This window comes from Paenibacillus sp. EB106-04-04-XG159, assembly GCF_058791835.1.
Genome location: NZ_JBYTDY010000007.1, coordinates 57,672 through 115,342, shown reverse-complemented (window position 1 = coordinate 115,342; position 57,671 = coordinate 57,672). Strand labels below are relative to the sequence as shown.

Genomic DNA, 57,671 nt, shown 5'->3' with positions numbered 1-57,671 from the left:
TTCTGTTCGTGTTTAACAGAAAAGTACCCTGCGCTCTGATTCTCGTAAGTTAGAAAGAAGTACTCGTATCCACTATCAATCTGATCTTTCACCGCTTGCGGAGACTGAAACTTAGCGACCATATAATCGACTTGCTCTCTGCCGATAATCGGTGTGTAGTGCTCGATCCAGATCGCTTGTGCGATATCACATGCCTCATGGATTTGCTTCATTTCAAGTATAGGGATAATGGTTGTACTGCTCATATAGGTGTTCCTCCATCTCCGATAGTTTGCTGTTTCAAGCTGTAATTTCATGTCATTCATCATGACTTACATAGAGACAATTAGCATGATACTTCCAATTATGATAACAACTGTTGTGATAATCAAGACTTGAATATTTATATAAATGAAAAGAGTGAGGAACAGTTATAATTGCTAACTGCGCCCCACCCTGTTATCTTGCATAACCTTTATCAACCTTAGATTCATTTTCTTGATTTAATATTAACATAATAATCCATTTATCAGTGTCCACTTTAAGTCAAATATGTGAATACATTATCATGAAAGATGGATCGGACCCAGCTTACATGGAATAGGAAAGATCTTATTATTTCTTGTCACGTGCAATGTAGAAGGTGATTTTATCGCCTTTTTTGACTGGTGTGCCTGCCGCAGGCTCTTGTTGAAATACCTTACCTGCTTCTTGACCTTCAGCATTTTTCTTCTCAAAGTTGTATTTAAGGCCTGCTGCAAGTGCTTGCTTCTCAGCTTCCTTTTCGGTAAGGCCAACCAAGTTAGGCATAGTACCTTCAGGAGTTGTTTCCCCTGTAGCTGGAGTCTCCGGCTGTGTTGTTTCCCCTGTATTAGGCGGTGTTACAGGCTCAGTTGTTCCAGGCTGGTCAGGATTCGGTTGATCTGGTTTCTCTGTAGTCTTACCCGTGTTGTTATTTTTGTTGTTATCAGTGCTATTACTGCCATTGTTCGAAATCGGCTCTGACGGTTTGAGCTCGGACTCCTCTGTCCCCGTTGCTTGATTCTGGCTATCCGTATTCTCCGTATCTTGAGATGACGATTCTGAAGAACTGGTAGATCCATTCTGATCCGCAGCTACATTCTGTGATTGGTCATTAGATGAAGTTTCAGTATCTCCAGTCACAGGTGCTCCTGTCACAGATTCCGTATTTTGAGCTGTTTCGTCATCTTTACTAAGTGAGTTAGCCCATAATACGGCGCCTCCGATCAAGCTGACGAAGAGCACGCAACCCGTTATAGCTGCAATAATCTTCATCTTACTAGAGCGACGATTCGTCGAGGCTGGCTGATTATTATGGTCACGCGTCTGCTGATTGTTCTTTCCTCTAGCTCCAGGCGCTGTCATTAACTCCTCTAGATTGCTTGTCTGCGGCCGAGCATTAGCTGTAGCTGGAGTTGATGCAGGTTCTGGACGTACTGGACGCTGCTTCTGCTGCATAGCAGGAGTCGCAAACATAATCGTATCATCCGACACCGAAGGCTCTTCATCATTAGATCGAGGCCGTTCATCTTTGATTGGTACAGCTGGCTGGTCGATCATTTCCTTCAGCATGATCATAAAGCTCATGATAGAAGGCTCATCCTCGTATACTCGTTTCGCTAACGTAATGACCGATTCGCGAACTACAGGCTGCTCATGCTTCAGCGATGATTGAATACGGCTGATGAATACATCAAGCTGACGCGGCGCCAATGCATGCAATGTACAGCATTGATAGAGCAATTGAAGCAAGCCTTGCGTGCCTGTACGGCTGCTTGTGGTTTGTTTCCAATAATTCATCACAACGAGCTCATGGTCGTCTGTTATCCACAGATTGTCAAAGCTGACCGAGAAGGATGACAGCCCGCACAGCTGCCCCTGCTGCAGCAATTGTCCAGCACGGAATACCCATTGCAGCACCGTGCGCAGGGTTACTGCATGGCTTTCGGCATACTGATAAAGAGGTGTACCCGAAATGGCTTGGAATATGATATAGCTGATCTGGTCATCATGTCCTGCGTTAAGTATTTGCAAAAATTCTTCATTCGAGAGCTGGGCAGCATCCTTCATATCTCGCTGCGCTTGCAGCAATGTCGTATGTTCTGCTGCATCTGTTATCAGTATCATAATTTCTCGTTTAAGCGATGTGTCTATAGCACGGTACCAAGTACCGTCATCTGATTGCATAATCTGCTGCGTAAGTTCATATCTTTCTGCGATCCACTGGTTAGTCATCGTTTCTCACTACTTTCTATTTCATAATTCACATATTATCGTGTTTAGGGCAACTCTACTCTATTATTGCGGATTTCATCACATTTTTCAAAATCTCATAGATTTCGTAAGCTGGTGAGGTTTGTGATAAGATGATTATACACTAAATGTGCAAACAATACCTGTGAAAGGAAGTGTTACATAAATGCAATACCGACGTTTAGGCAAAACTGAGCTGAAAGTCTCTGTTATCGGAGTCGGCACATGGCAGTTTGGCGGTGAATGGGGCCATGATTATACGCAATCGGAAGTCGATGAAGTATTAACACGAGCAAAAGAAGAAGGCATCAATCTCATTGACACGGCTGAATGCTATGGAGATCATTTGTCAGAAGCCTTCATTGGAGACTTCTTGAAGCGTGATAAACGCGAGGACTGGATCGTTGCAACGAAGTTCGGACACTACTTTCACTCCCATATGAACCGTACAGACGGCTATAGCGCACAGGATGCTCTGATCCAATTGGATCGATCATTAATGGCGTTAAAGACTGATTACATCGACTTGTATCAATTCCACTCTGGAAATGATCAAGCATTCGATAATGATAAGCTGTGGACGATGCTGGATAAACAGAAGCAAGCAGGAAAGATAAAGCATCTGGGTCTGTCGCTTAACAAATCCAATAGTATGCATCAAACGACGAATGCGGCACAGGTTGGCGCAAGTACGATTCAGATCGTCTACAATCGCTTAGATCGTTCGCCGGAACAGGACGTATTTCCAGAATGCGAACGTCAACAATTAGGCGTGCTTGCGCGAGTACCGCTTGCTAGCGGCTTATTGTCCGGCAAGTATAAGGCCGGCGCCCGCTTCGCTGCTAATGATGTGCGTGCTCGCATGAATGGCGAGGGGCTCGACCAGCAGCTTGCAGTTGTTGCGAAGATTCAAGAGGAAGAAGTGCCGGAAGGAATCAATATGGCGCAATGGGCGCTGGCTTGGTGCTTGCAGCATCCTGCTGTATCCTGCGTCATTCCAGGATGCAAAGATGCTGCCCAAGTCAGCAGCAACGCCGAAGCAGTAAGACTTGTAGCTGCCGAGCATCCTCAACGAGTATAAGCGATGCCGTGTCGGAGCTTTACATCAGAAGAGCGCAGAGATTATCTCTGCGCTCTTTTCCCGTTCTATATGCAGGCTGTCACACCTTATGAGTCTGATGAAGGCGGCTTCCATTCGCAGCTACCTTCTGAACATGCGCCTGTCGGCACGATCAATCTGCGTGATGCGATATAATCATACATGCGCTGTCCCAAGCCTAATATCCTGCTCACCACAATCGCCGGCCAGAGCGGCCACAATAAAGGAACGACACTCGCGATCGACTCTATCGCCTCGATGCCTGAGCGAATTGTTCCGCTTCTCATATTCCGAATGTACATCCGCTGTTCCAGTAAAGTCGGTGATATGTCCTTTAGTTGAGATTGCTTTAATGCGTGGTGATCACGAATGGATTGAAAATGCAAAGCATGCAGCCAATCCAGCTTCTCAAGACGAGCCTTAATTCCACTGCACATCGGACACCAGCTGTCATACCAGACTTCCAGATCAATGCGCCGAGCAGATGTAATGACTTTCGTCATAGACACTCCCTCCTTGGTTCTCTTTATTATACTACGATGCCAAGGAATATATAGTTACAATTAAAGATTACATATGATACATTATGTTAACCATTTTAACGCAAAAAAATACCCCCGATCGAAACGACCGAGGGCTTCAAGTGGATTCTTCAAACTAAGATAATAAAGAAGTAAAAGGGATGAGCAATATCCCATTACAGGTTTGTTACAGATTTCACATAACTAGCTAAATAAATTCGAACTTACCTTATGCGTAGTAACTTGCAAGCATGTCGCTTGTTTCGTTGCGCTTGCAATCTGTGTCAACATTGTTGTCAGCCCAGCATTGACGGCAAGTCTCTTCAGTTGTACATTTATGTTTATCATCACACATGTAGCAGAATTGCAAAAAGTTGGATGTCACTTTATTCGTATCGTCAAATGTTTTGAATACTTTCATTATGATCACTCCTCTTCTTGAATGTCTTTACTATATCACAAATTTATACTATATCATGTGAAATTAATCACACACCATTGAAAAAGAGCCATGTTTTTCATCTTTTTTTCGATATTTCAGAGCTTTCCACTGACCGATGCTTTCCCCACCACTATAACTCATTCGAATATCATCAAAAAAGAGACTTACTCGAGAGGTTTCAACACCATCAATCGAGCAGTCTCTAATTCACTATATCTATTAAAAGATAAATTGCATAAATGCAAACAAGATTGACGTCATTACCCCCATCAAGCCCATTGCTAATCCACTAAACATCCCCTGCTTATCGGATTCAGACAAACATTTTGCGGTACCGAATCCATGCGCTGCGGTTCCCATCGCAATGCCTTGTGATAATTCATCACGGATTCCTACTTTGCGTAAAAATGCATTTCCCGCAAGCGCGCCGACAAAGCCTGTAATTACGCTGAATACTGCCGCTAATTCCGGTACGCCGCCAATAGTATTCGCGATCTCTATTGCAATTGGAGATGTCACTGATTTAGGAAGCATACTTTGCAGAAGTTCGCCGCCATTGTCAAATAAGGACAATATCCCTGCTACACTTGCCACACCTACGACCGCACCACATGTAATAGATAGTATAATTGCTTTGAACTGCTGCTTAATATGTTCACGGTTCTTGTAGATCGGAACTCCCAACGCCACAGTTGCTGGTCCTAGAATAACGGCCCACAGATGTGCACCTTCATCATACGTTTCCAGCGGTATATCGCCAATTAATAGCAGTGCCATCAGCACACCTGAGCTTGTTAGGATGGGGTGCAGCCAAGTGATGCGTTTATGAACCCACCTTGCGCCGATATAAGCGGCAAGTGTTAAGGTCAACCCAAACCATAACTGATGTATTACACTTCCTGCATCCATGCTGTATCCTCCTTGCTGGGTGAAGTCACGGCTGGCTTGCTGACTGTTTCCGTCTGCAACTTCTTCGCTGTATAACCAGTTGCAAACAATACTGCGAGCGTGCTGCCGATAATAGCGGCAAACATGCTGAACCAATGCGCTTTAATGACCGGAAAGAACGCGATAATTCCGACTACATAGGGAATAAAGAACAACAGCATATGTTTCAAGAGGAACTCGGAAGAGCGCTCAACCCACTCTAAGCGAACTACCTTGAGCAATAATGCGGCTATAAATAGAACGAGCCCAAGTACATTACCGGGTAACGGAATATGAAGCGATTGATGCAACCACACACCGGCTGCGTTAAATCCTATTAATATCAAAAATCCTGCTGCGACTTGCATGACCTTCCACCTTCTATGATCGTTCTTCTATGTTAGTCTGCTACTCAAATCACCGCATGTATATACGATGGATCACAAGCAAGGTCTAACTTCAATAGTTTAGCACCATTAGTCGCGTAATCCTAATAAAGTAACGAAGGTCATCCGAGGAAATCTAGCGCTATAGTGCTGTTCATTGCGCCTCACAGCCCTCATTCGTGTAATTCCTTTCATTTTAGAGCGTATATACAGCATTCCTTGTGAAATGAAGCACTTTAGATCCAAGCTGATAATCGTGCAGTTGCTTCTTCTTTCTGCTTATCGTTGACGTGGGTGTAGATCGTTGTCGTTTGAATGGAAGCATGTCCAAGCAATTCCTGTACTGTACGGATATCTGTCCCGCTCCGAACGAGCATCGTCGCATAGGAGTGTCGCAGCTTATGGCTGGAAACTTGCTTCCAATTAGAATTGTGGAGCCTGTCATTTGAATTGCCGTCCACCTGATCTGTCAGTTGCTGAACCATCAATTGTATGTAGCGGATCGATATTCGTCGCCCCTTCTGCGATATAAATAACGCATCCTCCTGCGCGCGCCAAGGCTCAATGCGCTCCTGGATTGCAAGCTCTATCTGCTCCGCTACTGGAGCTGGGAGTGGAACTGTGCGCCACTTTCGACCTTTACCCAATACCTCAATAGTTTTTCGCTCTGGATGATAATCAGACAGATTGAGCCGATGCACTTCGCCAACACGCAGACCACCGTACGACATAAGCATAAGTATTGCTAAGTTGCGATTGCGGTATTTTCCTTCAACCATGTGAAGCAAGCGCTTAATGTCTTGAGGTTCCAAATAGACCGGAGCTCGAGCTGATTCAGTCTTGGATTTCTTGACTTGGAGCGCGGGATTAATATCCGTCATCTCCAGCTCGTTCAGCGAGCGATAGAAGCTGATTAATGCACAGTGCTTTCGATTGCGAGTCGCATCCTTCACTCCAGTGGATTTTAACCAAGCTAGATGCGCGAAGATCTGTTTATTTTTCACTTCATATATAGACTGCCCATTCAACCGTCGCAGAAAATGAAGTACATCCCCGACATAATTGCGTTGCGTAAGCTGTGTATAGCCGGCGTTTGACATCCATAAGCGAAATGCTTGCAGTTCTTCCTCGTAGGTCTCCTCCAATTCGAGTCGATTCCAATCTCCTGTTGTCATACCCAGCTGCCTCCAATTCTACTTCATGTAAGTATGAAAATTACTGCATATAATCATTATTATACGCAGTTTAATGTTAACGAGGCAAATGATTCTTACTTCGGGTCATTTCACAGCTTAGTTGCGTAGTGTTTTCGATAAAATCACCACTAATTTATAACATATGTGTGATATTAACCCACCCTCATGTTACATGGTATAGTTTGATGTATAACTTGCTTCATAACATCACTTAGTTCAGTACACTTTCGATACACACTAAACTAGAACAGAGCCAAACAAAAAAGGATGGCGCTGTTGCCATCCTTTTCTCTACTCTAACCAAATACTATCCCATCTATTCTTCACCAATAATAATAACTTCCGTCTCTAAATCCACACCAAACTTTTGCTTCACTGTATTCTTTATGACATTGATTAGATCGATATAATCCTGAGATGTAGCGTTGCTCACATTCACAATGAATCCAGCATGTTTAGTAGATACTTCCGCACCGCCAATTCTCATTCCCTGCAAACCGCTATCTTGAATCAATTTTCCTGCGAAATAACCTGGAGGACGTTTAAATACACTTCCACAGGATGGATACTCCAAAGGCTGTTTACTTTCCCTAGCCATTGTGAACTCATCCATTTTCTCTTTAATGTCTGCATATCGAGCGTGTTCTAAGTGAAATTCAGCTTCCAGCACGATGTAATTTTTCTCGGAAATAATGCTCTTTCGATATCCTAAATGAAGGTCCTCTTTAGATAAGTTGAGAAGTTCCCCCTCTTCGCTCATAACGATCGCTTTAACCAATACATCCGAGATCTGTCCACCATAAGCTCCAGCGTTCATGAATAGCGCGCCGCCCACTGTTCCCGGAATCCCACATGCAAACTCTAGTCCTGTCAATTCGCTTTCTAATGCATGCCTAGATACATTTATGATCGAAGCTCCAGCTTGAGCATGAAGGGTACCATTTTCGGAGCGGATTTCATTCATTTTGTTTAGGTTGATTGTTATCCCGCGAATCCCCCCATCTCTCACAATAAGATTAGCACCATGTCCCAATAACGTAACAGAAATCTCTTCTTCTTTAGCGATACGAAGAATGGCGCTTAGTTCCTCATAAGTTGACGGCGTGATAAATATATCCGCATTTCCTCCCAGCTTGGTATACGCATGATTCTTAATTGGCTCATTAAGCTTGATATCCTGGGTGGATAGTTTCTTTAAGATTACCTGATAACCATTTAAATCGATATTCATTATGCTCTTCCTATTCTTTCATTTAATATTTGTTCGATCTGTTTTCGCTATACTTTACCCCTTTAATATTATCTGATTCTATACAGTAGATTCAAGGTCATGGAACAAACATGTTGTTCACATTGAGGATAATGCTCTGTCCATGTTCAAAACACATAGCAGCTTTTTATTCTGAATACAAACATGATTCATCTTGTTGCCTCATACGATGTTGTGATATTGTTTTTGACCATCATGACAGGAGGTGCGGGCCTTGAAAGGTTCCTCCATTCCAAAGCAACCGAACCTGATCGTCATTATAATACCGATCTCTAGAATTAAAGATTATTTCGCGATTGACTTTATCGGCGGCACCGTCGTCTACCTCTTCGTCAAGAAGCTAACGCTGAGCCATTGGCTGGCCCTCGGAGGCAGCTATATTGGGGCTTACCTGCTCTATAAGAGCCTTAAGCTTTACCGTTCAGTACTTGCCGCGCACCGACAAACGGTTATGCCTGTTGCTTCCATAAGCCGCGAGAAGCACGACGCTCCACAACTGCCAGTCGAATAAAGAGCGCGATCGCCCCCGCTGCTAAGCCTGAGATGAGACCGATCCAATAACCAAAGGCGCCTAATGAAGTGAAATTCGCCATCACATATCCGATCGGAAGACCAATAATCCAGTAAGAAGTGAGCGCGATGATAAATACTGCATTAACATCTTTATAGCCCCTTAGTGTGCCTTGAATCGGCGCTGCTATCGCGTCGGACAACTGAAAGAAGATCGCAAACATTAAGAATTGCTCGGTCAAACTTAATAGTGCTGGATCATCGCCATATAATCGCGCGATATCCGACGAGAAGAGGAAGAGAAATACAGCTGCTGTAGATGACAAAGTTAAGGCTGCAATCAGACCAATTCGCGCGAATTTCTTCGCGTCCTGATAACGCTTCGCTCCCACTTCGAAGCCTACAAGTATCGTGAGCGACATCGCGATACTGAGCGGCAACATATACAACAAGGAAGCAAAGTTCATCGCTGCTTGGTGACTTGCAATCGTGATTGTATCATATTCGCTCATCAATAATGTAACCATGGAGAAGATGCTCACTTCGAAGAAGATCGACAGTCCTATCGGCGCTCCGATTCGAAGTATTTCTTTCCACGTCTTGAATGAGACAGGCTCCCACCGGCTGAACATGCCAAGTTCTCGAAACGTTGTATTTCGTTTCATAAAAAGTGTTGCAATAACGAGCAGTATGATATAGGTGGTTGATGTGGCCACACCTGCCCCTACGCCACCTAACTTAGGCATTCCCAGCTTGCCAAAAATAAAGATGTAATTTAAGGACACGTTGATCGGAAATGACAGCAGCGTAATAAACATCGTAACCCGAGTCTGCCCCAGTCCATCAATACATGCGCGCATCACCGTGTAGATGAATATCGGAATGACCCCAATACCTAATGCCGTTAAATAATCAGCCGCTACCTCGGCGACAACAGGTTCCAGAGGCATGTTTTGAATAACCGGATCAAGTACGAATCCGCCAACGATAAGCACAATAATGCCGACAACTACCGACAAATAAGCGGCCTGCTGTACACTATAAGCGATTCGGTCTTTCTTATTAGCGCCAAGATATTGCGCCACAATCGGAGTGACCGCCAAAAAAATACCGCTAATACCCGTATAGATCGGCGTCCAGAGGCTAACGCCAATCGCAACCCCAGCCATGTTCTCCGGATTAAAGTTAGCGGACATCACCGTATCGGAAAATGACATTAATTGCAAAGCTACCTGAGTTACGAAGATTGGCAGCAGAATGTAGAGCATTTGGATTACCTTTTGTTTTATCGTGTAAGTTTGTTTCATATGTAGCACCTTTCTGCATCTTGATCTCTCTAAGTGTAAACTTTTATGCCCGAAAAGAAAACCAAGTCATTTGCATATTATGATAAAATATTCATGTACAGAAATATTGGTTAGCTAAAGGAGTACGTTATCGTGACCATTCAGAAGTTGAAAGACCGCGAGCATCTTGATCGCAAATTACCCGAGATGCCTTGGTATATACAGCAATTTATTGAGTACAAGCTGCCAGACTTGTCCCCTTCCACACTGCTCGAGTATGTACGAGATTATGAGATATTTCTTGGCTGGCTCATCATGGAAGGCATCAGCTCGGCTCCATCGATGAAGGATATTACGCTGCTTGATCTGGAAGGCTTGCGCATGGAGCAGGTTACTTCATTCCGGATCTACTTGACGACCTATAAGGAAGAGAAGAATACAAGGGTTACCGTCTCACGAAAGCTATCCTCACTCCGCTCGCTATTTCATTACTTAAGTCAGATCGCGGAAGACGAGAACTATTATCCCCTGCTTAAACGCAATATTATGGCCAAGATCGAGATCAAACGCGTGCAGAAGCCTAAAGATACAGCAGCCAAGCTAAAAGGAAAGCTGCTTGAGGAGCATGAGCTGGACAGCTTCATACGATACATTCGGCAAGGCTACGCACAGGATGTGGCCAATAATAAGCAGGCTCTATATGCTCACGAGCTGAACGCAGCGCGAGATGCGGCTATCGTCAGTCTGATCTTGAATTCCGGCTTGCGTGTCAGCGAGGTCGTAAACCTGAGTATGGACGAAGTCGATATGAAGAACAAGCTAGTCTATGTGCATCGCAAGGGCAATAATGACGAGACATTTAAGACGCCCGTCTACTTTCGAGATCGTGCGAAGGAAGATTTGGAGAGTTATCTTGAATTGCGCAGCACCCGATACCAGGCTCCTAAGCGTGAAAAAGCCTTCTTTCTGGCGATTAAGAATGGTGAGAAGGAAGGAAAGCGGATGACGAAGCGCGCCATGCAGCAGATGATCATCAAGTACGCCAAGTACTACGGCAAGCCTGCTTTGACGATTCATAAGCTTCGCCATTCATTCGCAACCGACTATTATTTGCAAAATGACATCTATAAGACAAAAGAGCAGCTCGGTCATGCTTCAACCGAGACGACGGAAATATATGCGCATCTGACAGACAAGACAATGTCCGAAGCGATCGATAAATAAAACTAGCCCCGATGGTCCCTGCTTGGAGGGTTCATCGGGGCTAGCTTATAAGCATTACTTGCGTCTTCGTTTGACACTGCCTTTGCCAACACTCGTCTTCGGCGGCTTCGACTTCTTCACAGTCGGTTTCTTTGAGTTAAAGTTGCCTCCACTCTGATCCCGATTGATTGATCCTTTAGAAGTTGATGAAGGAGTTCGTTCCGTTATCTTGCCGCCGCTGCCAACAGTTGTGTCCTTGTTCGTATCTCGGCGAGTCACAGATCCTTTTTTATCCACTGTGATCGGCGGCGCTTTCTTATAATCCTCTTTCGTAGGCGGCTTATAGGTTTTGGCTGGTTTATACACATTCCGGTCCGTATATCCGCGATATGCACCTTTCGCCATCTTGCCTAGCCCGTCAAAGAGTGAATCCAGCAGCTGCATTGATAAATACATCTGCAGGAAGCTCATATCATAATTGTTCTGGACATATTCTAATGAGTCAACCTCAATTAGACTGTCCTCTGGAGCTTCCGGATCCTGCATGACTTGGATCATCTCATCCGAGTAGACCAGAAACATTCGTTCCGTATCTTCCTTGGACATTTCTTTGGGACTTCGTTTCTCTGCTAATGCAGCAGCGGCAGCTGGCACTGTCGTATTCTCTGCTCGATACACATATGAGGTGCTGTTGCCATCACGAGCAACAGATTCCAACGGATAAGTATCAGAGAGATCCAACTGACCGCAGGCAGTAAGGAGAGGAAAGATAAGTGTGATGATAACGAGCCATACTGTGCTTTTAACGAATCGTTTATTCATGTTATCATTCCTTAGGAAGTGTGCCGAATGATTCGAAGATCAGCCGGCAACACCGATTCACCTTCATACAATCCAAACCGGCCGTCATGCCATACAATACGCAGCCGCTTGCGATTATCCGCTTGATATTCCCATGCATACTGTTCTCCATTTACGCCAAATGGAGTTTCGCCCTTCGTTTGCACGAAGCCGTTGTAATTATCTTCTAGATAGTACCAGCTTCCGTCAAGTTCAATCTCGCTCGGAACTTCATCCACGGAATCCAAACGGCCATCAATTGCTTCATACAAGGAAATATCCAGCTTCTCTCGCTGTTCAATTCGCAAATATCGAATCTGAGATCCATCTCTTAGGGTGTACCATATTAACGCGCGAGTTCTCCACTCTGTACGTCCTACAATTTCATAAGTAACTAAAGATACTTCGCATATATCGCCAGGAACGAGATCGCGTGGCGTCTTTTCGACTTTAGGCGGCTCTGGTTTCTGCATAATACCGCGTACTCTCTTCCATAAGCTCATGTATATATCTCCTTTCTACCAAGTACGTGTGCTCTCGGGTACTACAGGCATGACGCTATGATAAATGCTCCAACCACATGAAGCGAGCCTGCCAAGAGCGCATGCGACATTAAGCCATTCTTCGTGCCTTCTTCTAGATTAATCCCTGAAACTGTGCGCAATGCGAACCGTACTATAGCTTCAATGATAAGCAGCAGCACGAAGGAGATAATAGACATAATTAAAGCTTCACCCAAAGAATAAGCAACACTTATCGATTGTGATAAGATATAACCTTGAGCAAAGAGCTTCATGATGAAGCGGGTGGTTACCGCGACATTTCCGTTTCTCATTTCCTCCATGTCGTTATATTTCGTAAAAAAGGCGTCAACCCACATGAGTACCACTAACAAAATGACGCCGGTTCCCGTCCACAAGGCAATTGCCGGAACTTGTTCAAACGCAATCTTTAAGCCGTCCAACAGCATGTTCCCCTTTCATAACATTATATACTATCCATGATCACAATGGTGATAATCAAGCTGTTTCTTCAATCATATGCAAACCATCAGCCGACATTCATTGAAGAAGACGCCTGCTTCTGCAAGCGTCCCCTGTTAGTGCTGATATCATTAGCTGTTGTCAGCAGTACCGTTTTTCTTTTCTTCAGCTTTTCTGATCAGAGCTGCAAGCTCGTCTTCCACGCCCGAATTAGCTGAGAGCTTTGCAAACTCATCATCGAGCGAACGCGCTGGAGCATTAAGCTCGTTGCTTGCATCTGCTTGAGCTTCCATCTGGAGCATCTTGTCTTCCATACGCTTCAGACCGGACATAGCAGTGTCTGAATTGAAACCGGCCATTGCCTTGTTGATATCATTCTGAGCTCTGGCTGCGTTGAAACGAGCAACGAGTGTTTCACGCTTATTCTTCATATCAGTGTATTGCTTGCGCATTTCATCCAACTTCGAACGAAGATTGTTCGCAGCTGCATGGTTCTGATCGTAGCCAGTGCGGAACTCTTGAACTTTCTGTTCAGCCGCTTTCTTCTCCTCTAGAGCGCGGCGAGCAAGTTCTACATTGCCTGCTTCAACAGCAAGCATTGCTTGCTCTTCACGTCTCTTAACAAGTGCTTCTTGCTCTTCCAACTGCATTTTGAAGCGTTTTTCAATTGCGATTTGTTGAGCAACCGCCTTTTCCGCTTCTTCCAGATCCTCTTGCATATCACGTAGGTATTGATCTGTCAGTTTAACAGGATCTTCCGCTTTCTCGATCAGAGCGTACAAGTTGGACATCGTAACATCACGTAAACGTTTAAATAAAGCCATGTTGGTCTCTCCTTTGAAATGACGAAAGATTAATAACGAAATTGTTATTTAAAGATGTAATACGTCCGTTATCTTTATTCGTTTCAAACCATTTATTATTATAAAAAGAAAGGTCGACATGAATCATCATGTCGACCTTTATATCATATGCTGGAATTTACGTTACATGCATGCAATAGCTCGTTGCGAAAACAGCTCCAAGCTTCATCCACTACAGTTTCTATCTGCGCTTTATCCAGATTATCATAATGGATTCCCGCGACTACCGTCACATTTCCGCCGCTTAACGATAACATTTGTATTGCTTCGATAGCCATTTGTTCCGTAATATAATGCTCCTTATGACCTGGTATAACCTGAGTTGATGTCCTCACAGCAGCTTCATCATCTCGATAAGCGATCGTGATCGCGCCGATATGATGATGTTCTTCATGCTCACCGCCAGTAATGACGACCAGCCAATCACGACCGATCCGCTCGATGCGGCATCGTATCGAAAGCTCCGGTACTGACCAGCTCATGTTACACGATACCTCTAATTTCATCGAGGCTGTTAATGTTTTCAAGTTCCATATAGCTTTGGATACCAGCTAACAGCTCTTCGCCGGCACGAAGATTCATAAAGTTATAAGTTCCGATCTGAACGACAGCCGCACCTGCCATAATAAATTCAATGATATCTGCAGCGGACGAGATGCCGCCCATTCCCATAACAGGTATGCTGACAGCCTTAGACACCTGATTAACCATACGAAGCGCGATCGGCTTAATAGCTGGACCGGACAAGCCTGCATACAGATTGTTGAACACACTGCGGCGTTGGTAGATGTCGATCTTCATAGCTGAAAAAGTATTGACGAGCGATATGCACTCAGCACCCTCTTGCTCACACATAACTGCCATATCAACGATGTCTTCAGCGTTAGGCGACAGCTTGACAGCAAGAGGCAGAGAAGTAACTTGTCTTACTTCACTAATGACCTGACGCGCTATGTCGGTCTTAATACCGAAGGCAATCCCGCCCTCTTTTACATTCGGGCAAGAAATATTGAGCTCGATCATATCGATAGCTTTACGATTCTGCTTGCGGCGCTCTTCTGCATCTTGCGTAATCTTCAGCGCGCCAAGCACATACTCTTCGATGTTGCTGCCGCCGAGATTCGCAATCTTTACAGGCTCGATATTTTCCCAGAACGGCATCTCTTCCTGCAGGAATGCTTCGACACCCGGGTTCTCAAGACCAACGCTGTTCATAATGCCGCCAGAGGTTTCGAACACTCGAGTACCTGTGTTTCCTGCTCTAGGATGCAAGGTTAACCCTTTACAGGAGATGCCCCCCAATTTATTAATGTCATAAAGCTTTGCGTACTCTCTACCGAAACCGAACGTCCCTGATGCCATTACGATCGGGTTGTTAAACTTGATGCCGGCTACCTCACAAGCTAAGCTCCGCATTCCAATCAACCTCCTTCGATGAAAATACAGGTCCATCCGCGCAAACTTTACGATTGCTGTCTTTATTCGTTATCGAACATACGTAGCAAGCGCCAATTCCACACGCCATCCGCTTTTCAAACGATACGTAAATGTTGGTATCCAGATCGGCACCCATAAGAGAAACCGCCCTCATCATACCACCGGGACCGCAAACGAGAACGTTATCATACTGTGATAAATCCAAATCTTCTAGAAGGTTTCCGTTAACACAAACATGAAGCTCATTCGCGTAAGGCTCGTACATTTCAGTTAGATAAGATTGACCTCTAAACCCTAAATAAATATCAGGTTTGTCCAAATGCTTAGAGGTATAAAACAACGGAGCAACTCCAATACCTCCGCCGATAAGCGCTGTTTTACCTTTAACATCTGGAAATCCGTTTCCTAGTGGGCCTTCAAGTTGAATCTGATCACCTGCTCTTAGGTTGGCGAATAAGCGCGTACCCTCTCCAGCGACCTTATACAAGAATTGGATGCAGTCCTGCTCAATATTGAAAATACTAATTGGACGCGAAAGTATCGGTGAGTTGCCCCAAGCGCGAAGCATGAAGAATTGCCCCATCCGAGCTTGAAAACAACCCTCAATTGTCATGAGGTAAATACCTTCTGATATGCGTTCGTTCGAAACTATAGTATGCACGTTCCCTCTCCTTTTTCAGCTTTAACATTTACATGATGTCATGTCGAACGTGCTCAAACCGTGACGAATATCACAATCCCCTCAAACAATTTAATATTTGAGTAAAAAATGATGAATTTTAATTGTGATTTACATTTTAATGGATATTTGCGATTCGAAAATGGAAGGATTCTCCCTTTATGTTATGGGGCATATTTCTTGCTGTATAAGGACATAACAAGGATGTACTATTGAGTAAGTATTCCTGGGAGGAAAGGAGCCATGTCCATGCGCAATACCGTGTTTGGTATTATTGCAATTGCCATGATGATGATGAATGGATGCTCCATAGGAGAAAAAGCTGTTGGACAGTTCCCTAAGATGACAGTAACAACTGAGCATCTCCAGAACTTCGAAGGACAAGAACATCAGCTATTGCCTGCTGTGAAATGGCAAGAATCGGACCCTCATAACGTCACGCAGCAATCATCTGATAATGAAGATACAACATTTGATTCCAAAGGCAATCATCTGCCTGGATATATGTATGAGAAGCAATCAACTTCAACTGCCCAAAGTATGAGATATAAGACTTACTCAGAGATGGGAAGCTCCGCTGCTGGTCATCTGAACATCGCGCAGCTGTGGAAAAAGTATCCCGAGATCTTTAAGTTCCGCGCACCGAGCGGAAATGGGAAGAAAGTTGCGCTTACCTTTGATGATGTACCTGACAGAACGGTAACTCCTGTGATCCTTGATATATTGAAGGAACATGGCATACAAGCCACCTTCTTTATTGAAGGTCATCGAGCTAAGGCTAATCCAGAAATGATTAAACGCATGGTAGCCGAAGGGCATATCATCGGAAATCATTCATACGACCATCCACTGCTAACGAAGACGACAATGTCAACATTCGTCAAGCAGATCCAGAATACGGAATCGATCATCTCTAATATTACAGGCTATAAACCTCGATTTTTCAGACCCCCTTTTGGTGAAATCACCGAAGAGCAGCTTCAGTGGGCTGGCGACCATGGTTATATTGTCGTCAATTGGGATGTAGACTCCAATGATTGGCGAGGCATTTCGTCCAGTCGCGTTGAACAGAATATTATGAGTCAAGTCAACTCCGGCTCAATCGTTCTGCAGCATGCAGGCGGAGGAGGAAGACCGGGATATTTGCAAAATACGGTTCAAGCTCTGCCTAAGGTTATCCGACAGCTTCGCGAACAGAACTATCAGTTTGTTACTCTACCCGACTTACTTCATGATCATAAGGAAAAAAGAGATTACTGATTAATACATACGAGCTTGTCCGTTACATCAACGGACAAGCTCGTATTGTTTCTCCTTATTTCAACACATAGACCTGAACATCTTGTACGCCAAAGGTACTTCCTGTGCTCTTGCTTACTGGAACGAAGATATCAATCTTGTTCCCTTTAATCGCACCGCCTGTATCCGTCGCTGTCGCAACGAAACCTCCACCAGGCAGATGACTATATTGATAGCCTGTCACAAACAGCTTAGTTCCGAGCGGTATGACATCAGGGTCAACAGCAACTGTGCCTAATTTCAGTGGATTACCTAATGCATCAACTGCGCCCCATCCATTCTCGCTCGGGTCTGCCGTATAAGCAGTCGCACGCATGTCAAGCTTATCCGTATACGTCATGTCTCTACCTGCAACAGTGACCGTATTAGCTGAAGATTTCTTAGCTGTTGTTGATGCAGGTTTAACGTTAGAGACTTGGCTCTTCGGAGCGGCTTCTGCGACTGGTGCATTTGCTGCTGGTTGTGCAGCACTCTGTTTTGCATTAGCTTGTTTTGTCGCAGTTTCCGGCTTATTGCCCGGCTCATCTACCGTTAGGTTAGCGACCGGACTATTCTGCATCACATCTGGAACCATAACTTCATTACCAGCATACAACTTCTTCTTCTCGATTACAGGATGATCTGCTAGAAAGCCATCAAAGCTCACATTATATTGTTCTGCTGTTTGATAAAATGTAGTGCTGGTCGGTGATTGACTTCCTTCCGCATATACAGGCAGAATCTGGAGTATCATGACTACTCCGAGCATCAAGCCCGTAAGCTTAAGTGTTAATTTCTTATTCATTTACTTATTACCTCCTTAGAATCTGCCTCCGGGGTTAGTTGTCGGATTCGGGTTAAGGAGTACCCTACGATCGCTTCTCTCCGATGGAAAGCTGCAATACGATTCACCCCAAGATGATCAGAGCTGTTACACAAGGTCTGAAACATCGATCAGGCGTCCCCCGTACGTTGTCGTTCGGCTTGGCTTACATATTATCACAGATTTGTAACCCATCAAATGTTATATAATGTCATCATCTTCAAATCCTTGGGGGACAACGGGTTCAGAGATTACAGAACGATGACAATGATGACTGCTTCTACATCAAAAAAGGATAATTACGGTAAGTTGGAATAAGCAAAAAGAGCGCTGGAACAGCCAGCGCTCTTTCAATTTATTACACTTACAGTATAAGGTTTACAATATTTTTCCCAAGAAATTCTTAGTTCGATCATGTTGAGCATTACCAAATATCTGCTCAGGTGTTCCATCCTCTACGATTTGACCGCCATCCATAAAGATGATACGATCGCCTACTTCTTTGGCAAAGCCCATCTCGTGTGTAACGATGACCATGGTCATCCCATCGGCAGCGAGTGATTTCATAACTTCGAGGACTTCTCCTACCATCTCGGGGTCAAGTGCAGACGTTGGCTCGTCAAATAGCATCACATGAGGCTGCATAGCGAGAGCACGAGCGATGGCGATCCGCTGCTTCTGTCCGCCGGACAATTGAGCTGGATATGCGTTCGCTTTATCCGCCAAACCTACTTTATTGAGCAGATCCATCGCGATTTGCTGCGCTTTATCTTTTGAAACATTTTTCACTTTAATCGGAGCAATTATGATGTTGTCCAGTACTGTCATATGAGGAAACAGATTGAAGGATTGGAACACCATCCCCATCTTCTCCCGTGTCTTATTGATGTCATGACCCTTATTATTAATCTTCTCGCTCTCAAACACGATATCTCCTTTGGTCGGAGTCTCGAGCAAGTTAATGCAGCGCAGCAGCGTACTCTTACCAGAGCCGCTCGGGCCAATAATCACGACAACTTCGCCTTTCTTAATCTCCAGGTCGATCCCCTTGAGTATATCCAGCTTACCAAAAGATTTATGCAACTGTTGTATTTTAATCATTCGTATTCAACTTCCTTTCAAAACGTCCGATAACCTTGGACAAAGTAAAGGTCAAAACGAAGTAGCAGAACGCTGCGCCGAGCAATGGACCCATTGCGGTATACGTTATACTACGGATTTGCTCCGTCTGGAACATGAGGTCCGCGATCCCGATAAAGCTCACAATGGAAGTCTCCTTGATCATCGTTACAAACTCATTGCCGATCGCTGGAAGTACAGACCGAATAGCCTGAGGCAGAACAATATAACGCATCGTAGCAGACTGCTTCATCCCAAGCGATCGCGCTGCTTCAACCTGCCCCTTGTCAACGCCTTGAATGCCGGCACGGAATATTTCAGCTAAGTACGCCGCACTATTAAGACCAACTGCTATTACACCTGATGTAAACTTGTTTAGATCAAGACCCATTTCCGTAAGGCCAAAATAGATGATAAACAACTGCACGAGCAGTGGAGTTCCGCGGAATACCTCGATATAGGTGACTGCAAACCATCTCAGAGGCTTAATCTTCGATAATCGCATCAGCACGAGAATAAGTCCCAGCACAACCCCAACCACTACCGCGCTTAATGACAATAATAATGTAACGCTTACTCCTGATAAATACTTTAGATGAAATTCCGATAATGCTTCAAACATACTCATCTATCATTCGCCACCTTCCACATCTTCCCTATTCGCTCATTAAATGAAAAAGAGCGGTATACACCGCACTTTCTCACGCATCATATGTTAACGATTATTCGCTCTCCGCAAGTGCATTAGCTTTTGCAAAGAATTCGTCCAACTTGCCTTCGTCTTTCAAGCGTTTGATCGTCTTGTTAGCAGCTTCCTGCAGCTTGACGCTATCCTTAGTGAATCCTGCCACATATCCTTCACTAGCTGCTTTCAAAGCTACTGGCGCGACAACAACTTTGCTATTGTTCTTTGCATATGCCTCTGCAACGGGCTTGTCGACTAGAACCGCATCTACACGACCTGTTTCCAAGGCAAGCACCAGATCATTGACCTTCACTAGCAATTCTTGCTGTGAATCTGGCACTTGAGCCGCAACATCCACGAATGTACTGCCCTTCTGAATGCCGAGCTTCAAGCCTTTCATATCTTCTGGCGATTTGTATTTATCTGCATCTTCAGCTCGAACCAGTACACCTGCTTCTGCTTGATAATACGTGTCGGAGAAAGCCATTACTTTTTCACGCTCCGGCTTACGATCCATACCAGCCATCATGATATCAGCTTTACCAACCCGGATTGCTTCGAGGGAAGCATCAAAGCCCATATTCTCGATCACGAGCTCTACTCCGAGATCCTTCGCAATTTCCTCAGCGATCATAATATCGTAGCCTACGATTTTCTCCTTGCCATCTTCCATCTTAATAAATTCAAATGGAGGGTAATCTGCGCTCGTTGCAAGCACTAGCTTCTTCGACTCCATCACGCTGTCATACTTATCCGCGCTCTTTGCGCCTTCACTTCCTTTTGAACCGCAACCTACCAGCAATGCCATTACACATGCACATACTGTCAACAATTTTAGTGATTTCATGATGATCCCCACTTTATATGAATTATTTGAATTGAATACTGTCTCTTGGACTAAACACATTATACAACGAGATGCATAGTTATACAATCCCTTTTGTACATGTATTATTTTGACATTGTTTTGACATTCATGAAGCGAATAGACGATGCTATCGAACATAATTTCATTCAATACAAGCAAATATCAACGCATATCGTAGGAAATCAGAGCAAGGCAATAAAGAGAAATTGTCAGTCGACCGTCTGACTGCCTACTATCACAGCAATTATCATCACGTTAAATGCCATTTGTTCGGCATTCACTGTTCATTATTAACTACTAAGGACAGCAGCAAACCTAGTCCTGTTATTGCATTTTTATGTGAATAGAATGTTCTTCCTCACAATGGTGATTCATGCAGACACCACATAATAATATGCATGATGTGCATAATCGCAGCTGTCGGCCTGAGATCTGTAGGCGACAAAACAGAAAAAGGACGTACGCGGTTCTACCCTCGTACGTCCTCTAATTCATGTAGCTATTTAATCTTCAATTATTATCTTAGGTGGTTCGCATTGATAAGGAAACGTTAGAATAACCGTCGTTCCTTGACCCGTTTCGCTTTCAATAGTCATATCTCCACCGTGCGCTTTCACGATTTCATTCGAGATCGCAAGACCAAGTCCGGTACCTCCGCGCTCAGGATTAATCTGATAGAATTTATCCATAACTTTGGTCAGATGATCTTCGCCGATGCCTATTCCCTGATCTTTTACGCGAACGACGCATCTCCTCTCCTCCCTTAGCATTCGTACTTCAATCGTAGAATGTAAAGGTGAGAACTTAATGGCGTTATCGACTAAGTTCAGCAGTACTTGTTTCAGTCGATTGGCATCGCCATATTGAGGAGTCTCCCCTGGTTCGCCAAATGTTTTAAACAAGAGCGAGATATCCTTCATCTCCGCCTTCGAACGAACCTGGAACAACGTTTCATCAATGAGCTGCTCCATCGACACTTGCTCCCAATGAAGCTGCAACCGGTTCTGCTGCAGTTTTGAGAAATCAAGCAGCTCTTCTACAAGTCCAATTAGACGATCGGTCTCCTTCGTAATAATCTGAAGCCCCATTTTCGTCTCTTCTGTATCTTCCATATCGCCCGATAGCAAAGTTTCGCTCCAACCTTTAATGCCGGTAAGAGGAGTGCGAAGCTCGTGTGAGATCGAGGAGACAAAGTCATTCTTGAGCTGGTTGCTCCTTACTATTTCATGGGCTAGATAATTCAAGGTCGAAGCTAATTCGCCCAACTCATACTTATAGCCTTCTTTGACTCGAATATCGAAACGACCACGCGCCATCTGGGCGGATGCATCTGTAATCTCGTTTATCGGCCTTACTATCGAATTCGCCAATCCCAGACTGATGATGAATACGATGAATAGAACAACACCAGATACGGCAATTGAGAATAACACAATACTGTTTAAGACCTTATTCACATTCTCCAATGAGGTTACGAAACGCAATACATATTGAACATTACCTTGCGCTATTAGAGGCGCGGATACCGCCATAACGGTTTCGTCTGTCTGAGGCTGAATTCCGATCCAACGTGTGATCTTGCTCTCATTAGCTGCTAACAACACGTCGGATGTTTTAATGGGTTCCTTCACTTGGAATCCAGTGGACGATATAAGTACATTTCCACCACGATCTAGGATTTGCACCTCTACATTAGGTATTTGAAACTGCTTTAATAGTTCTGGCAGCCACTCGGACTCGTTACTCGCATACAAGATGCTGTCATATCGCGTAAAATAGGAAGTCGTTGCCTCTGCATGAGACTTCAAATGATTGGATACAGAATCGTAATAATACGTTCTTACTGCGAGCATAAATACAATTTCCAGAATCAACATCGTCAGAAACACGACTATAAAGTAGTGCATGACGACAGACCGTCGAATACCAGGCTTTAAGATTAAGAAACGGTTCCTCTCCATTTATATCCATGTCCCCAGACTGTTTCAATATATTTCGGTGATGACGGCTCATCTTCAATCTTCTGGCGCAATCGGCGCACGTTAACGTCCACGATCTTCGGATCTCCCATATAATCCTTACCCCATACATGATCCAGCAGAATATCACGGCTTAACGTCATTTCTTCCTTCTCCATAAAATATTGAATGAGAGAAAATTCAGTCGGCGTCAGATCAATGGCCTCATCATTCTTCAAGAAGCGCTTCGCAATGAGATCCAGAGTAAACGGTCCTGAATGGTACACAACCTTCTGAGTCGTTTGCTGAAATGAATGCACGCGTCGCAGCAAGGATTGTATTCGCGCTACCAACTCAGTAGGACTGAAAGGCTTGCTGACATGGTCGTCCGCACCTACCGATAAAGCATACACTTTATCCTGTTCCTGAACCTTTGCCGTTAAGAATATGATGCCGAGTCGCTCATTCTGTTCTCGAATTCTTCGACACACTTCAAAACCATCGATGCCTGGTACCATGACATCCAGCAATGCGATATCAATGGTTGAATCGCTCATTAGTTTATCCAAGGCCTCATTCCCATTGGAAGCCTCTACTACCTCAAAGCCATTGCGCTTCAGGTTAATGACAATAAAGCTGCGAATTGAATCTTCATCTTCTAAAATTAATATTTTTGTCATATTCAGTACCCCTCTCTTACTTTGTTGCTTCCGGCGTCTTCTTGTCAGTGGATTTCTCCTGTTCAACATCAGGAAGTTTCGTATTGCCGTCGTTCAGATTTAACGGTTCTTTACTGTATATGCCAATAACCTGATCTGCATATGCGGCCAGATACGTCCATTTATCCTTATATCTCTCCCATGTCTCAACACTGAACACGCGTACTTCAGCCAGCGTATCGTTGGTGTGAACATCATAGAACCGCAAATATTCATCTATACGCGACTCCGTATCAATCGATACTCTGCCATACCATGATGGAGGTATCGTAAAATGATATCGTTCTAGCGGATCCCGGAATTGGCGTTGCACGAGCTTCAAGCCTTGTTTGCCATCCCACTGGTAATAATTCGTAAAGTATGGAATTTCATAGTCTTCATAATGCTCCCAACCCTGTGGCTTTTCCGGAATTGCAATCTCGATGATGCCGTCATCATTGATATCCTCGCTTGTCGTCGCCCAACTCTTTGTCGTCATATCCATTGGAAAGAGCTCATAGAATTCTCCGGCAGGTGTCATCGAGAACGCCATCGTTACAGAGTAGTTCGGAACTGTTGAGGCATCTAAGATGATTCCTCGCCGCTCCTTGTTCAGATGACCGGATAACATATTGTTTACCCCTGAAATTCTTGGATCGAGCTGCTTCTCAGCAGTCCTCATGATCTTATTATCGCGATAACCAAATTGACTCAAGACTGGAGGCTTCGATTTGCGGTTATTGACCATATAAATTTCATATGCGGGATCATTGTTTAAATCATCAATGACATAAAATGAATAGGGATGCTCGAAAATCTTAATCAGCTCTTGATTGGTAAATGTATAAATAGCCATGCCTTTATTGGCGTTCTCATCTGTACTCCCGTATCCAATAATAATGTCTAGAGTGTTATCTCCAGTCACATCGACGATATCCACACGATCGAGCTTCACGCCCTCGCCGTCAAACTGTGCTGCTACTGACCAATTGATGCCGTCGCTTTCCAGAACCATACCATGCAATCTCACACTTCGATCAGGCGTTTCGTAGAATACAATCGCCTCAGCGCGCCCGTCATTGTTCAGGTCCGCTATTCGAATCTTGCTGCTATCAGAAGAATTCGTTGGCTGTACGATGTTTGCACCTTCTGGCAATTGTGAATATACGATGCTTGCCAGATTAGCCTGTTCTTCCGGAAGCTTCGGTACACTTAAGAGTGACTTCGGATCCTGAACCCACTCGCAACCGCTCAACAGGACCGTGAACAACACGAGAATGAGGCCGCATGCGCGAATGTTGCGCGTATTTCTCAAACTCATCCCTCTTTCTTGATATGCTTGTATACCTATATTGTCGGACTATTTCTTCCATTTATGCAAATAATAGCAGATAAAGGCATACGAAACATGTGAACTTAACATCTCTCACTGTTTACTCTGTCTATCATAAAAAAAATGGGGCCGTCATAGTTGACAAACCCATTACAAAATGAGAGAAAATGCGTTAATTATTCATCATTAGCTACAAGGATAGCTTGATCTTCTCGCCATGCAGCAGTTTCCGCCCACGTATATCAATCTCTAGCTGCCCATTCGCAACTCCCCATATACGTGTAGCATATTTCTCTGCCAGTTCTACTTGATGCAGCACGGCAATAACCGTACAGCGCTCCTTCGCGCACAGCTCTCTAAATGTTTCCAACACGCTTTCAGCTGACTTCGGGTCAAGGCCAAGCACTGGCTCGTCCGCAAGAATAACCTTAGCTCCATGTACTAAGGATCGCGCGATTGCGATGCGCTGACGTTCTCCGCCGCTTAGATTAGCTGTCTTCATATGGGCCTTATCCAACAATCCAAGCTGTTCGATCGTATCCATAGCGCCCATATAATCGTCATTGCGAACCATACCTGTCGCCATACGCCAGAGCGGAGTCTGTGCAGCGCGTCCGATCAGCACATTTTTCTGCGCTTTGCGGTTTGGATTCAGCACTGGATTCTGTTCGAGGTAGGCAATCTCGCGTTTCACTTTACGTTTACCCATAAACCCTTTGTCAAATATATTCACGCCGTCGATGACATACTTTCCTTCTGTCCACGATTCCTGCAGCGCTAGGCACTTCAACAAAGTCGATTTTCCGCTGCCGCTTGCGCCAACCACAGCAATAAAGTCTCCATTAAACACGTCCACATCTATATTACGTAGAATCTTTTCAGAAGTTGGATACTGCTTGCTTAGCTTTTGAATTCTTAACATTCATGTATCTCCTCTCAGACATGCCAATCTACATATTTCCTTATCAACCATCCTTGTTTAAGTCTATCAGTTCATGGCGTCATGTTCCACTAGTTTTCCCTTGAATCGGAAACCTACCATGGAGAACAAAATATACCAGGCACCTAAGAATAGAAACATGCTGCTATTTGAAAGATACTGAATGCCCAATCCCCCAAGATTCGGGCCTATCAAGCTGCCGATACTAAAGTGTATCGAGGCAATTACGTTCGCTGATGGTAAATACGCTTTCGGCAATATATCTGCGGCATAAGCCAGTCCGAGCGAGAAAAAGGAACCTACTAGTCCTCCTACGAGCATGAATAAGAGGAGTAGAAGCCATGTATTGTCACCTGCCAGCGGAATCATAAAGAACCCAAGACCGCCAAGCAAACCGCAGCAGATCAGCACTAGCTTGCGATTAACCCGGTCGCTAAGCATGCCAAGCGGCAATTGAAGGATAAGACCTCCGATCCCGAAGAATGGCAGCAGCGTGCCGATCCATTGTTCATCCAACCCGATGCGCAGCGCGTATACCGGGAAGTTGCTGTTCATGGATGCTTCCATATACCCATATAAGAGTGAAGGAAGCAGCGCAAACCAAGCCCACTGATACGAACGGCGATATCGTTTCGCCGGGCGTTCTGATACATTAAGTATTTCATCAGCTTTCAGATTCGGAAGAAAGTACCACACAACCGCCATTACAATGACAAACATGATCACGAGGGCGATAAATGGCGCAGCATCGCTAAACTTCAACAGATTGATGCCCAATGGTCCGAAGCTGAAGCCCACACCGTACGCCATACCATACAAGGAAATATTGCGCCCCCGACGATCTGCGGGGCTAACGGTAACTGCCCATAGCTGAGTCGCATAGTGCAGCGCGCTATCACCTATTCCAACAAAGATACGGAGCACGAACCATACCCACATGCTCGGAAACAGCGGAAACATAACTAACGCGATCGTTACCGTCAGCATGCCGCTGAGAAGCATGCGTTTAAATCCAATCTTCATTAATATTCGCTCTACAAAGAACATCATTCCGAAGGTTCCAATATAAAGCGCTGTTGCATTCAAACCATTTACATCCGAAGGAACGCCCATACGTTCCAAGAAGATCGTCAAGAGCGGCAACAACAGCCCTTGACTTAAGCCTGTAAACATGACAACTGTAATTAAGATAATGAATTGCCACGTAGAGGATATCGCAGGTCGACGTGATGCTAACATTTCTTCCCCTCCACATTTTGATGCTGCTGATCCTGCTAGACGACAAATCTAGCGAAATTGCTCTATTGATGTCAACAAATTAACATTATAGTAGACAATTGTATACGATACAATTCATAATAAATAAGGAATATTGACCTAAGATCCCTTAATCAAGGAGGCTCTTGCACATGGCTCTTCAAGTGCGTATAGACTATTCGCCGGTATACGAGTTTATCGGAAGCTTTATGCTGTATACGCATCGGAAATGGATTAGAAGCGTGGATAATGGTCTTAACTGGGCAAGAGGTGTAGATTCACAAGTTCCTGAAGAGCTGCGATTGCTTTCTCATACGCTGCGCAACTATTCCATAAATGAATATGACATGCTGTATGCCGCGACGCTGGAGCGTCACGATCCCAATTCAGTACCTGCTTTTCTTGACCAATTGGAACTCATGTCTGTTGAGGACTGGCATCAAATGCTCGAACGTTATGGCATCAATACGAATCATTCTAAGCTTGAGCGTATGATGACCAAGTATATACCTGCCCTTCGAATGTGGTATGAATCCTATTTCGAAGCCTCCATAACAGAATGGGAGCAATCTTTAATTCATGATGCGAATGAAAAGATGCAGCTGTGGCGCAAAATGAATCCTAAGGAAATTATCGAGGTAGCTACGAATGGGGTCGTATTTGAATCAAGTGATCCGCTTCATGAAGTCGTGCTCGCTCCTATGTGGCACTATCGTCCCCTGAATAACACGTGTATGTTTAAAGGGAGATCACTGCTGCTATATGCAGTTGATCTGCTCGAAACGAACGAGGAAGTACCGCCGCTTGCCTTAAAACGAATGGTTACAGCGCTATCAGACGATATGCGGCTGCGCATACTCAGATTCATCGCGCATCAGCCTGCTACGTTTGCTGAACTGTTAGAGCATGTCCAGCTTGGCCGCAGCCAGCTCAAGCACCACCTTGTCATCTTACGTTCAGCTGGATATCTTAGAACGAATTGGAGCGGCAATGTGGAGAGCATCTCTCTTCGGCATGAAGGATTATCTGATTTATCTATGTTTTTAGAGGATTATGTTAACAATGACAGTTAGAAGCAATACATAATGGTGTTATCGCCCGCTGCTGTCATGGAAAGATGGAGGTGACTTGCGGTGCACAGAACTCCGCAGCCAATGACACAATTACCGTCGAAACAGACGCTGTTCTTCGACTTGGACGATACACTTGTTTACTGTAATAAGTATTTTTATGCGGCGATTGATCAATTCCTGGATTTAATGACAACTTGGTTTAAATCCTACCGCTTGACCTCGAAGGAAATACGAGCGATTCAAGCAGAGAACGATATTCAAGGTGTTAAGGCTCAAGGCTTTGCCAGTGAGCACTTTCCACAATCCCTGCAGAAAACGTATGCTTATTTCTCTGGGCTGACGGGCCGCGAACAATCGCAGGAAGAGTGGGACATGCTATGGAAGCTCGGCATGAGTGTTTATAAGACTGAAGTTGAACCGTATCCTGGAATGATCGAAACGTTGGACGAGCTTCGTGATCAAGGTCATGAGCTATTCTTATATACAGGTGGAGAAACCGTTATTCAACAGCGTAAGATTGAGCAAATGAGCTTATCCGACTACTTCGGCGATCGCATATTTATTCGGCAGCATAAGACCACCGAAGCACTGCACAGCATATTGGAGCAGCTGCGTACTGATCGATTGCATACATGGATGGTTGGCAATTCATTGCGGACTGATGTTGTTCCTGCTCTGACCAACGGGCTTAACGCGATTTATTTGAAGCAGCCTAATGAATGGGCATATAATATGGTCGAGATGACGGCTCAGCCTAAAGGTGCGTTCTTCACGATTCAGAAGCTGACTGAGGTTCCGCAGATTATTAAGCAATGGCAAGGCGGCAATTCCGCTCCTGCTGCAACATGATTCGTGTTGAATAAATAGCACACGCAAGAATGAAAAAAGCTTGGCATTAGCGCCAAGCTTTTATTGTGTCTGAGCTGATCATTTAGGTCGCCTCATCGATACGCAGATCCCCAGTTGAAGGATTGGATATCACGAATCGTCCTTTATATTTTCGATCATCGCTGCTGAAGGTCAGCAGTTGTGTACTCCCCTTCTCCAGCAAATCATGAAGCATCGTTTCAGATATTTTCTTGCCTGACGCCTTCTGCTGCTTCCAAATGACAAACTTGCATCCCTGTTTAAAGTGAGAACATCCGAAGCCCTTATTTCCTTCGATGATTGTCCCACCGCAGCCTGGTCTTGGGCACGCGCCCAAGGAGGTCAATGTTCGCGGTGCAGCATTAGCTGGAGATGATGCTTTCGTGCTCTTTGATTTCACTGACGCTGAATCACTTTTCGATGTCTGTTGGGAAGAACTGCTCGATTTCTTATCTTGTGCTGAACCCGATCCGCGCTTCTTCGGCGCTTCCTCCTGCATCTGCTGAATAAGCTGGCCTGACAGCGGTCGCTGCTTGTCCACGCACTCGATCACATGACGCGTAAACTTACGAACCGCTTCCATAAACGTCTCGTTTGAAGCATCGCCGCGAGCAATCTGAGTCAGCCTGCGTTCCCACTGCCCCGTCATCTCAGGTGATGTCAGCAATTGAACACCCGCATGGCGAATCAGCTCGACCGCAGTCTTGCCTTTAAGTGTAAGCATGATACGTTTGCCTGTCATCGAGACGTATCCGACATTTTTCAGGCGTTCGATCGTTGCCGCACGCGTGGCTGGAGTTCCTAGTCCCGAATCCTTCATGGCATCGCGCAGCTCTTCATTTTCAAGATGCTTACCTGCGCTTTCCATCGCTTTTAGCAAAGTGCCTTCCGTGTAGGCTTTCGGCGGCTGGGTAGACTTCTTATCCACGGACAGCTCTTTAACCGTGACAGGCTTGTCCTGAGCAATCTGAAACGCCTCTGTTCCCGTCCATTCCTCGGTATCATCCTGCTGGCTCTTATCGTTATCTTCATCGGATCCAGATTTCTTTTTCTTCTTGCCGGAGCCTTTGCTCTGCTCGTCTTGATCGTACAGCACCTTCCAACCGCGATCCGTCCAATGCTTGATGCTTGTCTTGAAGGTTTCCGTTTCTACCTGGGTCATGATCGTGTATAGCGTGTAGACGGCAGGCGGATAGAAGTGCGCCAGCATTCTGCGCACTACCATATCATAGATCTTCTGCTCATCTGGAGCTAGTGTTCCCGGTCGCTTCTTCGTCGGCAGAATGGCATGGTGGTCTTCAACCTTCGTCGGTTGGCAGACCGCTTTGTTGCCCTTATGCACTCGATTCGGCTCTGCCTTGTCTACCCATTCACGATATTGCTCGATGCTGCGCAGCATACGCAGCGCTTCGTGCATGGATCCAATGTTCTGCTCTGTGACGTAGTTTGAATTCGTACGCGGATACGTAATCACCTTATGCTTCTCATACAGCGCTTGAGCGATATCAAGCGTCTTCTTCGCGGAGAAGCCGTAGCGTCCGTTCGCTTCACGCTGCAGCAGCGTTAGGTCATATAGGCGATATGGATATTCCTTGCCTTCCTTGACCTGATAATCAGCGATTGTGCCTGGCTTGCCGACCAGCGATTGCTTCAGCCGCTCTGCTTCCTCTTCATCACGGATGCGGTCGCCAACTCGGACACCTTTATAGGTCACTTCGCCCTGCTGAAATTGCGCTGAAAGATCATAATAAGTATCTGACTCAAATTTATCAATTTCCTGCTGGCGATCATATATAAGTGCAAGCACGGGAGTCTGCACTCGTCCAACAGAGAGCAGCGTGTTGTGGCGAGTTGTGAATGCTCTCGAAGCGTTCATCCCGATCAACCAGTCCGCCTCGCTTCTAGCCCTAGCCGCTAATGTTAGATTCGTATAGGCGCTGCCATCCTGAAGCTCATCAAAGCCGCGGCGAATCGTCTCCGGTGTCAAGTCAGAGATCCAAAGTCGCTTTACTGGCTTGTTCCATTTCCAATACTGCTCAATCAACGCAAATATATATTGGCCTTCGCGCCCGGCATCGCATGCGTTAATAATCGAATGGCAGCCTTTTGCTAGTTCACCGATCACTTTCAACTGTTCTTTCGTATTACGGGATGCGACGATCCTGAACGAGTCCGGCATTATGGGCAAATCACGAAAATTCCATCGTTTATACTTAGGATCATAGCTGTCTGGCTCCGCCAGCGTAAGTAGATGGCCGATCGCCCATGTTATAATATATCGATCACCTTCCATATGTGTACGGTGCTTTCTCGCTCTCGGCTCGAGCACCTGCGCAATTGTCCGTCCCATATCCGGCTTCTCTGCGAGAACGAGAATTTTCCCTCCGTTTTGGCTGTCCATCTATGCCCCCCTCTCTAGAGTCCGTATATTAGTTTAACAGATTCGGACAAATCTCGTTATATATTAATGATCAATCCGATGAATTCAAAGGAGAGCGTAAAATATTTTGTGTAAATAGTTAACATAACAAAGGAAGACCCTTTCTTGTAGAATTAAGTCACCACAACACAATTCACAGAAAGAGGTCTTCCCCATGAATCATTTTACTACAGATTTGGTCCAAGCTCTAGTCACGAAACAGGATGTGACCGAAGTATTCCGCGAGCACCTAGAATCGGCTATGAATCGTCTGCTTGAAACAGAATTAACTGCCTTCTTAGATTACGAAAAGTATGACCGTATCGGAGTGAACTCTGGAAACTCTAGAAACGGTGGCTACACACGCACGTTACACACCGAATACGGAGAGTTTAAGCAGCAAACCGTTGCACCTTACAAACGATCCAACGACACGCTAGAATCCTTCGTCATTCATATGTTTCAGAAGGGCGTTACGATGACGGAAATCGCTGATCTTATCGAGAAAATGTATGGTCATCACTACACTCCGCAAACCGTGTCCAACATGACAAAAACGATGGTGGAACACGTCGACGCCTTCGCTAAACGTGCGCTGGCTAAGCGCTATGTTTGTGTGTACATCGATGCCACATATATTGCCGTGAAACGTGAAACTGTCTCCAAGGAAGCAGTCTATCTTGCTGTTGGTATTCGTGAGGATGGATCCAAAGAAGTGTTGGCATACACCATTGCTCCTACAGAGTCTGCTTACGTATGGAATGAACTGCTACAGGATGTTAGAGCTCGCGGCACTGAAGAAATTCTGCTCTTCATCTCCGATGGTTTGAAGGGCATCGTATCAGCTATTGAGCAAGTCTATCCGCAAGCAAAATACCAGTCTTGCTGTGTCCATGTCGCGCGTAGCATCGCTCATAAAGTGCGTGTATCCGATCGATCTGAAATCTGTAACGACTTTAAATCTGTGTACCGTGCGGAAGACGAGCAAGCAGGTAAGGCTGCTCTTGAGGACTTCTGCGATAAGTGGAAAACTATCTATCCTAAAGTCGTTAAATCCTTACGTGAGAACCCATATATCTTCACGTTCTACAGCTTCCCAAAGTCAATCTGGAGAAGCATCTACTCAACGAATCTTATTGAATCTTTCAACAAGCAGATTAAGAAATACACCAAGCGTAAAGAACAATTCCCTCACGAAGAAGCCCTAGAAAAATTCCTAGTGGCTCAGTTTGAGGACTATAACCAGCGCTTCGCTACACGTTGCCACATTGGCTTTGATCTAGCACGTGCTGAACTGCAGGCTATGTTCACAACCAAGGACTAAAACAGCTGCACCTACAAGACAAGGGAATCTCCATTTACACAAAATTCTTGACGCTACCATTCAAAGTAAAATATTAAGTTCATATTAAAAACTTAAGATCTTAGTTTACATAATATTTTATATGTTACTTATATGAAAACATTACTTGCTGAATCCCATCAGACTTCCTATTTATCTCGCTCTGGTCTCCATATCCGTGCACGGTCTCGACCCTGTAACACGGTTTTTCCCTGTTATCTCACTTGACCTGCGAGTTCTGCCCGCTGTAATGGGAAATAAACCTGTTATCTCGCGCGAACCTCCCCATCCGTGCAGCGCCTCGTCACTGTAACTCGGTTTTTCCCCGTTATCTCACCTAACCTGCAAGCTTCGCCCGCTGTAACGGATAAAAACCTGTTATCTCGCGCGAGCCCCCCCGTCCATGCAGTGCCTCGACTCTGTAATACGGTTTTCCCCCGTTATTTCACCTGGCCTGCGAGTTTCGCCCGCTGTGACGGGGAAAAACTATAAATGTAACTTAATAATGTACACTTTTGCTTGAGTAAGTATGTTTTAATACGATTGGGATAATCAATCGAAATACAACTGTAATGCGATTTCTATGGAACATGTATGTACAATGAAGTTTGTTGTACATCACAGCGTAAGTGAATGGCGTTAGTTAGATCCCCCAGAAACATAATTCTCATTGATAATTCCAGCGTTTGTGTACAAGCATGTACAATCAAAACTGTACATTTGGATTCAATCATTTACACTTGTGCTTTCATATCGCAGGATTTGTACTTTATTGAGTGTTATTCTTGGACTGTTGTGAACCGAGGAAGAGTGGATTAAATGTAAATGGGCGAGGAATATGGACTAGTTACAATTATTTATTTAAAATACATTAAATATCATTCCTAGATTCTGATTCAGGTCAAAAACACTGCTGTTAAAGGAAATTCCACGATTCTTCGCTTGATATCGAATTATATTTAACTCCATAAATATGCAATTTAAATTGAAACTGAAAATTGTTGAATATTTATAATTAACTACGTTAAATGCACATTTTCAATCTACCCTTGTCTATTATATCACTGGGTAGCGTCAAGAATTTTGTGTAAATGGAGATTTCCTTTTCTAGTAGATGCATTTGTTTAGTCCTTGGTTGTGAACATAGCCTGCAGTTTAGCACGTGCTAGATCAAACCCAATGTGACAACGTGTAGCGAAGCGCTGGTTATAGTCCTCAAACTGTGCCACTAGGAATTTTTCTAGGGCTTCTTCGTGTGGGAATTGTTCTTTACGCTTGGTATATTTCTTAATCTGCTTGTAAAAAGACTCAATAAGATTCGTTGAGTAGATATTTCTCGAGATTGACTTTGGGAAGCTGTAGAACGTGAACATATATGGGTTCTCACGTAAGGATTTAACAACTTTAGGATTGATAGTTTTCCATTGATCGCAGAAGTCCTCAAGAGAGCTTTACCTGCTTGCTCGTCTTCCGCACGTCATCTGAATCACCACACCGTACAAGTCGCAGAACACCGCCAATTTGTTCCACCGCACAAATATCTTGAATCGAAATCTGAAAGAAACCGCAAAACAAGAGAAATAATGATAAAATACTCGTATGGAACCGAAGACAAGCGCGTCGAAACTCTAAATCTGTTGAAAACAAGCTAAAGTAAAAGGTGGAGAAGCTATGAATTACGCATTCATCATTGAACCAAACACATATATCGCCTTCGAGAACGAGACGGAGCAGCTCGACAAATGCAAGGAATGGGGTTTGTTGTCCGAAAAAGCGACTAAAACAAAAACCTATTTCTACAAAGGAAGCGGCGTAAACATCGCGTGCAATATCGTGGGTTATGTCGACAAAATGACGGCCGTCATCGAGTTCGACAACATGAAGCGGCACTGCATCCATCCTTCATACTTGAAGGAGATGCAAGCGGCGAATTACGGGCAGCGGACCGCTGCGGTTGAATCTGACAAATCCGAACCGGCCAAAACGGAAGACGCTACGGAGACGGATACTACGGAGAAGGCTGGCGTAGAAGCACCGCAAGCTGAAGCAGTCAATGCCGATGCAGCTAAATCGCAATCTCCTGCAGCAGAAGAGAGCGTGGCGGACGAGCCTAAGGCCGAAAAACCGGCCAAGACAAAAGCGACCAAAGAAAAAGCGAAGAAGCTCGAGCTGCCCGAGGAAAAAGTCAAAATGACCGCTAAGGTGCAAGAGTTCACGACGGTACCGAACAACTTTTCCGACACGGACGACGAAGTCGTTATCTACGAAGCGGTCGCCACCCTAGATCCAGCGATCGAGGTTGGCTTAGCTTGGTCCAGCCACAGCGCGACGCTCAAGAAGCTGGAGCTCGCGATCGGCGACACGATCGTCTTCGAAGGCAAAATCGTGGCGAAAAAGCTGACCAAACATCCCGTGGCCTACAAAATCAACAACCCTGCGAAGATCCAGAAGCAATAAAAAGGTCGGTTTAAGTATTGGACTGGATGAACATCAATAAGCGGCGGTCTAGGACTTGAACATAAAAGTCTTAGACTGCCGCTGTTTCATTGAACATTGGAACCCTCAGCTCAGCGAGTTATTTTAGGATATATCGCTTGGCGGTCTGCTCAATCGGGTGTCCGGTTTATAATATTTTGTTAGCCAATGGGTTAAAGACTTCTCTTTGAAACCAAGACGCTCATACAATTTTTTCGCAGGATTGCCTTTGACAACCCCCAGCTTCACGATTTTTTCACCGCGACGGATGATTTCATTGACAAGAAATGAAACAAAAGCTCTGCCGTAACCACGCGATTGAAGATCATGTCGAACAGAGACATGACTCAGCTCACTGCCGTCAATTATTCCGACCGCCACGATTTCACCGTCGACAAGCATCACGAATCTGTTATTTCTGTCTTCCGCGAAACGTTTCCGCTCCCTCTCATTAGGAGGAAAATAATATGATGGCAGAATACCGACGTGCTCATGCATTTTGTAAAATGATACTTCCCAAATATTATGACATACAACATAATCATCATCTTCATATTGCCTGTCCGCAATATTGCTTTCAGGAAGAGGTCCGCCTTCACGTTCCATAATGTAAGACGAATAACTGATATAATAACCGTTTTTATATAAAAATTGCAGAGAAGAACGGTCGCCCTCTACACACGCACCCATCGAACGTTCTACTGCTTCGCTTTGGGAAAGCAATTGATCCACCTTTGCAATAAGTGCGGTACCAATACCCATTCTTCTGTATTCCTTCATGACAAATATCGTTGTCTCAGCTTTTCTCTTAAGACCATCGAATGAGAGAAAACCTACGGTTACGCCGTTGAAACGAGCAACAAAAATGCCGTCACAGAACATTTTTTCGCACTTTTGAAACATTTCGTCAAACTGTTCATGTCCACACAACATGGCTCTGATCGCAGCTTTATCCCTTTCGGGCGTATAGGGTTCTATTAATAGATTTTCCACTGACATTCCCCTTTTACTAATCATGATGTTTAGTTTATTGCGTATTGTTGTACCACTCTTTAATCCGGGATGCAACACTTGAACCCGACATCCAACTTATTTTCTATTAAATGAGTTCAAGTCAACAAGGTAGAGTTTCTATATAATCAGCACATATAAAAGGGAGCATGCATGAGCATACCCCCTCCTCCTTAGGCCGATGTTACCAGCAGCCTATCCATCACTCTACGAGCCCGGTCCGCTCGATGCTTTCGGTAAACCACCGCTGCGTGAACATATACAAAATGAGCAGCGGCGCAAGCTCGATCCTGCGCGACAGCTTGCCCCTGAGCATGCGGTAGAAATGGTGCACCACCTCTCTGCAGCACTGGACTGCTTCGCGGTACCGCTGCCCGTTCTTGACGTATGGCAAGGTGTTCGGACAGCAGCACAGCGGCTAGCCGCTCACTCCTCCGACTCCAGAATCGCCAAACTGATACATGCGTTCGACGAGATAGACCACCACATGCAGCGGATGACACCGGAACAATTAACGCCCGCTCACGGCGATACCTATACCCGCAACCTGCTGCCCACCGCTACCGGCTGTCGCTGGATCGACTTTGAGGACGTTTCCCTTATGCCCGCGTACTGGGATCTGGCTTCTTACGTCGGAAATTTAGCCTTATTTCACGGGCTACAGCATCCTGTCCTGCAATACATGCTGCATCATCCGAGAATCATAACCGATCGGCGTGCTTTTGCGTTTGCTTTGTCCGCTCGAACGATCATGTCTACGCTTGGCAACCTGGCTCTTGCTCTGGACGGACACGGCGATCTGCCCTTCGCCACTCGGCAATTAGAGCTTTGCGAGGATTTTCTGCTTTAGGTTGAACGTAGCATTTAAAGAGCGTTCCCACGGAGTGTGGACCCGCCAAAAAAAAAGGAAGGACCTCATATTCCCTGATAAGTGGGAATGAGGTCCTTTTTATAAGCTAAGTTTGACTCTTTGGAGTTCATGAACATTGCAAGTTAATTTTTGAAAAACCCCTTCTCGCATCAAAGCTGCCGCTTCTTCGATTGGATTCCCGCTTGATGGGCCTAAACTGGGTGTCTCCTACTAGGTCAGGTTATTGGTATGTGATAACAACTAGATTTCATGTGGTTAATTTCACCAATTCCCCTCAAATCGGGTCGGTAGACTCTTTAATAAATGTACATTTTCCTGTTATTTCCACAATGGAAGCCCAACCAGCGAATATTAACCACATATTCTCCAGTTAAAAAAAAGATCGGCATCTCAGTCCGTTAGCCCACAGTAGATTCTAAACATAACGAGTCAAGAACATGTTGTCGCTCTCGCCTCTGTACGTTTCGAAGCCGCCATGCGTCATGATCGTGCGCTGGTAGTTTTTGTTGTTCGAATCTTTGAAATCGATATGGCATGTCGTCGACCCATCGGTAACATCGCTCTGCGAAGGCGATCTCTGAAGTACCGCATACCCTTGCGTATTCATATATAAATGACTCCGGTACGGCTCGTTCAAGTCCGAATCTTCCAACCTATGAAGTTCCGTGATCGTCTGGCTGAAGTTGGAGGAAATGCTCATCGCCGTTGGTTCCTCGGCACGCAAATACGACATCGCGCTATCCGCGGTATATGTAATCTCCCGATGGAGCTTCGTTGTTTTTCCCCCAGGGCCGGTTAACTTTTCTTCGGTGATAACCACCTGAGCGTTGTGCCCGAGCTGCCAATGGCCCGTTTCACATTTCGTTTGATCGTTACTCATGCGAAAACTGGACGAAACCGAGGACACGTACGAACCTTCGGACGTTTCAACAACACCCTCGATTTGGTAGCTGTTTCCGGCTTCTTCATTGGTAAATTTATTTTCTTCCGAGCCAAGCATCGGGGCATCTCCTTGGAACGACACTCCCGTATAAGCAAGCGTGTTCTTGGTTATTTTCCCCGTTGTAGGTGACCCATTCGTTCGGTACAGGAACATCGAGCCGCTCATGAGCCAATAATTAACTCCGTTAACAACCTTGATCGTTAACATATGTTTGCCGCCTAACAAACCTGCGAACGGCGTCAGGTTCACGCGATACGGCGGCATGTTCATCGTCCGGATGGCGGTCACCGGCCTCCATAGCAGCGGATTAATGCCCCCTGTATACAATACGATTTCAGGCCATACGGAACCGGCAGGAATTTGATCGATGTAGATTTCGATTTCGCGAAAAGCAGCCGAGTGCGACCACCAGAACTCATCGTCGTTTTGGGCAATAGCGTACAAATCCAGGTACAGTTCTTTCATATCGTCCGGCAGCTCCAGCTCGATTTCCATGATCCCCTCTTTATTGACGGTATGAGTCTGATGGCTGAGTGCAATAGGGACAATGTTGTCTGGAACGCCTCGATCCAACGGATTCCGCTGTGCAGGTTCAATCGAATCTGCAGGATAAAATTCCAAAGAAACGGACATCAGCGGAATGCCGGTATGCAATTCGTCGAGATAATTTTCCAGATTAACGGTAAACGATACTTCGTCTATGAGGACGGGCAAATATGTCGTAATATCCTTTTGAATCTTCCACTGGATCCCTTCCTTGGACGGCTCCGGCGTACAACCGACAAAAATGTGCGTATTGTCCGCCCACACTTGCATCAACCGGTCAAACTGGCGCCCGGCTTGCGTGCCCGTAATCGTAAGGATTACTTTTCCCCACGTCCCCGAAGGGAGGAGCACTTCATTCGATACCGGCGGTTGCGCGTGTCCGAACGCTTGCTGTACCATAATTTGCACGACGGTTGGAGTCGATGAAGGAATCTCTACCGGCAAGTCCATCTCGATGGGGTTGTCGGTTTTTGCAAATTGCTTGCTGGGTGAACTATTCACTGATATCTCTCCTCTATTTCGTAAAATGCAACTTCTTCTGATAAGAATAGACGATACTAGCATAGCAACTCAAAATTTGTTAATCAACAATCTATCGATTTAGCGATCAATTCTCGTCATTCAACTAAGTTTGGGAGGAATACGAGCAAGATATTGTTGTTCAAAAGCGTACGCTAACCGCAGCCGGATCGTTGCTTCTTCCACATTAAATTCCATCGTTTGCCTCCCTTTTCATGCAAATTGTAACGGGGAAAGAACCAGTTATCTCGCTCTGGCCTCCCCATCCCTGCTGTACCTCAACTCTGTAACACGGTTATTCCCCGTTATCTCAGCTGACCTGCGAGTTCCGACCACTGTAACCGGGTAATAACCTGTTATCTCACGCGAGCCCTCACATCCGTGCACGGCCTCGACCCTGTAAGACGGTTTTTCCCCGTTATCTCACCTGACCTGAGAGTTCCGCCCGCTGTAACGGGGTAAAAACCTGTTATCTCGCGCGAGCCACCCCATCTCTGCACGGCCTCGATTCTGTAACACGGTTTCCCCCCGTTATCTCACCTAACTTGCGAGTTTCGCCCGCTGTAACGGGGAAAAACCATAAATCCTAACTTAAAGATGTACACTTTTACTTGTGAAATTATGTTCTAAAACGATAGGGGTAATCAGTCGCAATACAACTGTTTTGCGATTTCAATGAAATATATATGTACAATGAAGTTTGTTGTACATCACAGCATAATTGAATGGCGTTAGTTAGATCCCATCAAGCGTTTGTGAACAAGCATACACAATCAACACCGTACATTTGGATTCAATCATTTACACTTGTGCTTTCATAACGCAGGATTTGTACTTTATTGAGTATTATTCTTGAAGTGTTGTGAACCGAGGAAGCGTGGATTATATGTAAATGGGCGAGGAATGTGAACTAGTGACAATTATTTATATTAACTACATTAAATATCATTCCTAGATTATGATTCAGGTCAAAAACACTGCTGTTAAGGGAACTTCCAAGATACTTCGCTTGATATCGAATTTTATTTAACTCCATTAAATATGCTGTTCAAATAAAAACTCAAAATGGTTGATCAGATATAATTAACCACGTTAAATGTTCACTCCTAATCTACCCATGTCTAATAATTCACTGTGTCACTAGGTTGCTCAATCATACAAAGTTTGCATTATTCTACGCACCAGCTCAATAAGTGGACTTGATAAATTCCTAATTCCCCTCGACTGAAATCGTTTTTTTACAGTGATCCGCCAAATCAGCAACTCGCACACTAAGTAGTTTTAAGGCTGAGACGTCGGTTTAGGACATCTCAGCCTCATTATGTGCCTAAGCGCTAACAATTGAACGGTAGAGACCTCTCATCCTAGCATCAATATTTCACGTATATCCTGCTCAGTAAGGGTGGATAGCTCCTCATGACCCGGTTGAACCACTTCCTCGATCAACTTCATCTTTTTATGTTGAAGCTCATGCATCTTCTCCTCAACAGTCCCCTGTGTGACGAGACGTATCACCTGCACGACCTTCTTCTGTCCGATCCGGTAAGCGCGGTCCGCTGCCTGCTGCTCCACCGCGGGATTCCACCATAGGTCATACAAAATAACAGTATCTGCTCCGGTAAGATTCAGCCCTGTTCCGCCGGCTTTTAGCGAGATAAGAAACAGGTCCCTTTCCCCGTCATTAAATCGGTTGCAGAGCTGAACGCGTTCAGCAGAAGGCGTCTGCCCATCCAGATAAAAATACGGAACCCCTTGATAAGCCAGATTGCGCCCGATAATGTCCAACATCGACGTGAATTGGGAGAACAATAGAATTCTCCTTCCTGAATTGCGGCACTCCTCTATAATCTCCAAGAGCTGTTCGAATTTGGCCGAGCTTCCCTCATAGCCCTCAACGAATAAGGCTGGGTGGCAGCACAGCTGACGCAAGCGCGTTAACCCGGACAATATCTTAATCCGATACTTCTGATAGCCATCCTCGCTAAGATGCTTCAAAGTCTCCTGTTGCAGCTGTGCTAAGTAAGCCATGTACAGCTTCTTCTGCTCAGGCAGCAGTTCAGAGGCCTGCACAGACTCTATTTTCTCAGGAAGCTCCTTTAGAACATCTGACTTTAACCGCCGCAGAAGAAACGGACGTATGCGCTTGGCAACCATTTCTCTCGGCAAGTCATTGAACTCCCTTCTAACTGGGAACAACTCCGGGAACACCACATCGAATATGGACCACAACTCTTCCAGTCGATTCTCTACAGGGGTTCCAGTGAGAGCAAAGCGATACTTCGCTCTTATCTCCTTCACAACATGCGCTGTCAACGTGTAGTAATTTTTAAATACCTGCGCTTCATCCAGAATCAGCGAATGAAACGTCTGCTCTTCATACAGCGCAATGTCCCTGCGCAGCAACGGATAGGATGTTATCAGTACATCCACTTCCGATACATCCTGCAGAAACGAGCTTCGATCCGTCCGATTGCCGTCAACGATCGTCACGCGAAGCTCAGGAGCAAACCTCTGAATCTCACTGCACCAATTGTAAACTAGTGAGGATGGTGAAACGATGAGCGCAGGCTGCTTCTGCTCTCTGATCACTTCCAGTTCAGAAACGATAAATGCGATACTTTGCAGCGTCTTGCCCAGGCCCATATCGTCAGCAAGAATGCCGCCAAATCGATAATGAGCTAACGTCTTCATCCACTGGTAGCCGTATATCTGATAGTCCCGGAGCACGCCGTCCAAACGATCGGGTACTGCGAAATCCAAATTATCGGGGTTCCTCATATTTTCGAGAAGCTTACGGAATGATTTGCCTAGCTTGACTGAGCTGCCTAACGGCTGAGAGTCCAACAGATGCAGACCACGAGCAACCGGGAGTTGAGCCACTGTCCCCTTCCAGTCCCGAAGTCGAATCCCTGTATCATTCATGAAGCGTACGATCTCTTGAAACTCCTGACTATCAAGAGGCATTAACGCACCGTCAGGAAGACGATAATACTTGCGCTTCTCATCAAGCGTCTGAAGGAGCTTGCGAATATCCGATTCTGGGATGCCATCGATCTCGAACTTAAATTCCAACCAATCGGTTCGTTCGTCAACATTAACGCGAATAACAGGTGCAGCATTCCCCTTGAAAAGTCGAAGCTTAACGGCAGTAGTGGCGTGTATCTCTGCCAGCGGTTCCAACTGAGGAACGATGTGATACAGGAATTCATATTCAGAATCTTCATCATCCAGAAAATAACCGTATTCCGTCTTTGCGAAGGAGCATTGATCCATAAGCTCCAGAATACGATGTTCCTTCTCCCCTTCACGAACAAGAATATGTTCCGTACCTCGCCTGTACCCATTGGCCTCCAATGGATTAATGACGATCTCGCCATAATGAAATTCCAAGCCTGCTAGCAAACGCCCTCTAACTCGATCCAGATACAGCTTCGCCTTAAGCGGCACTTGCATCAATCGATCGGATACCGTTTTAGCGATACGCACACTGCCTAGCTTCATCAGCCCCGGAATAACCTGTTCCATAAACGGCTCCATCTGTTCTGGCGCAATCTGTATCTGAGGCTTAAAGGAAGCATCGAGCAGCTGTTTCATTTCAGACAGACGATTGCAATGGTTCACTGGCAGCTTAATGAGCTTCCCCTCACTAATAACAACGCCGTAATCCTCCATCACGGTAACTTGCTCTAAACCCTCTATATCCATCTGATAGCCCTCAACACCAGCTTGTTCAAACACAAAGTTCAGCGGAATCAGTTCATCCGAGACTTGAAGTCCATCATAAGTCACTCCGTTATGCTGAAGCTTTACCATCGGTGACTTCTCTAGCAGCGGAAACAATGTTTCCCACGAAAATGGCGGAATTAACAGCATCCGATCACCGCTTAAGCTGATGGATGATGCGTAATTCATTTTAGACGTCGCATGGTACATCTTCTCATGACGATAAATCTGCGCTAGATGCTGCATCACAGCTGCTTGCTCAGGGTGAAAGCGGTGGCGCTCTGGTTCATATGTAAAATATTTAGAGAATTCGTACGCAACGCCGCGATCGATTCGATCAAGGAAATCTCGGATCCTCTGTAGGATGTACAGTCGCTTGGGTCCCAGCTTCATTTCCACACCAAACATGAACTTCTCGTCTCCGTAAGCAAACGGTTTAATCGTGAATTCGACTTCTAGGCATTCTCTTGTATCGAAAATGGAGCCGCTGCCTGAGCGCTGCAGTTTATGGCTAAACAACTCCATCACGCTGTTCGAAATTCGCATATCTCGTAAGGATACAACCGAATGATCGCTGAAATCAGTACGATCTCCACGATTACGCTCTACCTTATCGCGGCTATCATCCGTATCATTATCCTCTGAAATGATTGGCACTTTACCATCCTGCTGCATCTCCGCAATATTTAATAGCACCGCAGCGACATGCTCGCAGTACTTGAATGAAGAAGCAAAGGAACAACATGAACAATTTGCGTTCACATCACCGTTGCGGTCTATCTTAACGTGCACCTGAACATCTTCGCTACCAGCTTTTACAACTGCATCGAAAATAGGATAATCAGGGTCAAAATCGTAAAAATGTACTCGATTAGCTCGGTGATAGGCTTGTCCTTCTTCATATCCTGCTTTACCGCACAGCATTTTTATCAATCGTAAAGTCATATAAGAGCTCACAGACATAACCCTTCCTCTTCATAACATAGTCGCCACAAAACTTCATCTTGTCTTATATGTTAATAATACTATGATCTGAATCATTGTGAACATAAAAGGCATATTTTGTGTGTAACCGGCACAGAAACCATTATTGGCTTCGTAGTGAATGTTATTCTGCTTATTTCGTTTATATCGCAGAGTCAACGACTGCGAGTGCGAAGGTTCCATGCGAAGTATTCAGATAAAAAGAACCTCCAACTCCACATAAAGTGGTGTTGAAGGTTCTTTAGCGCATGTCACGAGGTTGAATCACTTGTGTGTACCCTCATGAAACATCCTCTTCATGCAGTATAGGATTATGGCAGCAAGGTGGTACCCATCAGGAAACGGTCCACTTCACGAGCAGCCTCGCGTCCTTCATTGATGGCCCATACGACCAAGCTCTGACCACGGCGCATATCGCCCGCTGCGAATACATTCGGAGCGTTGGTGCGATATGCGCCGTATGCGGCCTTCACATTCGAGCGGCGATCCGTCTCCAGCTGGAGCTGATCGATAATCATGCGCTCCGGTCCGTCGAAACCGATCGCGATCAACACGAGCTGAGCTGGGAATACGCGTTCTGTTCCCGGAATCGGTTCATAGACCTTGCGACCGTCCTCGGTCACTGTACGCTGAATCTGCACCGTGTGCAGCTCCTTCACGCGCCCGTTCTCATCTCCGACAAACTTCGTCGTCATGATGGAGAATTCACGCGGATCATGTCCATACAGCGCCTTAGCTTCCTCCTGCGCATAGTCGAGCGTATACACATTCGGAAATTGCGGCCACGGATTCGCGATCGAATCTCGCTCGAGCGGCGCCTTCGCATGCGTGCCGAACTGTGTAATGCTGCGGCAGCCGTGACGAAGCGCGGTTGCCACGCAGTCTGTGCCCGTATCTCCGCCGCCGATCACGATGACATCTAGATCGTGGGCATTGATGTAATTCCCGTCCGCAAGCTTCGAATCCAGATAGCTCTTAATCGTACCGTTCAAGTAGTCCATCGCATACTGAATGCCTTGAAGCTCGCGTCCTTCGATATTGAATTCCCGCGGCTTCGTAGCTCCGCCGCATAATACAACCGCGTCATAGTCCTGTTGAAGCTGCTCCGCGGGGATATCCTTGCCGATCTCCGTATTCGTTACGAAACGGATGCCCTCTGCTGCAAGGATATCGACACGCCGCTGTACCACATCCTTGCTGAGCTTCATCGTCGGAATACCGTAAGTCAATAAGCCGCCAATCCGATCCGCGCGCTCATATACCGTAACCGAGTGCCCAGCCTTGTTCAGCTGCGCTGCAGCAGCGAGTCCCGCTGGTCCGGAGCCGACGACAGCGACTTTCTTGTCTGTGCGCTGTTTAGGCGGCTCAGGCTGAATCCATCCTTCATCGAAGCCGCGATCTACGATAGCCAGCTCGATCGTCTTGATCGCAACGGACTTGTCAATGAGTCCGACCGTACAAGATCCTTCGCACGGCGCTGGACAGACGCTTCCCGTAAACTCTGGAAAGTTGTTCGTCTTATGCAAGCGCTCAAGCGCTTCTCGCCACAGTCCTCTATATACGAGACTATTCCACTCAGGTATTAAGTTGTTAATTGGACATCCAGAAGTTCCACCCGTCATCTCGATGCCTGTATGACAGTATGGTGTACCGCAGTCCATACAGCGAGCGCCTTGCATACGCAATTCTTCGTCACTCATATGTTTATGGAATTGTTCCCAATCCTTGATACGCTCTAAAGGATCACGGTCTGCGGGAATCTGTCGCACATATTCCATAAAGCCTGTTGGTGTTGACATACATCCTTCCCCCATGTCTATCCGATTCTATTCTTCATATCTATAGCTATATGTTACATAGCTGGTCCTATAATAGCCTTCATTTTATATTATGGAATCGGCAACGCATTTCCCATAGAGTATTAAGCGTATCATTTGCACTGAATGACGGATGGAATCGTTCCTGTGATAGCGATGTTCTTTCAGCTTTATAACAATCTTTTGTAGATGACGAAGCGATGAGCAAACAGATTGCGGTCATCAACTGTACCTGGCAGCTCTTCAACAATCGTCCAATTCGACTCGTCAAATGGCGGGAAATATTCATCTCCCTCGAATTCAGCATCTATATATGTAACATATAGCTGATCCGCATATGGCATGAACTGCTTGTAGACTTCAGCACCGCCGATGATTATCACATCTTCCTCGCGCGCAAGCTTCAGCACAGCCTCGATCGAATGAACGACATCGACTCCTTCATGCGTCCATTCCGTATTTCGTGTCAGCACCACATTATGTCGTTTTGGCAGAGGCTTACTGCCAATCGACTCAAACGTTTTGCGTCCCATCACAACCGTCTTGCCTTTCGTTTGCTTAACGAAGAAAGCCATATCATTCGGCAAACGCCAAGGCATTCCGTTATCCTTGCCAATGAGCTGATTCCGATCCATTGCCCATATCATGCTAATTCCCATATACGAATGCTCCTTCATCTAGTGCTGTTATGATGCCGATTGCATGATCACACCATTTTCCTACACAGCTATTGGCGCTTTGATAGTCGGATGATACGTATAGCCTTCGAATTCAAAGTCCTCAAACTTATAATCGAAGATCGATTCCGGCTTCCGCTTGATCACGAGCTTAGGCAGCGCATATGGTTCGCGCTCCAATTGCGTCTTGACCTGCTCCACATGATTCGAATAGATGTGTACATCACCGCCAGACCATATGAATTCCCCTACATCCAGATCACACTGCTGAGCGATCATATGAGTCAACAACGCGTAGCTCGCAATGTTAAATGGCAGTCCGAGGAAGGTGTCTACAGAGCGCATATTCAGCATGCAGCTAAGCTTACCTTCCGAAACGTAGAACTGGAACGCATAATGGCATGGAGGAAGCTTCATCTTATCGACCTCGCCCACATTCCATGCGGATACGAGCAAGCGGCGGGAATCCGGATTGTTCTTGATCTGCTCAATTACATTCGCAATCTGATCAATGACACGGCCATCCTTCGCTTCCCAATGACGCCACTGAGAACCGTATACAGGCCCAAGATTGCCGTTCTCGTCTGCCCACTCATCCCAGATGCGAACGCCATTCTCCTTTAAGTATTGTATATTCGTATCGCCGCTTAAGAACCACAGCAATTCATGTACGATTGATTTCAGATGCAAGCGTTTTGTCGTCACAAGCGGGAACCCTTCCTGAAGATCAAATCGCAATTGGCGCCCGAACACCGAGAGAGTTCCCGTACCTGTACGATCCTCTTTATGAACACCATGTTCCAATACGTCTTCTAGCAATGCTAAGTAAGCTTTCATTCTATATCCACTCCGATCATCTACTATTTAATCTTAAACTATAGTTTAACAAAAAAATTAAGGTTGCGCGATTGGGAGTTATCGTAATTTATCAACGTACAAAAAAATCCCCCGCCATCCAACCGGATGCGGGGGGGGAAGCACCATGTGCATTAGAACCATTACATACAAGAACCAAATCTTGGAGAAAAGAGCTTACTTCACTGTGTGGATCGGATGGCCGAGCACTACTTCTGCTGCTTCCATAACGATCTCACCAAGTGTTGGATGCGCGTGGATTGTCAACGCCAGATCTTCGACTGTCGCTGCCATTTCCACTGCAAGACCCATTTCAGCGATCAGGTTGGACGCTTCAGGTCCAACGATTTGTGAACCGAGCACGATACCAGTGTCAGCATCTGCTACGATCTTCACGAATCCGTCTACGCTGCCGCCAAGCGACAAAGCACGGCCATTTGCTGCATAAGGGAACTTACCGGACTTCACATTCTTGCCTTGAGCTTTAGCTTCCGTCTCCGACAAGCCTACGCTTGCGCATTCAGGATCTGTGAAGCATACAGCTGGCATTGCTTTATAATCAACGACGCTAGGCATGCCTGCGATCGCTTCAGCCGCTACTTTACCTTCATAGGATGCTTTGTGAGCAAGTGCTGGACCAGCAACGATATCACCGATAGCGAAGATATTCGGAATGCTAGTACGTCCTTGATGGTCAACTTCAACCAATCCGCGATCCGTCATCTTCACGCCGATCATATCGAGACCGAAGTCACCGTCTGTGTTAGGACGACGGCCAACTGTAACAAGCAGATAATCAGCTGTAACTTCTTTCGATTCGCCGCCTACAGTGAATTTAACCGTTACATCGTTCTCAGTTTGCGTAGCAGATTCTGCTTTCGCACCTGTGAAGATTTCGACGTTCGATTTCTTCATGTTCTTAGCAACGATTGAAGTCATATCCTTATCGAAGCCTGGAAGCACCATATCAGCGCCTTCGATGACAGTTACCTTAGTACCGAACTTGGAGTACATTTGACCAAGCTCAGCGCCGATGTAGCCGCCGCCGATAACGATCATGCTCTTCGGAATCTCAGGCAAGGACAACGCTTCTGTCGAGGACAGGATGCGGCCTTCGAATGGGAAAGCTTTCAGTTCGATCGGACGGGATCCTGTAGCTACGATACAGTGGTTGAACTTGTAGCGAGGCGCTTCTTGATCGTTGAACAAGCGCGCTTCTGTTTCGTTGATGAACATCGCTTCACCTTTGAACACTTGCACCTTGTTTGCTTTCAACAGGGCGCCAACGCCGCCAGTCAGCTTTTTCACAACTCCGGACTTGAAGCCTTGAACTTTATCCCAGTCTACAGTAACGTTCTCAACGTTGATTCCGATGTCAGAACCATGCTTCGCTACTTCATACTGGTGTGCAGCGCTGATCAACGCTTTGGATGGAATACATCCGCGATTCAAGCATACGCCGCCTACTTCGGATTTATCTACGATCAATACGCTTTGACCAAGCTGTGCAGCGCGGATCGCTGCTACATAACCGCCAGGGCCTGCGCCAATAACCAATGTATCAATATTTAAAGATGCGTCTCCCACTACCATTGATTACACCTCCATTACAAGCAATTCTGGATTAGCGAGCAATTGCTTGATATAGTTCATAAAGTTTTGTGCTGTCGCGCCATCGATAATACGGTGGTCGAAGCTCAAGGACAATGCCATTACAGAAGCCGGTACGATCTCACCGTTCTTCACAACTGGCTTCTCGGAGATACGGCCAGTACCCAAGATCGCAACTTCAGGGAAGTTGATGATCGGAGTGAAGAACATACCGCCAGCGGAACCGATGTTCGTGATGGAAATCGTGCTGCCCTTCATCTCTTTAGGACCAAGCTTGCCTTCACGGCCGCGTGCTGCCAAGTCGCGGATATCGTCAGCGATCATCCAGATGCTGCGGCGATCAGCGTCATTAATAACAGGAACGATCAAGCCGTTGTCTGTATCTGTCGCGATACCGATGTTGTAGTATTTCTTGTAGACGATCTCGTTCGCTTCTTCGTCGATCATTGCGTTCATAACCGGGAATTCGCGGCAAGCTGCTACCAATGCTTTTACGATGAACGGCAGGTAAGTTACCTTCTTGCCTTTCTTCTCCATCATAGGCTTCAAGCGAGTACGGAATGCTACGAGCTCTGTAACATCCACTTCGTCCATAATTGTAACGTGCGGTGCAGTGTATGCGGATTTAACCATTGCATTCGCAATCGCTTTGCGGATACCTTTGAATGGTACGCGCTCTTCTTCTACAAAACGATCAGCAGCTGCTACTGCCGCTTTAGCTGCAGGCGCTTTGTCAGCTGCAGGTGCTTCAGCAGCCTTAGGAGCTGGTGCTCCGCCTTGAGCAAATGCTTCAACGTCTTCGCGTGTGATTTTGCCTACATTGCCTGTTCCAGGAACTTCAGCGATGTTCACGCCGAGATCGCGAGCAAGCTTGCGAACGCTTGGCGTTGCCAATACTTCGCGTGCAGGTACCGCAGCTACAGGAGCCGCAGCCTTAGGTGCTTCCGCAGCTGTTTCTGCTGCAGGTGCTTCTGCTTCTTCAGCTTCTGGTTGATCTGGCAATTCGCCTTCCGCGTCGATGATTGCAACAACCTCACCCATGTGCATGACTTGACCATCTTTAGCCAACACTTCAAGCACTGTTCCGTTTACCGGACAAGGTACTTCTACAATCGCTTTATCGTTTTGTACTTCCATGATGATATCGTCGTCTGTTACTTTATCACCAGGCTTAATAAGCATCTTAATAATTTCGCCTTCATGCAACCCTTCACCTAGTTCTGGGAAGCGATATTCAAACTTAGCCACGATGAAAACCTCCTACGTTCAATTACAGTTCTATTTATTAGAAGTTCAGTACTTTATTAACAGCTGTTACGATTCTCGCTGGCGTTGGGAGCCATTGATCTTCGATTTGCGCAAATGGATAGATCGTATCTGGACCTGCTACACGGAGCACTGGTGCTTCGAGGTGCAGAATTGCTTTTTCATTGATTTGCGCAATAACTTCAGCAGCAACACCAGATGTTTTCTGTGCTTCTTGAACGATGATGACACGGTTAGTCTTCTTGATCGAAGCAACAATCGTATCGATATCAAGCGGCATCAACGTGCGAAGATCGATGACTTCTGCTTGAACTCCTTGCTTCTCAAGCTCAGCAGCAGCTTTCATCGCTGTGTGAACCATCAAGCCGTATGCAAGGATTGTAACGTCTTTACCTTCACGCACAACGTTTGCTTTACCGATCTCAACTGTGTATGCATCCTCAGGTACTTCATCACGGAATGCATGGTACAAGTTCAAGTGCTCCATAAAGAATACTGGGTCGTTGTCGCGAATCGCGGAGATCAACAAACCTTTAGCATCATATGGGTTAGAAGGAATAACTACCTTGATACCTGGAGTTTGTACAAGCAAGCCTTCCAAGGAATCTGTATGAAGCTCAGCCGCTTTAACACCGCCGCCGAAAGGCGTACGGAATACGATTGGCGCATTGTAACGGCCGCCAGAGCGGAAACGCAAGCGTGCAGCTTGCACACAGATTTGATCCAATGCTTCATATATAAATCCAACGAATTGAATTTCTGCTACTGGGCGGAAGCCTTGAATACCAAGACCTAATGCCATACCGCCAATTGCGGACTCTGCAAGCGGAGTATCGAACACTCGATCTTCGCCAAATTCCTTCTGCAAACCTTCTGTCGTACGGAATACACCGCCGACGTGTCCAACGTCTTCACCAAATACGAGAACGTTCTCGTCACGCTTAAGCTCGACGCGCATTGCGTCGCGAATCGCTTCTTTCATATTCATTTGTGCCATTGAATCGTGTCCTCCCTACCGTTTTAGCAAAGATCTCTTTGCCTATCTGTTACGATCTATATCAAACCGAATGATTATTGAAAATCAGCTTTTTGCTCTTCCAGATGCTGTGGTGTTGTTTCGAACATCGAATCGATCAAACCAGCAACCGTCATCTTCTCTGTCTTCTCAGCACGTTTGATTTCTTCGTTGACTTTAGCTTTCGCTTCTTCTTTCACGCGAGCTGTGTCTTCTTCAGTCCAAAGTCCTTTAGCAGCCAGGAATTTACCGAAGCGTTCGATTGGGTCTTTAACTGACCATTCTGCCTCTTCGTCCTTCGTGCGGTATTTTGTCGTATCATCCGCCATGGAATGCGGACGGAAACGGTATGTCAACGATTCAATCAGAGTTGCGCCTTCGCCTTTGCGACCGCGTTCAGCAGCGATCTGAACTGCTTTAATAACAGCAAGAACGTCCATGCCATCAACTTGCATACCAACGATACCTGCAGCAACTGCTTTGTGAGCGATGGATTTCGCTGCAGTTTGCTTCGCGAATGGAGTTGTGATCGCATAGCCGTTGTTCTGTACGAAGAAGATAACAGGGAGCTCATAAGCACCTGCAAAGTTCATGCCTTCGTAGAAATCGCCTTCGGAAGAACCGCCGTCACCTGTGTATGTGATCGCTACTTGCGGTTTCTTTCTCAGCTTGAAGCCTTTAGCGATACCCATTGCGTGCAGAATTTGCGCACCGATGATGATTTGCGGCATCAATACGTTAACACCTTCAGGAATTTGACCGCCGTGCTGATGTCCACGAGAATATAGGAAAGCTTGATAGAGCGGCAATCCATGCCATACGATCTGAGGCATGTCACGATATGCTGGCACTACGAAATCTTCTTTTTGAAGCGGATATACACTGCCGACCATCGATGCTTCTTGACCAGATACTGGCGCATAGAAGCCAAGGCGGCCTTGACGACCTAAGTTAATCGCACGTTCATCCCATGTGCGAGTAAATACCATACGGTACATGATTTCTTTCAATTGCTCATCGCTAAGTTCCGGCATCATATCCGGATTAACAACTTCTCCTTCAGGAGACAACACGGTTAATGGAGTTACATCTTCCGTTTGAACTTCGAATGGGAGCTTGCTCATCATTTTCACCTCAATAAATAGTTTGAAGAATTTTGATCTCTGTTATATCATTATCATACACCTGTTGTAGTCGATAAGTCAAAGGAATCGCGAAATTTATGCGTTTTATTTTGCGGTGTTGCTATAACAGACATATTTTCACAATGTAACAGAGTGCAACAAAATTGACTGATTTGTGAATATCAATACTAATTTTAGTGAACTTGGTGGATATTTCACGAACAAAAAGAAAAAATTTCTAGTTCCCTTCCATCTACGTTAGTGTTAACCAATTCAAACAAAAATTTGCATGGAGTGACAAACAGTGACAGATAACGTTTATTTAAAGAGAACCATTGTTAAGCATGTAATCGATTGTCCACTACTTGAATCCAGAAAACGCGATGTGCGCGTTTATTTGCCGCCAGGCTATCAAGAGATGTTGACGTACCCCGTTGTTTATTGCCAAGATGGAGAGGATTTCTTCAATTTCGGCCGAGTAGCTACCATCGCCAATCGCATCATTATTGATGACGATGTTGAACCCTTTATCGTAGTTGGAATCGATGTCGATAAGAAAATTCGCACTTCTGAATATTCACCAGATGGAGAACGTTTTGAAACGTATATGGCCTCGTTATCTGTAGATATCGTCCCGACCATTGAACGCTTGTTCCCTGTCCGTCAAGAATGGACCGATATTGTTCTAGCTGGAGATTCATTGGGCGGAACATCATCATTGCATGCGGCACTGCGTTCGCCGGATAAATTCAGACAAGTCATCTCTTTATCCGGTGCGTACTACCCAGCTTCGCAGGAGATTATCCGCAAACAGACTGATCTATCGTGGCTGCACCTGTTTATGATTGTCGGACTGCAGGAAACAGCATTTGAGACCGATCGTGGAGTGTTTGATTTTGTTGATCTTAATCGCAGCGCTCGTCAATTGTTCACGGAACGCGGAGCTCATGTTCATTATGAAGAACACGATGGTCAACACTTATGGGGCTTCTGGCAGAAGCATATCCCTGATGCGCTTCGTCATTTCCTACTCTAATCTGCCCATATCAAATAGGCTCCTATCCAGACAACAAGTCCGAATAGGAGCCTTATTCTTGTTATTATGATTCTTGGTATATACCTGAACGTTCTTTAAACCAGCGGAACAAATGTGTAGCGATTACCTTAAGCACTGCGTATCCCGGTACCGCTAATATGATGCCCATAATACCAAACAGATTGCCCGCAATTAAGATTACGAAGATAATCGTCAGCGGGTGAATCTTTAGCGACTTACCCATGATTTGAGGCGAAATGAACTTTCCTTCTATCAATTGAACAACGGTCCACACGACAATCATTTTCAACAGCATGATCGGTGATGTAACTAATGCAATGATCAGCGCAGGTGTTATCGCGATAGCAGGTCCTAGATAAGGCACGATTGCTGTACATGCTGCGATGATGGCAAGCACCAGCGAGTAGTCCAGACCGATGATCAAATATCCAATGTATAGTAACATACCGATGCACATGCTTACCAAGATCTGACCGCGAATATACGAGCTGATCTGTCCGTTCATTTCAGACAAAACACTGGCAGTACGCTTTCGAAGATCGGTCGGAAAGAAACTGACAATATACCTTGGAAGCTTCTTGCCATCCTTCAGAAGATAGAACAGCACAAATGGCACAAGCACAATGGTAAACACGATATGTGTTACTGTCCCAACCACAGATCCAATGCCATGAACTGTACTGTTAACAAGTTCTGATAATTTGGCGGTGAAATCTTGCATTAAGTCAGGCAAATTAAGATCTAGGCTTTGCTGGATCTGCACGAAAAGGTCACTAGCAATACCCTGCTCCAGCAATTTCTGTACTTCAGAAAAGTAAATGGGGAGATTGTTTACTAAGCTAATAATTTGATCGCGAACAAATGGAATAATTGCGACCACCAAAAATGTAACTAATCCAGCTATCAGCAAATAGACCAGCAGTATAGCGTAGATTCGTTTAACTTTCCTCTTCTCCAGCATGTCAACGATTGGATTCAGCAAGTAGTAGGCTACGCCTGCCAACATGATTGGTAAAGAAATAGTTGCAAGTATAACTTTTAAGGGTACAAAAATGAACGATATCCGATTAAACACAAAGATATTCAACCCGATAAGCAGCAGTACAAGTAAAAAGAAAATTAATCTATAATGTAATAAAAATCGCAGCAGCTTTGCGCTGAGGCTTTGCTTTTCCCCCTCCAAGGTCTATCTACTCCCCTTCAATAGCGAATGTAAATCAAAATTTCTACAGATCATTGTCTCTTATCTATTTATCAGCATCTCCCGTTTAATTTCATACGCTGCACACTAATTTTCGTTTCAGATTCACACTGCTTATTGTTATTCATATAAAATGGAGTCCCCAGACGGAACTCCACTTCCCTCAACACTCAACTGAGTGTTGAGCATTCATAATTCGTTTAAGCAGCTGATCGCAACCAGCATTAACGAGACGATACACATGATCAAAGTTGCCTGTAAAATAGGGATCCGGTACATTACGTTCTATTTCTTCAGGCAGCAGATCCATGAACTTGAATATCTCTGCTGTTGCGCCGGATGCGCCTTCCCACCCTCTAACATCACGTTCGTTGCTTTCATCCATACAGACAATATAATCATAATCCTTGAAATCATGAACATGCAATTGTCTAGCTTGCATCCCCTTATAGTCAATCTTATGCTGATCCAACAGACTTCTCGTTCCAGTGTGAGGCGGTTTGCCAATATGCCAATCTCCTGTACCCGCACTGTCAATCTGAATCTGACTATCAAGTCCAGCTAAGCTAACCTTATGCCGCATCACTGCTTCCGCCATTGGCGAACGACAAATATTCCCAAGACATACAAACAATACTTTAATCATACGATCCAACTCCTATGTACATCCGTTTTCTCTATTGTAACGATATAAGGCAGCGAAGATCAATTACTCACCTTTCAGCTATACGTTTTCTACTCTTGTTGAACTGCTGTACACCTATTGGTATTCATTCAATTAAGCTATATACTGTAAGTAAGTTTAACTACTACATGCTACTCCATACAAGGAAGGTAACTTATGCTCCAACCAACTCTTATTCATGACAAACGTATCGTTATTGTGGCTGGCGGTCATGTTGATCGCCAAGTACTTGCAGATATTCAGGAATCAGACTTCCTCATCGGCGCGGACCGTGGTGCTTTAACCTTAATTGAACACGGATATCGGCCCGATCTTGCGCTTGGCGATTTCGATTCCGTACATGCGGAAGAGCTTGAACGAATTACCCATTCGAGTTTAGTGTTCGAGGCCTGCGATCCGATAGACAAAGACTATACCGACACAGAGCTCGCTTTTCGTGCTGCTGTGAATAGAAATCCGAAGTCAATTCTGCTCTTGGGTGCGACGGGGACTCGTTTAGATCATACACTTGCTAACATTCATTTGCTTAAACGAGCGCTTGAGCTTAGCATTCCGATGCAAATTAAAGACGCGAATAATCGAATTCAGCTTACAGACAGCCGCATATCGATCTTGGACGAAGGCTATCCTTATGTATCGTTGCTCCCCTTATCTTCACAAGTTCAGGGTATCGACTTGGAAGGGTTCGCTTATCCGCTGCATAATGCTTCACTTACGATAGGGCAATCTCTTGGCATCAGCAACAAGCTTGTGGAGTCCCAAGGTACGATCTCAGTACGTGAAGGAACAATCTTGATCATTGCCAGCCGTGATTAACTTGACATTTGACGATCATGATCTTCAGTTATAAAGAACCTCTGGACCGCTTTTATAGCGGCTGGAGGTTCTTTTTTATTTTCATATTTCACACAGAAAAGTTTACTGCATGTTCAAAATGCTTCACAGGGAAAAGAATAATTTACATCATTTAGTATATGCGTGTTGATATATACTTCTGATATACTCTTTAGTAACAAATCGTAACTAAGGAGTGACAAATATGACATTTTCGTTCAAGAATAGGTCTAAAGCCGCTGCCATCATTTCCTGCCTCCTGGCAGTTTCTATCTTGTCTAGACCTGCGTCAGCAAAAGCGTTATCTCATGAGGCAGCCGTATATCCGAGCTCAGTCGATATTAATAGCACAATACATCCTTCTTCAACATCAAATGGTCAGTTCAACGCTTTAAGTACAAGCACTGCGGACCAGGTCATTCAGATCGGCAATCAGTATCTAGGTACACCATATAAGTTTGGCGCGGACACAAATCAAACGAAAAACTTTGATTGTTCATCTTTCGTGCAATATGTATACGGCCAAGTAGGTGTCGACTTGCCGCGCACTTCATATACGCAAGCTAACGAAGGAACAGCTGTAAAACGTTCTGAACTGCAAAAGGGAGACCTCGTGTTTTTCTCATCCGGCAGACGAGGTAAAGGAAAGATCAGTCATGTGGCGATCTATGCAGGCAATGACAAACTGCTGCACACCTATGGAGATCCTGGAGTAACTTATTCCAATCTAAGCGATTCAGCTTGGGACAATTCTTATGTTACAGCTCGACGTGTGCTCCATAACAGCAATAACAGCAATAACATCAAAAACATCAGTAAGACACCTTCCCATGATAATCAGCGGAACCGGACAACTGAAGAGGAATATTATCTTGGTTATTTTAATTAATGCTTAGAGAATAAGGCAGCCACGCTTGTCGTTGCGCTGATCCGTGAGGTTGTCCCATCAGTAGAACTTCTACTAATGGGACAACCTCTTCTCGTTAATGGGCTGCATCGCGCTGGACAGAGTCCTTGGGGCGATGGCGCAGCCACCGTCTTAGCCAATAACGAGGCTTCATCGTTGAGCTTGGCAAAATCCATTTCAACAGCCACTGATCGATAGCAGCATGGCCGTTGAAAGGGTCTACACAGGTAGGAAAGCCTATCACCCGCTGGCATACAGGACGTGCGGGATGCTGTCGCAAGCTGCTCGTCGAAGCGTGCGGAACTAGATAGTTCCAGCGTTTATAGTTGCATTCCTGCAAATAAGCCAATGCCTCGTCCATATGCTGCAGCCTCCAAGGCGCAGCACTGCCCACAAGCCAACTGCTCGTCGCACGCATAAATTCTGTCATCCGAGAGGGCTCTTGACCGCTGCCCAGATCCAGAACGATGAGATCGTATTGGGATTGCCACTGTTGCATGAGGTTGTCGATACGATGAATGGCGCCATACTTCCCCTGTTCTCCTGTACATAAGTGAATGTGGTGAACACCATTGCATAAGTATGGCTGCTCGCTTCGAAGCTCTGTACCGGACGAATCCATGGAACGAGAGAGTGCTGCCACAGTCGCGGATTGCTCTCCTACCGTGTCCACATAAGCAACTCGCCCCTTGAACAATCTTGCAGCGGCATGCGCAATCGATATGGCTGTATGCGTCGTACCTAAACCGCTCGATACGCCAAGCAGCGCGACTACAGCTCCTTGTGACCGTGAAAGTTGAGAAAGGGCGTTATGTCTATTGGGCAGCTCATCTGGCCAAACCTTACCGATACTGTGTCCACTCGTATTCTGGATGTGACTTTCAGCGTAAGCTCGAATCTCCTCCATAAGCTCAGCTGCTGATCCATAACGTTCATCCGGCCGAGGTGATAGGAGCTTAGCAATTATGCTGCCGAACTCTTCATCAGCCGCTTCT

Annotated in this window: 51 protein-coding genes, 1 pseudogene and 1 riboswitch (2 of these 53 cut by a window edge); of the genes and pseudogenes, 12 read left to right on the top strand and 40 right to left on the bottom strand. The window is 45.4% G+C overall.

Annotated features, from left to right (window positions below):
• Positions 1-245, bottom strand: partial view of a GNAT family N-acetyltransferase gene (locus tag AC3WTP_RS10720; protein ID WP_492394598.1) — the 5' end (the start) only. It extends 259 nt beyond the left edge of the window; only the first 245 of its 504 coding nucleotides appear in the window; its start codon is at positions 243-245; its stop codon lies off the left edge, out of view.
• 349 nt (positions 246-594) lie between these two features.
• The gene (locus AC3WTP_RS10715) at positions 595-2,235 is read right to left on the bottom strand and encodes a Stk1 family PASTA domain-containing Ser/Thr kinase (protein ID WP_492394597.1); all 1,641 of its coding nucleotides are present in this window, start codon (positions 2,233-2,235) and stop codon (positions 595-597) included.
• 184 nt (positions 2,236-2,419) lie between these two features.
• Here AC3WTP_RS10715 and AC3WTP_RS10710 point away from each other — a divergent pair, with 184 nt between their 5' ends.
• Entirely contained in the window at positions 2,420-3,334 is a 915-nt protein-coding gene (locus AC3WTP_RS10710; protein WP_492394596.1) for an aldo/keto reductase, read from the top strand.
• Between the two features lie 86 nt (positions 3,335-3,420).
• On the opposite strand, the gene AC3WTP_RS10705 is transcribed toward AC3WTP_RS10710, so the two are convergent.
• The 6 genes from AC3WTP_RS10705 to murB form a co-directional block, all read right to left on the bottom strand.
• The gene (locus tag AC3WTP_RS10705; protein ID WP_492394595.1) at positions 3,421-3,855 is read right to left on the bottom strand and encodes a thiol-disulfide oxidoreductase DCC family protein; all 435 of its coding nucleotides are present in this window, start codon (positions 3,853-3,855) and stop codon (positions 3,421-3,423) included.
• Between the two features lie 247 nt (positions 3,856-4,102).
• Positions 4,103-4,294 (bottom strand): hypothetical protein, encoded by a 192-nt coding sequence (locus tag AC3WTP_RS10700; RefSeq protein WP_492394594.1) that lies wholly within the window; start codon positions 4,292-4,294, stop codon positions 4,103-4,105.
• 240 nt (positions 4,295-4,534) lie between these two features.
• On the bottom strand, positions 4,535-5,224 hold the full coding sequence (locus AC3WTP_RS10695; protein WP_492394593.1) for an LrgB family protein: 690 nt from the start codon (positions 5,222-5,224) through the stop codon (positions 4,535-4,537).
• Positions 5,206-5,610 carry a CidA/LrgA family protein gene (locus AC3WTP_RS10690; RefSeq protein WP_492394592.1) on the bottom strand — a complete coding sequence of 135 codons (405 nt, stop codon included), beginning with the start codon at positions 5,608-5,610 and terminating at the stop codon, positions 5,206-5,208. The genes AC3WTP_RS10695 and AC3WTP_RS10690 overlap by 19 nt, the downstream gene beginning before the upstream one ends.
• Positions 5,611-5,864: 254 nt before the next feature.
• Positions 5,865-6,803: a tyrosine-type recombinase/integrase gene (locus AC3WTP_RS10685; protein ID WP_492394591.1), complete on the bottom strand. Its 939-nt coding sequence runs from the start codon at positions 6,801-6,803 to the stop codon at positions 5,865-5,867.
• A 337-nt stretch (positions 6,804-7,140) separates the two neighbouring features.
• Positions 7,141-8,055 (bottom strand): UDP-N-acetylmuramate dehydrogenase, encoded by a 915-nt coding sequence (murB, locus tag AC3WTP_RS10680; protein ID WP_492394590.1) that lies wholly within the window; start codon positions 8,053-8,055, stop codon positions 7,141-7,143.
• Positions 8,056-8,308: 253 nt separating this feature from the next.
• Between murB and AC3WTP_RS10675 the strand changes: the two genes are divergently transcribed.
• Positions 8,309-8,605, top strand: a complete 297-nt coding sequence (locus tag AC3WTP_RS10675; protein WP_492394589.1) for a hypothetical protein — start codon at positions 8,309-8,311, stop codon at positions 8,603-8,605.
• Here AC3WTP_RS10675 and AC3WTP_RS10670 read toward each other — a convergent pair.
• The gene (locus AC3WTP_RS10670; RefSeq protein WP_492394588.1) at positions 8,544-9,911 is read right to left on the bottom strand and encodes an MATE family efflux transporter; all 1,368 of its coding nucleotides are present in this window, start codon (positions 9,909-9,911) and stop codon (positions 8,544-8,546) included. The genes AC3WTP_RS10675 and AC3WTP_RS10670 overlap by 62 nt on opposite strands.
• 132 nt (positions 9,912-10,043) lie before the next feature.
• Between AC3WTP_RS10670 and xerS the strand changes: the two genes are divergently transcribed.
• Complete coding sequence (gene xerS, locus AC3WTP_RS10665) at positions 10,044-11,114, top strand: tyrosine recombinase XerS (protein ID WP_492394587.1); 1,071 nt, start codon at positions 10,044-10,046, stop codon at positions 11,112-11,114.
• Positions 11,115-11,168: 54 nt separating this feature from the next.
• Here the strand turns inward: xerS and AC3WTP_RS10660 are convergent, their stop codons facing one another.
• The 7 genes from AC3WTP_RS10660 to AC3WTP_RS10630 form a co-directional block, all read right to left on the bottom strand.
• Positions 11,169-11,915 (bottom strand): DUF4247 domain-containing protein, encoded by a 747-nt coding sequence (locus AC3WTP_RS10660; RefSeq protein ID WP_492394586.1) that lies wholly within the window; start codon positions 11,913-11,915, stop codon positions 11,169-11,171.
• A gap of 11 nt (positions 11,916-11,926) precedes the next feature.
• A complete protein-coding gene (locus AC3WTP_RS10655; RefSeq protein ID WP_492394585.1) occupies positions 11,927-12,436 on the bottom strand; it encodes a DUF4178 domain-containing protein in 510 nt (169 codons plus the stop codon).
• 41 nt (positions 12,437-12,477) lie between these two features.
• Positions 12,478-12,882 carry a DUF350 domain-containing protein gene (locus tag AC3WTP_RS10650; RefSeq protein WP_492394714.1) on the bottom strand — a complete coding sequence of 135 codons (405 nt, stop codon included), beginning with the start codon at positions 12,880-12,882 and terminating at the stop codon, positions 12,478-12,480.
• A 165-nt stretch (positions 12,883-13,047) separates the two neighbouring features.
• A complete protein-coding gene (locus AC3WTP_RS10645) occupies positions 13,048-13,740 on the bottom strand; it encodes a PspA/IM30 family protein (RefSeq protein WP_492394584.1) in 693 nt (230 codons plus the stop codon).
• A 143-nt stretch (positions 13,741-13,883) separates the two neighbouring features.
• Positions 13,884-14,261: a prenylated flavin chaperone LpdD gene (lpdD, locus tag AC3WTP_RS10640; RefSeq protein ID WP_492394583.1), complete on the bottom strand. Its 378-nt coding sequence runs from the start codon at positions 14,259-14,261 to the stop codon at positions 13,884-13,886.
• 1 nt (position 14,262) lies between these two features.
• Positions 14,263-15,195, bottom strand: a complete 933-nt coding sequence (locus AC3WTP_RS10635; RefSeq protein ID WP_492394582.1) for a dihydroorotate dehydrogenase — start codon at positions 15,193-15,195, stop codon at positions 14,263-14,265.
• The gene (locus AC3WTP_RS10630; protein WP_492394581.1) at positions 15,176-15,877 is read right to left on the bottom strand and encodes a dihydroorotate dehydrogenase electron transfer subunit; all 702 of its coding nucleotides are present in this window, start codon (positions 15,875-15,877) and stop codon (positions 15,176-15,178) included. Before AC3WTP_RS10630 ends, AC3WTP_RS10635 begins: the two co-directional genes overlap by 20 nt.
• A gap of 261 nt (positions 15,878-16,138) precedes the next feature.
• On the opposite strand from AC3WTP_RS10630, the gene AC3WTP_RS10625 reads away from it, so the two are divergent.
• Entirely contained in the window at positions 16,139-17,155 is a 1,017-nt protein-coding gene (locus AC3WTP_RS10625; RefSeq protein ID WP_492394580.1) for a polysaccharide deacetylase family protein, read from the top strand.
• Between the two features lie 55 nt (positions 17,156-17,210).
• On the opposite strand, the gene AC3WTP_RS10620 is transcribed toward AC3WTP_RS10625, so the two are convergent.
• From AC3WTP_RS10620 to AC3WTP_RS10580, 9 genes are all read right to left on the bottom strand, one after another.
• Positions 17,211-17,978: a 3D domain-containing protein gene (locus tag AC3WTP_RS10620; protein WP_492394579.1), complete on the bottom strand. Its 768-nt coding sequence runs from the start codon at positions 17,976-17,978 to the stop codon at positions 17,211-17,213.
• An 8-nt stretch (positions 17,979-17,986) separates the two neighbouring features.
• Positions 17,987-18,173, bottom strand: a riboswitch (cyclic di-AMP (ydaO/yuaA leader).
• A 201-nt stretch (positions 18,174-18,374) separates the two neighbouring features.
• Positions 18,375-19,097, bottom strand: coding sequence for an amino acid ABC transporter ATP-binding protein (locus tag AC3WTP_RS10615; RefSeq protein WP_492394578.1), 723 nt, complete (start codon positions 19,095-19,097; stop codon positions 18,375-18,377).
• A complete protein-coding gene (locus AC3WTP_RS10610) occupies positions 19,090-19,743 on the bottom strand; it encodes an amino acid ABC transporter permease (protein ID WP_492394577.1) in 654 nt (217 codons plus the stop codon). Before AC3WTP_RS10610 ends, AC3WTP_RS10615 begins: the two co-directional genes overlap by 8 nt.
• A 94-nt stretch (positions 19,744-19,837) precedes the next feature.
• Positions 19,838-20,647 (bottom strand): transporter substrate-binding domain-containing protein, encoded by an 810-nt coding sequence (locus AC3WTP_RS10605; protein WP_492394576.1) that lies wholly within the window; start codon positions 20,645-20,647, stop codon positions 19,838-19,840.
• 524 nt (positions 20,648-21,171) lie between these two features.
• Positions 21,172-22,629 carry a sensor histidine kinase gene (locus AC3WTP_RS10600; protein ID WP_492394575.1) on the bottom strand — a complete coding sequence of 486 codons (1,458 nt, stop codon included), beginning with the start codon at positions 22,627-22,629 and terminating at the stop codon, positions 21,172-21,174.
• The gene (locus AC3WTP_RS10595) at positions 22,608-23,306 is read right to left on the bottom strand and encodes a response regulator transcription factor (RefSeq protein WP_492394574.1); all 699 of its coding nucleotides are present in this window, start codon (positions 23,304-23,306) and stop codon (positions 22,608-22,610) included. The genes AC3WTP_RS10600 and AC3WTP_RS10595 overlap by 22 nt, the downstream gene beginning before the upstream one ends.
• A 16-nt stretch (positions 23,307-23,322) precedes the next feature.
• Positions 23,323-24,639 (bottom strand): hypothetical protein, encoded by a 1,317-nt coding sequence (locus tag AC3WTP_RS10590; RefSeq protein WP_492394573.1) that lies wholly within the window; start codon positions 24,637-24,639, stop codon positions 23,323-23,325.
• Between the two features lie 208 nt (positions 24,640-24,847).
• Positions 24,848-25,579 (bottom strand): phosphonate ABC transporter ATP-binding protein, encoded by a 732-nt coding sequence (locus AC3WTP_RS10585; protein WP_492394572.1) that lies wholly within the window; start codon positions 25,577-25,579, stop codon positions 24,848-24,850.
• Between the two features lie 66 nt (positions 25,580-25,645).
• Positions 25,646-26,836 (bottom strand): MFS transporter, encoded by a 1,191-nt coding sequence (locus AC3WTP_RS10580; RefSeq protein WP_492394571.1) that lies wholly within the window; start codon positions 26,834-26,836, stop codon positions 25,646-25,648.
• Between the two features lie 170 nt (positions 26,837-27,006).
• Here AC3WTP_RS10580 and AC3WTP_RS10575 point away from each other — a divergent pair, with 170 nt between their 5' ends.
• Together AC3WTP_RS10575 and AC3WTP_RS10570 are read left to right on the top strand one after the other, a co-directional pair.
• Positions 27,007-27,927, top strand: coding sequence for an ArsR/SmtB family transcription factor (locus tag AC3WTP_RS10575; protein ID WP_492394570.1), 921 nt, complete (start codon positions 27,007-27,009; stop codon positions 27,925-27,927).
• Between the two features lie 81 nt (positions 27,928-28,008).
• A complete protein-coding gene (locus AC3WTP_RS10570; RefSeq protein WP_492394713.1) occupies positions 28,009-28,776 on the top strand; it encodes an HAD family hydrolase in 768 nt (255 codons plus the stop codon).
• 82 nt (positions 28,777-28,858) lie between these two features.
• Here the strand turns inward: AC3WTP_RS10570 and AC3WTP_RS10565 are convergent, their stop codons facing one another.
• Positions 28,859-31,195 (bottom strand): type IA DNA topoisomerase, encoded by a 2,337-nt coding sequence (locus AC3WTP_RS10565; RefSeq protein WP_492394569.1) that lies wholly within the window; start codon positions 31,193-31,195, stop codon positions 28,859-28,861.
• A 193-nt stretch (positions 31,196-31,388) separates the two neighbouring features.
• Here AC3WTP_RS10565 and AC3WTP_RS10560 point away from each other — a divergent pair, with 193 nt between their 5' ends.
• Positions 31,389-32,537, top strand: a complete 1,149-nt coding sequence (locus AC3WTP_RS10560) for an IS256 family transposase (protein ID WP_492394568.1) — start codon at positions 31,389-31,391, stop codon at positions 32,535-32,537.
• 1,142 nt (positions 32,538-33,679) lie between these two features.
• Here the strand turns inward: AC3WTP_RS10560 and AC3WTP_RS10555 are convergent.
• Positions 33,680-33,985 (bottom strand): annotated as a pseudogene (locus AC3WTP_RS10555) (transposase); the annotation flags it as partial.
• Positions 33,986-34,226: 241 nt separating this feature from the next.
• Between AC3WTP_RS10555 and AC3WTP_RS10550 the strand changes: the two are divergent.
• Positions 34,227-35,012, top strand: coding sequence for a hypothetical protein (locus AC3WTP_RS10550; protein WP_492394567.1), 786 nt, complete (start codon positions 34,227-34,229; stop codon positions 35,010-35,012).
• Positions 35,013-35,135: 123 nt separating this feature from the next.
• Here AC3WTP_RS10550 and AC3WTP_RS10545 read toward each other — a convergent pair whose 3' ends face one another.
• Positions 35,136-36,023 carry a GNAT family N-acetyltransferase gene (locus AC3WTP_RS10545; RefSeq protein ID WP_492394566.1) on the bottom strand — a complete coding sequence of 296 codons (888 nt, stop codon included), beginning with the start codon at positions 36,021-36,023 and terminating at the stop codon, positions 35,136-35,138.
• A gap of 199 nt (positions 36,024-36,222) precedes the next feature.
• Here AC3WTP_RS10545 and AC3WTP_RS10540 point away from each other — a divergent pair, with 199 nt between their 5' ends.
• The gene (locus AC3WTP_RS10540) at positions 36,223-36,891 is read left to right on the top strand and encodes a phosphotransferase family protein (protein ID WP_492394565.1); all 669 of its coding nucleotides are present in this window, start codon (positions 36,223-36,225) and stop codon (positions 36,889-36,891) included.
• Positions 36,892-37,327: 436 nt separating this feature from the next.
• On the opposite strand, the gene AC3WTP_RS10535 is transcribed toward AC3WTP_RS10540, so the two are convergent.
• From AC3WTP_RS10535 to pdhA, 9 genes are all read right to left on the bottom strand, one after another.
• Complete coding sequence (locus AC3WTP_RS10535) at positions 37,328-38,902, bottom strand: peptide-N4-asparagine amidase (protein WP_492394564.1); 1,575 nt, start codon at positions 38,900-38,902, stop codon at positions 37,328-37,330.
• A 1,377-nt stretch (positions 38,903-40,279) separates the two neighbouring features.
• Positions 40,280-43,606, bottom strand: a complete 3,327-nt coding sequence (locus tag AC3WTP_RS10530) for a DEAD/DEAH box helicase (protein WP_492394563.1) — start codon at positions 43,604-43,606, stop codon at positions 40,280-40,282.
• A 332-nt stretch (positions 43,607-43,938) separates the two neighbouring features.
• Positions 43,939-45,426, bottom strand: coding sequence for a glutamate synthase subunit beta (locus AC3WTP_RS10525; RefSeq protein ID WP_492394562.1), 1,488 nt, complete (start codon positions 45,424-45,426; stop codon positions 43,939-43,941).
• A gap of 188 nt (positions 45,427-45,614) precedes the next feature.
• Positions 45,615-46,103 (bottom strand): dihydrofolate reductase, encoded by a 489-nt coding sequence (locus tag AC3WTP_RS10520; protein WP_492394561.1) that lies wholly within the window; start codon positions 46,101-46,103, stop codon positions 45,615-45,617.
• Between the two features lie 60 nt (positions 46,104-46,163).
• Positions 46,164-46,958 (bottom strand): thymidylate synthase, encoded by a 795-nt coding sequence (gene thyA / locus AC3WTP_RS10515; RefSeq protein WP_492394560.1) that lies wholly within the window; start codon positions 46,956-46,958, stop codon positions 46,164-46,166.
• A 195-nt stretch (positions 46,959-47,153) separates the two neighbouring features.
• Positions 47,154-48,569: a dihydrolipoyl dehydrogenase gene (lpdA, locus tag AC3WTP_RS10510; protein WP_492394559.1), complete on the bottom strand. Its 1,416-nt coding sequence runs from the start codon at positions 48,567-48,569 to the stop codon at positions 47,154-47,156.
• Between the two features lie 3 nt (positions 48,570-48,572).
• Complete coding sequence (locus AC3WTP_RS10505; protein ID WP_492394558.1) at positions 48,573-49,835, bottom strand: dihydrolipoamide acetyltransferase family protein; 1,263 nt, start codon at positions 49,833-49,835, stop codon at positions 48,573-48,575.
• Between the two features lie 37 nt (positions 49,836-49,872).
• Positions 49,873-50,850, bottom strand: coding sequence for an alpha-ketoacid dehydrogenase subunit beta (locus tag AC3WTP_RS10500; RefSeq protein ID WP_492394557.1), 978 nt, complete (start codon positions 50,848-50,850; stop codon positions 49,873-49,875).
• A gap of 74 nt (positions 50,851-50,924) precedes the next feature.
• Positions 50,925-51,992, bottom strand: a complete 1,068-nt coding sequence (gene pdhA, locus AC3WTP_RS10495; protein ID WP_492394712.1) for a pyruvate dehydrogenase (acetyl-transferring) E1 component subunit alpha — start codon at positions 51,990-51,992, stop codon at positions 50,925-50,927.
• Between the two features lie 304 nt (positions 51,993-52,296).
• Here pdhA and AC3WTP_RS10490 point away from each other — a divergent pair, with 304 nt between their 5' ends.
• Positions 52,297-53,028, top strand: a complete 732-nt coding sequence (locus AC3WTP_RS10490; RefSeq protein ID WP_492394556.1) for an alpha/beta hydrolase — start codon at positions 52,297-52,299, stop codon at positions 53,026-53,028.
• A gap of 64 nt (positions 53,029-53,092) precedes the next feature.
• On the opposite strand, the gene AC3WTP_RS10485 is transcribed toward AC3WTP_RS10490, so the two are convergent.
• On the bottom strand, positions 53,093-54,232 hold the full coding sequence (locus tag AC3WTP_RS10485; RefSeq protein WP_492394555.1) for an AI-2E family transporter: 1,140 nt from the start codon (positions 54,230-54,232) through the stop codon (positions 53,093-53,095).
• 181 nt (positions 54,233-54,413) lie between these two features.
• Positions 54,414-54,896, bottom strand: a complete 483-nt coding sequence (locus tag AC3WTP_RS10480; RefSeq protein ID WP_492394554.1) for a low molecular weight protein-tyrosine-phosphatase — start codon at positions 54,894-54,896, stop codon at positions 54,414-54,416.
• A 195-nt stretch (positions 54,897-55,091) separates the two neighbouring features.
• Between AC3WTP_RS10480 and AC3WTP_RS10475 the strand changes: the two genes are divergently transcribed.
• Together AC3WTP_RS10475 and AC3WTP_RS10470 are read left to right on the top strand one after the other, a co-directional pair.
• Positions 55,092-55,751, top strand: coding sequence for a thiamine diphosphokinase (locus tag AC3WTP_RS10475; protein ID WP_492394553.1), 660 nt, complete (start codon positions 55,092-55,094; stop codon positions 55,749-55,751).
• A gap of 223 nt (positions 55,752-55,974) precedes the next feature.
• The gene (locus AC3WTP_RS10470; protein ID WP_492394552.1) at positions 55,975-56,658 is read left to right on the top strand and encodes a C40 family peptidase; all 684 of its coding nucleotides are present in this window, start codon (positions 55,975-55,977) and stop codon (positions 56,656-56,658) included.
• A 94-nt stretch (positions 56,659-56,752) separates the two neighbouring features.
• On the opposite strand, the gene AC3WTP_RS10465 is transcribed toward AC3WTP_RS10470, so the two are convergent.
• Positions 56,753-57,671, bottom strand: partial view of a serine/threonine protein kinase gene (locus AC3WTP_RS10465; RefSeq protein WP_492394551.1) — the 3' portion only. 692 nt of this gene lie beyond the right edge of the window; only the last 919 of its 1,611 coding nucleotides appear in the window; its start codon lies off the right edge, out of view; it ends in the stop codon at positions 56,753-56,755.

Excerpts from the sequence above, each read along its gene's own strand:
- AC3WTP_RS10715 (WP_492394597.1), bottom strand. The coding sequence starts at position 2,235 with ATGACTAACCAGTGGATCGCAGAAAGATATGAACTTACGCAGCAGATT.
- AC3WTP_RS10710 (WP_492394596.1), top strand. The coding sequence starts at position 2,420 with ATGCAATACCGACGTTTAGGCAAAACTGAGCTGAAAGTCTCTGTTATC.
- AC3WTP_RS10705 (WP_492394595.1), bottom strand. The coding sequence starts at position 3,855 with ATGACGAAAGTCATTACATCTGCTCGGCGCATTGATCTGGAAGTCTGG.
- AC3WTP_RS10700 (WP_492394594.1), bottom strand. The coding sequence starts at position 4,294 with ATGAAAGTATTCAAAACATTTGACGATACGAATAAAGTGACATCCAAC.
- AC3WTP_RS10695 (WP_492394593.1), bottom strand. The coding sequence starts at position 5,224 with ATGGATGCAGGAAGTGTAATACATCAGTTATGGTTTGGGTTGACCTTA.
- AC3WTP_RS10690 (WP_492394592.1), bottom strand. The coding sequence starts at position 5,610 with ATGCAAGTCGCAGCAGGATTTTTGATATTAATAGGATTTAACGCAGCC.
- AC3WTP_RS10685 (WP_492394591.1), bottom strand. The coding sequence starts at position 6,803 with ATGACAACAGGAGATTGGAATCGACTCGAATTGGAGGAGACCTACGAG.
- murB (WP_492394590.1), bottom strand. The coding sequence starts at position 8,055 with ATGAATATCGATTTAAATGGTTATCAGGTAATCTTAAAGAAACTATCC.
- AC3WTP_RS10670 (WP_492394588.1), bottom strand. The coding sequence starts at position 9,911 with ATGAAACAAACTTACACGATAAAACAAAAGGTAATCCAAATGCTCTAC.
- AC3WTP_RS10660 (WP_492394586.1), bottom strand. The coding sequence starts at position 11,915 with ATGAATAAACGATTCGTTAAAAGCACAGTATGGCTCGTTATCATCACA.
- AC3WTP_RS10655 (WP_492394585.1), bottom strand. The coding sequence starts at position 12,436 with ATGAGCTTATGGAAGAGAGTACGCGGTATTATGCAGAAACCAGAGCCG.
- AC3WTP_RS10645 (WP_492394584.1), bottom strand. The coding sequence starts at position 13,740 with ATGGCTTTATTTAAACGTTTACGTGATGTTACGATGTCCAACTTGTAC.
- lpdD (WP_492394583.1), bottom strand. The coding sequence starts at position 14,261 with ATGAGCTGGTCAGTACCGGAGCTTTCGATACGATGCCGCATCGAGCGG.
- AC3WTP_RS10635 (WP_492394582.1), bottom strand. The coding sequence starts at position 15,195 with ATGCGGAGCTTAGCTTGTGAGGTAGCCGGCATCAAGTTTAACAACCCG.
- AC3WTP_RS10625 (WP_492394580.1), top strand. The coding sequence starts at position 16,139 with ATGTCCATGCGCAATACCGTGTTTGGTATTATTGCAATTGCCATGATG.
- AC3WTP_RS10620 (WP_492394579.1), bottom strand. The coding sequence starts at position 17,978 with ATGAATAAGAAATTAACACTTAAGCTTACGGGCTTGATGCTCGGAGTA.
- AC3WTP_RS10615 (WP_492394578.1), bottom strand. The coding sequence starts at position 19,097 with ATGATTAAAATACAACAGTTGCATAAATCTTTTGGTAAGCTGGATATA.
- AC3WTP_RS10610 (WP_492394577.1), bottom strand. The coding sequence starts at position 19,743 with ATGAGTATGTTTGAAGCATTATCGGAATTTCATCTAAAGTATTTATCA.
- AC3WTP_RS10605 (WP_492394576.1), bottom strand. The coding sequence starts at position 20,647 with ATGAAATCACTAAAATTGTTGACAGTATGTGCATGTGTAATGGCATTG.
- AC3WTP_RS10600 (WP_492394575.1), bottom strand. The coding sequence starts at position 22,629 with ATGGAGAGGAACCGTTTCTTAATCTTAAAGCCTGGTATTCGACGGTCT.
- AC3WTP_RS10595 (WP_492394574.1), bottom strand. The coding sequence starts at position 23,306 with ATGACAAAAATATTAATTTTAGAAGATGAAGATTCAATTCGCAGCTTT.
- AC3WTP_RS10585 (WP_492394572.1), bottom strand. The coding sequence starts at position 25,579 with ATGTTAAGAATTCAAAAGCTAAGCAAGCAGTATCCAACTTCTGAAAAG.
- AC3WTP_RS10580 (WP_492394571.1), bottom strand. The coding sequence starts at position 26,836 with ATGTTAGCATCACGTCGACCTGCGATATCCTCTACGTGGCAATTCATT.
- AC3WTP_RS10575 (WP_492394570.1), top strand. The coding sequence starts at position 27,007 with ATGGCTCTTCAAGTGCGTATAGACTATTCGCCGGTATACGAGTTTATC.
- AC3WTP_RS10570 (WP_492394713.1), top strand. The coding sequence starts at position 28,009 with ATGACACAATTACCGTCGAAACAGACGCTGTTCTTCGACTTGGACGAT.
- AC3WTP_RS10565 (WP_492394569.1), bottom strand. The coding sequence starts at position 31,195 with ATGGACAGCCAAAACGGAGGGAAAATTCTCGTTCTCGCAGAGAAGCCG.
- AC3WTP_RS10560 (WP_492394568.1), top strand. The coding sequence starts at position 31,389 with ATGAATCATTTTACTACAGATTTGGTCCAAGCTCTAGTCACGAAACAG.
- AC3WTP_RS10550 (WP_492394567.1), top strand. The coding sequence starts at position 34,227 with ATGAATTACGCATTCATCATTGAACCAAACACATATATCGCCTTCGAG.
- AC3WTP_RS10540 (WP_492394565.1), top strand. The coding sequence starts at position 36,223 with ATGTTACCAGCAGCCTATCCATCACTCTACGAGCCCGGTCCGCTCGAT.
- AC3WTP_RS10530 (WP_492394563.1), bottom strand. The coding sequence starts at position 43,606 with ATGTCTGTGAGCTCTTATATGACTTTACGATTGATAAAAATGCTGTGC.
- AC3WTP_RS10525 (WP_492394562.1), bottom strand. The coding sequence starts at position 45,426 with ATGTCAACACCAACAGGCTTTATGGAATATGTGCGACAGATTCCCGCA.
- AC3WTP_RS10520 (WP_492394561.1), bottom strand. The coding sequence starts at position 46,103 with ATGGGAATTAGCATGATATGGGCAATGGATCGGAATCAGCTCATTGGC.
- thyA (WP_492394560.1), bottom strand. The coding sequence starts at position 46,958 with ATGAAAGCTTACTTAGCATTGCTAGAAGACGTATTGGAACATGGTGTT.
- lpdA (WP_492394559.1), bottom strand. The coding sequence starts at position 48,569 with ATGGTAGTGGGAGACGCATCTTTAAATATTGATACATTGGTTATTGGC.
- AC3WTP_RS10500 (WP_492394557.1), bottom strand. The coding sequence starts at position 50,850 with ATGGCACAAATGAATATGAAAGAAGCGATTCGCGACGCAATGCGCGTC.
- pdhA (WP_492394712.1), bottom strand. The coding sequence starts at position 51,992 with ATGAGCAAGCTCCCATTCGAAGTTCAAACGGAAGATGTAACTCCATTA.
- AC3WTP_RS10480 (WP_492394554.1), bottom strand. The coding sequence starts at position 54,896 with ATGATTAAAGTATTGTTTGTATGTCTTGGGAATATTTGTCGTTCGCCA.
- AC3WTP_RS10475 (WP_492394553.1), top strand. The coding sequence starts at position 55,092 with ATGCTCCAACCAACTCTTATTCATGACAAACGTATCGTTATTGTGGCT.
- AC3WTP_RS10470 (WP_492394552.1), top strand. The coding sequence starts at position 55,975 with ATGACATTTTCGTTCAAGAATAGGTCTAAAGCCGCTGCCATCATTTCC.